This window comes from Hyalangium gracile (assembly GCF_020103725.1).
Taxonomy (GTDB): Bacteria; Myxococcota; Myxococcia; order Myxococcales; family Myxococcaceae; genus Hyalangium; species Hyalangium gracile.
Genome location: NZ_JAHXBG010000036.1, coordinates 1 through 57,026 on the forward strand (window position 1 = coordinate 1; position 57,026 = coordinate 57,026).

The window sequence follows — 57,026 nt, forward strand, 5'->3', positions numbered from 1 at the left end:
TCCCAATCATCTCGGCCGCCTGCTCCTGAGTGAGTCCCCGCGCCGTGCGCAGTTCCCGCAGGCGTAGCCCGAGGCGCTTGCGCTCCCTCTTGATGATCGGCGCAAGGTCCTCCGGAACCTGGATGCCGGACGGGCCGGGCGGACGTGACTTGCCGGGTGGCGACACGTACCCCATCTCGCCCGGGTAAACTTTGATTTACCACAAACTATAGTTTACTTTCGGGGCGGCACTGAGCCACGAAAGGACGGCCGAGATGGAAGAAGAGAACGGACCTAGCAGTCACCCACCGGGGACGGTGGTGAGCCTGGACCTCGAACTAGGCACCCTGGCCACTGCAATCCAGGGGGCGCGGATGCTTGCGGACCTCCAAGCGCGGCGCGATCTGCCGGATGCGGAGATGGAGCGGGATGCTCCTGCCTGCATCGTGTCCGTGCTGGCCCTGGCTACGGAGCGTATCGGGCAACTGCGGCGCGTGGTGCGCAACGAGGAGAACCCGGGCAACTTGTGGGCCCCTCACAACGCGGTGGAGGACCCAGCGACAAGCGGCGAGTTCCCCGGGGATATCGTCCTGTTCTCCTGGGGCTCCCACCGGCTGCCCCTGGTCATGTGGGAACCCCGGGGAATGGAGCGCCAAGGGAACGCGAAGAAGCGCGCGAGCAAGGCGCCCAAGGGCAGGAGCCGGAAGGCACGGGGAGCCGCCCCTGAGTCCTCCGAGGTCTCCGAGGATGCGAGCTCAAGGGAACCCGCGCCGTCTGCGCCCGAGTCCCACGGCTCGGAGCGCCAGAACGGCTGACGCTGACGCGGGGACCGATGGGCCCGGCTGCTCCATCGGCCTCTGCTTCGGAGGCCCGGGCTGGGCGTAACGCTGCTCAGTCCTTCCTCCTCTGGAAGAGCGGGAAGAGGCTAGTAGGTGGCCTGAAGAGTGCTGCCGCTCTTGCCCCTATCGGTGTGCGCCTCGTAGGGACCTGACCTCAGCGTTTACACCTGCTGAGCGGGCGAGCAGTGGCGCTCCATGCCGCAGTGCGGGAGAGTCAGGGGATGCGATTCTTGCTCCTTCTGTCGTTACTAGTGGCCAGCTCGGCGCATGCGTCGTGGGATTCCGATGTGTGCTCCGATCTCGGCTCAGTCGGCACTCTGGTTGGGGTGTCGCTGGCCGATCTTGACCCCGAGGTGGGCACTCGTGATGCCATGGAGGAGCGGTTCACGCGAACGCTCAAGATCAAGTTGCGGTCCTCCAACATCAGCGTCCTCGAAAGCGAAGAGGTGTCGTACACCACACCCGCCCTGCTCTTCTTTGTGAGCATTCAGGGTGTCTTTGAGACCGGGTACGCAGCGTTTCGCGTTGAACTGCTGTTCTCGGAGCCGGCGACCGTCTCCCGGACCGGACTGCGAACTCGGGCAATCATCGCACGTCAATCCGTGACGGGAGTTGCGGGGCAGCGGAAGGCAGAGGACTCGGTCAACGAGGCGATCGGGTCTCTGGCGGATGAGTTCGTGAGTTGCGTCCTTGAGGCTCGAGACAAGGCCGGGAAGATCGGGCCAAAGAAACAGGCCCCGACAAGGAAGCCAGCCAGTGCCAAGACGGACGACCTGTAGCCCCGGTTCCGCCAGTTCTGGGTTGGTTCCGGGACCCTGCGGGCGGACGCGGACGGTGCGGACGATCGGTTCCCATGGTTCCCACCGGTTCCGGGAACCTCACGGCTTCTTCGCCTCCCCACGTTGCTGACGGTTCGCTCGACACGCAGCGGTTCCGGTTCCCGCTATAGGGCCGGGAACCGGGAACCACCAGCCGCGCATCAGCGATCAGCCCACTCAGCCCCCGCTGTTCTCAGCGACCCGCAGGGGGGCATGGGGGCACGCTGCACACCCGCCCCGCGCGAGGAAGCCCCAAGCCACTCGCCCACCTCAGACCGCCTGTTCTCGGACGGGCACAGTGTCGGTGTCGGTGGCATAAGCGCCGCCCCTGGGGCGTGGCCTCGTGGCGTCAAACTCCGCTGAGAGCAGCAGGGGAACAGCGGCAGCGCGTCAGCGCAGCCCCCGGGAGAGGAAGGCTTCCACGTCCGCAGGCCGGATGCGGATCGCGTTGCTCACCCGCACGTGGGGCAACTCGCCACGCTCGCACAGTCCGTAGACGGTGGCCGTACTGACCCCCAGCCGCTCGGCCACCTCACGCACGGTGAGCAGGCGCTCGGCACCTCCCGGCAGAACGCGCAGGCGAGCAGGGGGCCCACCTTGCAGCAAGGGTGCAGCAAAAGCCCTGTGACTCCCTGCTATCGGCTGGGACGGTTGGACGGGCCCCGGCCCCGAATCCCCAAGATTTCCAAGGGCTTGTGAACGGCTGATAACCGTTGGACGGGGGGACCCTTCGCCTCCGGAGCCAAAGGCCACAGGTTCGAATCCTGTATCGCGCGCTGTTGGAAGGGGCTGGAATCCCTGGGGAAATCTCCTGGTGGTTCCAGCCCCTTCGCTTTTTCTGGAGGTGGTGGCGCGCGCCAAGGCGGCCGGAGTCGCCGTGCGCGGACTTTCTGGCTTCTATACCCGCCGCGATGCCGCAGAGAGAGCCCCGTGAGCCGATGCTGGCCTCAAGGAGCCGGGACCGACTCCTGAGGGGCGAGGATGATGCGCACCGAGCGCACCCGGCGGGGCGTGGCGTCCAGCACCTCCAGCACCGTCCCATCCTCCAACGTCAGCCGCGTCCCTGGCTCGGGGATGGCTCCTGTTCTCGCGGAGCAGAGGCCGCCGATCGTGGAGTAGCCCTGGCCCTCTTCCAGCTCGAGCCCCAGCGCGCGGTTGACCTCCCGGAGGCTGGCCGTGCCCTGCACCACCGCCGTGTTCGGGCTCTCTCTCCGGATGAGCTCCTCGGGAGTCTCCGTCTCGCTCAGGATGTCCCCCACCAACTCCTCGATGAGATCCTCCATCGTCACCAGCCCCAGCACGCCCCCGCGCTCGTCCACCACGATGGCCAGCTGCATGCGGCGCTTCTGCAGCTCCTTGAGCGCGTCGAGGGCTCGCATCGTCTCGAAGACGAAGTAGGGCGGACGTATCACGTCCTCCAGGACGATGAGCGTTCCCTCCCAGGCCACGCCCAGCAGATCCTTCGCGATGACGTAGCCCACGATGTTGTCCAGCGACTCCTCGTAGACTGGCATCCGCGAGTGCCCACGCTCCAGCAGGACCTGCCGGATCTCCTCGGAGGTCGCGCGCCGGTTCAGCGCCTCGATGCGGCTGCGAGGGACCATCACCGCCGCCAGCGTGAGCCCCGTGAGATCGAACGCCCGAGAGGCGATCTCCCCGGCCCGCGGATCCAGCGTGCCCGCCTTCGAGGCTTCCTCCACGAGTTGCTGGAGCTCCTCCGGCGAGAGGCGGGCCTCCGCGAAGTTCGTCTTGTCCCCGAAGAAGCGCAGGATCAGGTTGGAGCTGGCCGTCAGGAGCCACACCACGGGACGGGCCAGCCAGGACAGCCCATACAGCGGGCGGCCCACGAGCAGCGCGTAACGCTCCGCGTAGCGCAGGGCGATCGACTTGGGGACCAGCTCGCCCAGCACCAGGGACAGATAGGAGATGAGGCCGACCACCAGGGCAAAGGCGAGGCTCTGCGCCGCGGACTCGCCCAGCCCCAGTCGCACCAGGACCGCCGCCAGCGGCGCGGCAAGCGAGGCGCCACCGAAGGCCGCGGCCGTCGCGCTGACCACCGTGATGCCAATCTGCACCGTGGCGAGCAGCCGCTCCGGGTTGGAGCGCAGGGCCGCGATCAGCTGGGCCGAGCGATTGCCTTCGTCCAGCAGCTCGCGCAGGCGAGTCTTGCGTACCGTCAGCAGCGAGAGCTCCGCGCCCGCGAACACTCCGTTCGCCAGCACCAACAGCAGGACGATGATGAGCTCCGACGCGATAGTGTCCTCCCCTCGAAGGTTTCCAGCTTACGCGGAGCGAGCGGGCGGGCTGCCACCTTTCCGCTCGCCAGGCGCTCAGGCCTCCAGCGACTGCAAGAGGAGCGACAGCTGATCCCGGCTGGCGCCCTTGGGGAGGTAGTAGTGGGGGCCCGACATGAGCGCGCTGCCCACATCCTGGGCCGCCGCGGAGGTGAGGAAGACGATGCGGGGCTTGGTGTTGTTGCGCGGGAGCCGCTCGACGACCTCCAGGCCGCTCATTCCCGGCATGTTCAGGTCGAGGAGCATGATCCGGTACTTCTCTCGAGAGAGCGAGTCCAACGCCTCCTGGCCGTCTGCCGCCTCGATGGCCTCGTAGCCCAGGTCTTCCAGGCACAGCCTGAGGAACTCTCTCCAGTCCGCGTCGTCGTCCACGACCAGGACCTTGCGTCCATCGTCCGCTATCGGTCGGCTCAAAGATCCTCCCTGACACGGGAAGAACCCCTCTGCGCTCCTGCCTCTTTCACTCCCTGCGGCTATAGCTGCCGGCCTGGAGGGCAGGGGAACGGGCAGCGGCTCGCTGACGATGGCGGCCGTTCGTGCTCCACCTCAGGGAGTCAGAAGAGGGCGGTGCTCAGCTGGTTCGCCAGTTGCTGGAGCGCGGGCAGCAGGCTGTGGCTCGCCGTCCTGGGCGTCGGTATGGCCGAGGTTCGTTGCCACGTCGGGGGAGCGAGCAGGCGCCCTCCCGAGTGCTGGAAGAGCCGGAATCGTCCCAGCTCCGTGGAGCTGCCCGAGTTGTAGATGCCCAGCGCCCTCTCGTGCCCATTGAGGGTGAACTCTCGCGGCACGTGCCGGTGCCCGTGGAGGATGAGATCGCAGCGTCCCTGGACGCGCGACACCAGCCGGGGTCCCAGGGCCAGCTCCGCCGCGTGCGGCCAGCCCATCCTCGTGGCCAGCCGCTCGGGGAGGCTCTCCTCGGGCAGTGGCAGCACGTGGTGGTGCAGCAGGATCGCCGTCAGGGCCTCGCGTGGAGCGGCGGCGAGGGCCGTGTCCACCGCCTCCAGCGCCGCCGAGGTCAGCGTTCCATGGCTCGCGAAGATGGAGCGGCGGTTCTGGGGCCCGGTCGAGTCCACACAGACGAGGTAGAGGCCCTCTCGCTCCACCGTGCACACCTTGCGGCCCTTCATCCAGCGCCTCACCACGTCATCCCCAGGCCGGTCGTGGTTGCCGGGGATGAAGGTGAGCCGGGCGGTGTCGAGCAACGGGGAGAAGATCTCCCGGAATCGGCGGAACTCCGCGCTCGCCCCCTGGTGCGTCAGGTCTCCCGTGACCACCACATGGTCCACGCGCTCGGCGAGCAGGGTCGCCACGAGGGCTCGTGCCGCGGAGTCGCTGCTGGGACTCAGGTCCAGATGGAGGTCCGAGAGGTGCGCCAGCTTCTGAACGGGCATGACGCATTCATAGGCACCTCCGGAAACACCCTGATGGCTCGCCGGTGAAAGCTTCGAGAGCCTCGTGTGACAGCGCGGTCAACCCGCGAGCAGCTCCTCGCCTGGGCTCGCCTCGCTCGGAGAGAGCGCCAGCGGTGCCCTGGTCTCCACCGGAGCCAGCCGCGTGCCCGGCAACACTCGCAGCCGCGTCCCCCGCCAGTCCACCGTCCGGCTGAACAGGCCGTTGCACCAGGCCACGAAGAGCAGGGCGTCCTTGATGAGCACGGCGGGAACCGTGCGCCAGGACACCGGCTCCGGACGCAGCATGCGGAACACCGTCACGTCGATGGCGGCCTTCGTCATGGCCAGGGCCGCCACCGCCGCGAAGGCCGGCATCCCCGGCTCCAGCAGCGCTGCCAGCAGCGCCAGCGGCACGGGGTTGAGCAGCCCCTGCGCCAGGTACGTCATCGTCCCCACGGAGCTGTGGTGGATGACGCTCCAGCGCACGTAGCGCTTGAAGAAGGCCCCCACGCACTTCCTCAGGGACACGTTGAACACCGGCGTCGTCGCCACGTGGACCCGCTTGCCCAGCCTGCGCGTCACCCACTGCCCGATGACGAAGTCCTCCGCCAGCACGTCCTTCACCGAGAAGAAGCCGCCGAGTGCCTCCACGTCCTCGCGCCGCAGCGCCATGGACTTGCCCACCACGATGTCCTTGTCCGCCAGCCGCTTGGCGGCGATCACCCCCGCCGCCGCGCTCGAGGCCAGGTGGAGGTTGTCCAGCAGCGAGCCCAGCGTCTGCTCGCCAATCCCCCCGATCGGATGCGTCACGCAGCCCACCGTCGGATCCTCGAACCCGTCGGCAATCCCATCGAGATAACCCGGCGCCACGCGCACGTTCGAGTCGCTGATCACCCACAAGTCATATCGGGCCTCGGAGGACAGCGTGACGAGCTGGTTCACCTTCGGGTTGAGGCCCGGCTCGCCCTCCTGCAGCACCAGCCGCATCACCTGGGGCCAGCGGGCCACCGCCGCCCGCGCCACCGCGTAGGCCGGATCCCTCATGTCCTTCACGCCCAGGAGCACCTCGTAGCTCGGGTAGTCGAGCGAGGCGAACTGCTCCAGGTTGGCCTCCAGATCGTCATCCACGCCGCACAGGGGCTTGAGGATGGAGATGCCCGGCCGGGCCGCGCCTTCCGAGCGGGGCAGGGGGCACTCGCGGCGGTGGCGCAGGACGTAGACGAGCTGCACTGCCAGGGCCACAAGCCCTACCGAGGCGGCGGCGAGCAGGACGAGGGAGGCGACGGGCATTCGCGAGCTCCAGAGCGGCGCACGGTCATCGTGCGACCTGCTCGGGAGGCTAGAAGGGCCCGGCGTCAGCTCAGCGACCGCCTCGCGTCGGCGGCGGGAAAACGGAGTGACAGCGGCGTGAAGTCCCGCTCCCTTGCCTACTCCTGGGAGAGGTTGCGGCTTCGCGGGTGGCGGATGTCCTTGCCCCGCACCATGTAGACGACCATCTCCGCCACGTTCATCGCGTGGTCCCCGATGCGCTCCAGGTGCTTGGCGATGAACATCAGCGCGGTGGCCCGACGGATGTTCTTCGAGTCCTCCATCATGTACGCCAGCAGCTCGTTGAAGACCTTCAGGAAGAGTGCATCCAGGAGATCATCCCCCTTGAGCACCTCCTCGGCCTTCGCCACGTCGTTGGACACGAACGCGTCCAGCGCCTTCTTCACCTGCTGCTGGGCCAGCTCCGCCAGCTTCGGCGTGTCCACGTAGGGCGCCAGCGGCGTCACCTGGTTCAGATCGATGGCCCGCTCGGCGATGTTCACCGCCAGATCCCCGATGCGCTCCAGGTCCGTGACGATCTTCAGCGCCGTGGTGATGAGGCGCAGATCGCTCGCCGCGGGCTGCCGCAGCGCCAGGATGCGGCGGCAGAGATCGTCGATCTCCACCTCCAGCCGGTTCACGTCCTTGTCGGACTTGATGACGTTCTCGGCCAGCGCGGAGTCGCGCTCCGTGAGCGCCTTCACGCTGTGGGCGATGAGCGTCTCCACCTTGGCGCCCATGGCCAGCAGCCGCTCGCGCAAGTCGCGCAGATCCTGCTCGAAAGCCTTGTCGGTGTGCGTTGCCGGCATTGGTGCCTCGATCCTACCCGAACTTCCCGGTGACGTAGTCCTCGGTCCGCTTCTCCGCCGGGTTCGTGAAGATCTGCTCCGTGGGCCCGCATTCCACCAACTCGCCCATGTAGAAGAAAGCCGTCCGGTCGCTCACCCGCGCAGCCTGCTGCATGTTGTGCGTGACGATCGCGATCGTGTACGTGGCCTTCAGCTCGTGGATGAGCTCCTCGATCTTCGCCGTGGCGATGGGGTCCAGGGCGCTGGCCGGCTCGTCCATCAGCAGCACCTCGGGCTCCACCGCCATCGCTCGGGCGATGCACAGGCGCTGCTGCTGGCCGCCAGACAGGCCCAGGGCGCTGTCGTCCAGCCGGTCCTTCACCTCGTCCCAGAGCGCCGCGCCCCGCAGGGACTTCTCCACTCGCGCCGAGAGCTGCCCCTTGTCCTTCATCCCCGCCACGCGCAGGCCGTAGGCCACGTTCTCGAAGATGGACTTGGGGAAGGGGTTGGACTTCTGGAACACCATGCCCACCCGGCGGCGCAGATCCACCACGTCCACGCTCCGGTCGTGGATGCTCGTCCCGTCCAGCAGGATGGTGCCGGTGTGGTTCGAGCTGGGGATGAGATCGTTCATCCGGTTGAGCGAGCGCAGGAAGGTGGACTTGCCACACCCGGACGGGCCGATGAGCGCCGTCACCTGACGCTCGGGGATGGCGAGGCTCACCTTGTTGATGGCCACCTTGGTGCCGTAGCGGAGGCTCAGCTCCCTCGACTCCATCTTGATGCGCGGGCTGGGCGGCTGGAAGGTCATGGACGGCGTTCTCAGTGGGCGTTCGCGGCGCGCCGGCGGGTACGGGTCCGGATGACGACCGCGACTATGTTGAGGGCGAAGGTGAGCATCAGCAGCACCAGCACCGTGGCGTACAACAACGGGCGGGTGGCCTCCACGTCCGGCGACTGCGTGGCCAGCACGTACGTGTGGTAGCCCAGGTGCATGAACTGCGAGTTCAGCGAGGTGGGCAGGTCCGGCAGGAAGTACGCCGCGCCGGTGAAGAGGATGGGCGCCACCTCGCCCGCGCCGCGCGAGACGGCCAGCACGGCACCCGTGAGGATGCCTGGCAGCGCCCCGGGCAGCACCACCCGCACCAGCGTCTGGGACTGGGTGGCGCCCAGCGCCAGGCTCGCGGTGCGGTGATCCAGGGGCACCGCGCGCAGCGCCTCCTCCGTGGCGACGATGACCACCGGCAGCGTCAGCACCGCCAGCGTCAGCGAGGCCCAGAGGATGCCAGGCTGCGCCCAGTGCAGCTCCTGGTAGCCCAGCACGCGGTCCAGGCCGCCGCCCACGAAGTGGATGAAGAAGCCCAGGCCGAACAGCCCGAAGACGATGGAGGGCACGCCCGCCAGGTTGACGATGGCCACCCGAACCCAGCGCGCCACGATGGAGTCGGGCGGGGCGTACTCGTGCAGGTAGACGGCCGTGAGCACTCCCACCGGCATCACCGCCAGCGTCATCAGCAGCGTGAGCGCCGCGGTGCCGTAGAGCGCCGGGAAGATGCCGCCGCCCATCATGCCGTCGGACGGGGCCTCGGTGAGGAACTTCCAGGTGACGTGGCCCGCCCCTTCGGTGAACACGTCCAGCAGGATGACGGCGAGCATCCCCACGATGAGGAGCGCGGCCAGCCCCGTCAGCGAGGTGAGGGCGCCGCCCACCGCCCGGCGCGTCGAGTGCTTCACGAGCCACCTCCCGTGAGCCGCTTGAGGACCCGCTTCGTCCAGGTCGCGGCCACCATGTTGAGGATGAAGGTGAAGACGAACAGCTCCACGCCGATGAAGAACAGCAGCGAGTAGTGCGGGCTGCCCACCACCACCTCGCCCATCTCGGCGGCGATCGTCGCCGACAGCGAGCGCACCGAGTCTCCCAGGCTGGCGGAGACGATGGCCGCGTTGCCGGACGCCATCAGGACGATCATCGTCTCGCCGATGGCGCGGCCGAAGCCCAGCACGCAGCCGGCGAGGATGCCGGGCGCCGCCGCGGGCAGCACCACCTTCCAGGCGGTCTCCCAGGGCGTGGCTCCCAGCGCCAGCGAGGCCTCGCGGTAGCTGCGCGGCACCGAGGTGAGCGCGTCCTCGGCCACGGTGAAGATGACGGGCACGATGGCCAGCGCCAGCCCCAGGCCCGCCACCACCGCGTTGAGCCGGTAGGTGAAGCCGAACGTGTCCTGCAGGAACGTGGCGAGCACCATCAGCGCGAAGAAGCCCAGCACCACCGACGGGATGCCCGCCAGCAGCTCGATGACGGGCTTGAGCAGCTCCCGCAGCCGCCGCGGAGCGAACTCCGCCGCGAACAGCGCGCCGGCCACGCCCACCGGCACCGCCACCAGCATGGAGACCACCGTCGTCTTCAGCGTGCCGATGAACAGCGGGATCATGCTCACCTTGGGCACCGAGGATACCGGCTGCCACAGGTAGGCGGGCGGACGGCCCGGCCGCGTGGGCTGGGCCGTGAACATCTTGGCCAGGCTCGCCTCGTGGCGCGCCTCGGCGTCCAGGAAGAGATCCAGCGCTTCCTTCGCGACGAAGACGATGATCAGCACCAGGGCGGCGATGCCCGTGAAGGCCATCGCGGTGACGATGCCCGCGATGACCTTCTCCCGGAGCTGCCGGCGCCGTGCCTCGGGGGAGCTCCGCGGAGCGACGATGGGTTCAGCGAGACTCTGCTGCATGGGTGCCTCTCTATCCATCCTGGCCCCCCACCTGGCGTGACATTCTTGTGACGGGACTACTTCACCGGGAAGTAGCCAACCTTGTTCACGATCTGCTGTCCCTCGGTCGACAGGGCGAAGTCGATGAAGGCCTTGGTCTCGCCCGCGGGCGCGTTGCGCAGGTAGAAGTAGAGATCCCGCGCGAGCGGGTACTTGCCGCTCTTGATGTTCTCGAGGGTGGGCGCCACCTCCTCGTTGCCCACCTTCACCTTCAGCTCCTTGAGGCCCTTGGCGTAGGCGGCGCCGCCGTAGCCGATGCCGTTCTTCTCCTTGGCCACGGCGTTCACCACCGCGGCGGTGCCCGGCAGCGTCTGCGCGCTGGCGGTGTAGTCATCCCCACCGAGCACGGTGTCCTTCACGAAGGTGTAGGTGCCGGAGGAGTTCTCGCGGGAGTAGACGACGATGGGCGCGTCCGGGCCGCCCACCTCCTTCCAGTTGGTGATGTCGCCCAGGTAGATGCCCTTGAGCTGCTCCTGCGTGAGCGAGTTCAGCGGGTTCTTCTCGTTGACGTAGAAGGTGACGCCGTCCTTGGCCACGGAGATCTCCGTGCCGTGGGTCTTGAAGCGAGCGTTCAGCTTCTGCTTCTCCGCGTCCTTCATGGGACGGCTGGACATGCAGATCTCGGTGGTGCCGTTGATGAGCGCGGAGATGCCGGTGCCCGAGCCGCCGCCCGTCACCTGCAGCTTCGTGTCGGCGTTCTTCTTCATGAACTCCTCGGCCCAGCGCTGGGCGAGGATGACCATGGTGTCCGAGCCCTTGATGGTGATGGTGCCCGCCCGCGCCGCCATGGGCAGGGCGAGCAGGAAGACGGCGAGGAAGGATGCGAGGAACTTCTTCATGGTGGATGACTCCTTGGAGAGACGTTGGCTGGATGCCGGCTATGCGACGACTGTGGCTCTTTCGCGGCTCGAACGTGACAAGTGCGCAACGCGCCTCAGGCGGAGTGGGGATCGACGATGCGGTAGCCCACGCCGCGCACCGTCTCGAGGCACGCGCGCGCCGGGCCGAGCTTGTCGCGCAGGCGCATCACGTGCGTGTCGATGGTGCGCGTCTCGAGCGAGCTGGAGAGGCCCCACACCTCCTCCAGGAGCTGGTCGCGCGTCTGCACCCGGCCGACGCGCGTCATCAGGTACTCCAGCAGCCGGAACTCCAGCGCCGTGAGCGCCACCTCCTTGTCCTCCACGTAGAAGCGGTGGGCTCCCACGTCGAGCCGGAGGGCGCCCAGCGTGATGGGCGCCGAGCCGTCCCGCGGCGGGTTGCTGCGGCGCAGGATGGCCTTGAGGCGCAGCACCAGCTCGCGGACGCTGAAGGGCTTGGTCACGTAGTCGTCCGCTCCCACCTCGAAGCCGCGGACCCGGTCCGCCTCCTCGCCCTTGGCGGTGAGCATGACGATGAGGATGTCCCGGGTGAGCGCCCCCGCGCGCAGCTGCCGGCACACCTCCGTGCCAGGCATGTCCGGGAGCATCAGATCGAGCAGCACGAGATCCGGTCGCTGCTCTCGCGCCGCGGCGAGGGCCGCCTCGCCCGTGGCCGCCACCCGGGTGGAGAAGCCGGCCGTCTTGAGGTTGAAGTCGATGAGCTCGGCGAGGTCGCGCTCGTCATCGACGATGAGGACGTGGGACATGGCGATGCAATCTGTCCGTCCCCGTTTGCGCTGGCGTGACACGCTGGAAACAACTGCGTGACGATCCACCAGCACCTTGGATTTCGCGGAGTTGCGCCCCGGTGTTGCAGGCCCGTGACAGGCGAGGGCGGCTCAGCCGCGCGGCGAGTCCGGGCGCAGCACGCTCCGGCCCGGGGCGGCCATCCACGCGAAGGTGAAGCGCTTGCCCGCGGGCATCATCGCCAGCACCGTGCCCTTGCGCAGCTTGTCCGGCAGCGCCTCACCGAGTGCCAGCTTGCCGGCCCGCGCCAGGGAGGGGTTGTGGCCCACCAGCGCCCAGCCCGGTCCCACCTCCGCCGCCAGCTCCACGATGCGCTTGTGGGCATGGTCGAGCGGGAGCAGCGCCTGGTGCACCTCCACCTGCGCCAGCCCGAAGGCCTCGGCGAGGATCTCCGCCGTCTGGACCGCGCGCACCAGCGGGCTGGTGAGGATGCCCGTCATGGGCGTGAGGCGCGCGAGCTTGCGCGCGTGCTGGCGGAAGGCGGCGCGTCCCTCGACGGTGAGCGCCCGGGCTTCGTCGCCGAGCGCGTGTTCATCCTCCGCCACGGCATGGCGGACGAGCATCAGTGGAAGGGCATGGACGGGCATGGCGGCGCGTCCCTACCCCCGCGCGGCGCGTGCAGGCAAGCCAACCTTGTGTGTCAGCCATCCAGATCGTTCGCGGACTCGAGCTGCGAGGCCAGCGCGGGCTCCGCCGCGATCGCCGTGGCCTGGGCGTGCCCCAGATCCGTGGGGTCCACCGCCTCCTGGCGCAGGGCGGCGGCCTCGGCCTCGTCCCGGGGAACGGGCGGCTCCTCCGCCGCGACGGGCTCGGCAGGGGCGGGGCGGGGCGGGGCTCCCGGGGGCGGGCGCAGCACGGGGCCCGGAGGCGGCAGGCCCGAGTGGCGGCGCGCGGCCTCCAGCAGCGCGTGGTGGTGGCGGTAGCGCGCCTCCACCAGCTTGTGGATGAGGATGGGGCCGCCGGGCACCTTGCGCGCCGTGAGCGCCTGGGTGGCCTTGCGCACCGGGTAGCGCACCCGGCGGATCTGCACGCGCCAGCCCTTGGGCGTGTACGTGAAGATGCCGTAGGCCGGGCGGAGGTCTCCGTCCCGAGGAATGCCCGCGCTGGCCACGTCCGCGATGATCATCCGGCCCACGCGGCGGCGGTACGGGAAGTGGAGGTGCCCGAACGCGCAGGCCGCCGCGTCCAGGTGCATGAAGAACCGGCGGACGGACAGCTCGTCCAGCGTCGGATCCAGCGACTCCTCGAGGTTCTTCGGGTTGGCGTGGCAGACGAAGAGGTCCTGCCCCTTGCGCGGCGTGTAGCGGATGGAGAAGGGCATGGCGCCCAGCATCTTCAGGTGGGCCTCGCCCAGCTGATCCCGCGTCCAGCGCAGCAGCTCCGTCTTCCAGTGGTCCCGCTCGCGGTAGGCGCCGCCCAGGTAGTTGCCCGCGAGGTAGCAGTCCGTGTTGCCCATCAGCAGCGCGTCGCAGCGGTCCGCCAGCAGCTCCACCGTCTCGCGCGGGTGGGCACCGCGCAGCGCCAGGTCCCCCGCGGCCACGATGTAGTCGGGGGCCATCCTGTCGATGTCCTCGAGGACTGCCTCGCAGGCGGGGAGATTGCCGTGAATGTCCGCGAGGATCGCGACCCGCATCGTACCCGTATCCTACCCGGATGCCGCCTCAGGGGTAGCGACGGGAAGAAAAATGACGAACACGCTGCCTACATGGGGCTGGCTCTCCACCTTCACCTCCCCGCCCATGGCCCCCATCAGGTGTTTCACGATGGACAGGCCCAGGCCCGTGCCCCCCATGTCCCGGCTGCGACCTTTGTCCACCCGGTAGAAGCGCTCGAAGATACGGGAGAGGTGCTTCGGCTCGATGCCCAGCCCCGTGTCCTTGACCCGGACCACGCAGCGCCCGTCCTCCAATGTGCCGAAGACGTCCACCCGCCCTCCTGCCGGGGTGTACTTCACCGCGTTATCGAGCAGGTTCAGGAGCACCTGCTCGACTGCTCGCTCGTCCCCGCGCGCCACCAGGTTCTGGGGGACGTGGAGCTCCAAGTGGATGTTCTTGCCCGCGGCCTTGGGCTTGACGGTCTCCGCCGCTCGCGAGGCGGCCACCGCCAGGGGCACCTGGGCGATCTTCAGCTGCAGCTCGCGGGACTCCAGCCGGGACAGCTCGAGCAGATCCTCCACGAGCTCGGAGAGGCGCTCGGACTGGCGGTGGATGATCTCCACCATCTTGGGCGCCATCTCCTGGTCCTTCAGCGCTCCGCTCTGGAGCGTCTCCGCGTAGCCGCGGATGGCGGTGATGGGGGTGCGCAGCTCGTGGGAGACGTTGGCCACGAAGTCCTTGCGCACCTTCTCCAGCCGCCGCAGCTCCGTCACGTCGTGGAAGACGGCGGCGCTGCCCGGCAGATCCTTGCCCAGCGGCGTCACGCGGATGGACAGCGTGCGGGGGAACAGCCCCTCCAGGGTGAGCTCCAGGCGCGAGGATGTCCCCTCCCGGCAGGCGCGCATCACCGCCTCGTGCAGCTCCTCGTTGCGGATGAGGGCCAGCGGGCGCTGGCCCACGATGTCCGCGCCGCCCGGCTGGAGCATCCCGCGCAGGGCGTCGTTGTGGCGCACGACGTTGCCCGCCGCGTCGGTGATCCAGATGCCCTCGATCATGCCGTCCAGCACGGCGGTGAGGGTGCGCGCCTCCTGGGTGAGCTGGGCGTTCTGCGCGGCGAGCCGGGCGTGCAGCGACTCGATGGCGCCCTCCAGCGTCGCCACCTCCTCCAGCGTGTCGTCCTCGGAGGAGGTGACGGGCGGAATGCCCTCGAGGCGCCCGCGCGTCTTGCGCGCCAGTGTCTGGAGCTGCCGCTCGAAGCTGTCGCGGCTGGCGATGATGACGGTGACGAAGCCGGCCAGCGTGACGACCGCCGCGGCGATGGCGCTCACGGGCGTGTCCAGGGCCACCAGCACCACCAGGACCACGACCGCGGACAGCAGGAGCGGGACGATGAGGTTGCGCATGGGCGGGCCAGGCGGTGCTCAGGGCGGGTTGAGCTTGTAGCCCACGCCCCGGATGGTCTCGATGATGTCGCCCGAAGGGCCCAGCTTCTCGCGCAGCCGCTTGATGTGGGTGTCCACGGTGCGGGTGTGGATCTCCGCCTGGATGCCCCAGACGTCCGAGAGGAGCACCTCGCGCGTCTGCACCCGTCCGGCCCGCTCCAGCAGCGTGCGCAGCAGGCGGAACTCCAGCGCGGTGAGGATGACCTCCTCGCCCTTCACGCGGACCTGGTGGCGCGCCGTGTCCAGCTGGATGTCACCGGCGCCGAGCTGGGGCGCGGGCTCCTCCTCCGCGTCCGCGCGGCGCAGCACCGCCTTGACCCGGAGCATCAGCTCCCGGACGGAGAAGGGCTTCACCACGTAGTCATCCGCGCCCGCCTCGAGCCCCTGGATGCGGTCGGCCTCCTGGCCCTTGGCGCTGACGATGACCACCGGCACCTTGCGCAGCTCCGAGTCGCTCTTGAGCATCCGGAGCACCTCGCTGCCGGCCACGTCCGGGAGCATCAAGTCGAGCAGCACCAGGTCCGGCATCCGCGCGCGGGCCTTGGCCAGCCCTCCCGCGCCGGTGTTCGCCGTCTCCGTCTCGAACCCCGCGGCGCGGAGGTTGTACTCGACGAGTCCAGCGAGGTCCTGCTCGTCCTCGATGATCAGGATGCGCGCCATGGCCTTCTCCGCCTCCAGTGGGAGCCGTGTCACGGCCCCGTGGCGTCGCAGCGATAGCAGATCCAATTGTGACAGCGAGGTGAAAGACACCGCTTCTTGCGCCCGCCTCGCTGGAAGCCCGGGGGCCGGGCCGGCACGGGTGTCAGAAGGTGGGATCGCAGTCCACGGTGGTGAGCGTCATCGGCGCGGCGATGACCGGGTCGTTCCGGCTCGCGTTGACCTCCGGGAGGTAGTTGCAGGAGCTGCCCAGGAAGCGCGGCGGGCTCTCATTGGAGATCGCCTCGATGACGAGCACGTAGTCCCGCCCCACCGGTGCCTCGAAGCTGACGTCCTGCGAGGTGACGCCGGTGCCGCTCAGGTTCTCCAGGAAGCGCAGCGCGCGGCTCTCCCGGCCCCGGGCATCGTGGAGCGGCAGCAGCTCGTCAAGCCTCACCTTCTGGTTGAGGCAGGTCTTCTGGAGCTCCGTGCAGTCGCGCTGCTTGCCGTCCGGGAGCACCACGATCTGGAAGGCGGACAGCTGGTCCGTCACGGCCTTCTCCACGAGCAGGTCCAGCCCGAGCGGGGAGGTGTCGGAGGAGGGCGCCGCGCCACAGCCGGCGACGAGCGTGAGGGCCAGGGACGTCAGGGCGAACGGACGAAGGTTCATGGATTGACGCGGATGGTGACGGGGACGCGACCGCGCTCCTCGGAGGTGGCGATGGCGACACCCGCGGCGGTGCCTCCGACGACGACGGCGCCCACGCCCACCCAGAGCCAGGGGCTCTTGTACCAGGGCCGCGCCGTGCTGGCCGTCGCGGACGTGCCCGAGGCCGGCTGGGGCATCACCGAGAAGATGAGCGGGTTGAAGGAGTCGCCCCGGCCCGCCAGCCGCCGCTGCGCCGCGTCCGCCACCTCGAAGTAGTACTCCACCTCATAGGGGTTGGCCTCGGAGGGTAGCTCGTAGGCGGGCAGGGTGGCCTGGTACTGCTCCTTGTTGCCTCGCAGGCGCGTGAAGTCCACCGAGCTGTAGGCCTCGTCCCCCGCGCGGCGGAAGAAGAGCTTCGCCTTGGCCCCCAGGGCCATGTTCTCGATGCGCGCGTCCACCACCACCGGCTCGCCGCCCGTGGGGTCCGGGATGGGGTCCACCTGCAGCGTCACCGGCCGGACACGCCGGCTCTTGATGTCCTCCTTGATGCGCGCGTACAGCTGCCGCAGCTTGGGCGGCGCGTTGCGGGGCAGCTCGAAGTCCGGCCGGGCCTGGAGCAGCCGCTCGTAGGCCTCCCGGGCGCGCGCCTCGTCCCCCAGGTACAGCGAGGCCAGCCCGAGCAGGCGGTAGAGCTCCACCAGCTGATCATCCGTGACGTCGGGCGCATCCAGGCCCGCCTGGAGCGTCTTCACCGCCTCCTCGAAGTCCCCCTGCTCGATCTGCTCCTGGGCGCGGACGATCTCCCGGTTGGTGGGGCCCAGCTGGAAGAGGAGGGGCTCTGGGAAGACGGGTCGAGCGAACGCCAGGGCAGGGCTCAGGAGCCCGCCTACCAGGATGCTGACCACCACACGCAGCCGCCAGCCTTGCATTACACGGACCGTACCAGAGCGTTATTAAAAGGATCCACGGAAGGAGATCCCCCGGCCGGTCACGGCCAGGTGAATTCCAACGTGGTTTTGAGAACAGCGGCGCGTTGACTTTTGGGGATCCCCCCTCTATGTTGCGCGCCCTTTTGCCTGGAAGCCTTGTAGATGGTCGTAAAGATTGAACAAATTCAAGAAGCGGGGCTGAAGCTCGACGAGCCCATCGCTCTGGAGCTGCTCCAGGAGGTGCTGGGAGGAAGCGGTCAGGATACCGGCTTCCGGGCGACCCGGCCCTCGACGCTCCACGCTTCCCTGCGGAAGGTGAGCGGCGGCGTGCTCGTGCAGGGCAGCTTCACCGCCCACGTGGCCGCTCCCTGCAAGCGGTGCCTGGTGGACGTGAAGCTGGAGCTGCCGGTGTCCTTCACCCTCAACCTGGTGCCCGAGTCGCTCGTCCGGGGCGATGACATCCTGGACGAGGACGAGAAGGACGAGCGCGCCCAGGGCGAGACGGGCGGGTCCTTCGAGTTGGAGGACGCGGACGAAGAAGTCTTCGACGGGAAGACGATCGATCTGGATCCGATCGTGCGTGAGCAGGTATTGCTCGCCCTGCCGATGAACGCGGTCTGTCGTGAGGACTGCAAGGGGCTCTGCGCGCAGTGCGGCCAGAACCTCAACGAGAAGCAGTGTGGCTGCGAGCAGAAGGTCATCGACCCTCGGCTCGCTCCCCTGATGAACATCAAGCTGAACTAGAGGTGAGTCGTGGGAGTTCCCAAGAAGCGGACTTCGAAGATGCGCCGGGATCGCCGTCGCGCGGCCAACAACAACCTGCGCTCTGCCGTGCAGGTCATCAAGTGCTCCAAGTGCAAGGAGCCGGTGCTGCCGCACCGCGCCTGCGCCGCTTGTGGCAACTACAGTGGGCGTGAGGTCATCGCCACCGAGTAGTTGAGGCGTCCGGTGCGGCTCGTGCTCGACGCGAGGGGTGGCGATCCCGCCCCCTTCGCCGTCGTCGTGCGCCGTATTTCGTTCGTGCGCGCTCTCCCGGAGCACCGGATGGTGCTCGTGGGGGAGTCGTCGTGCATGCGGGCGTCTCCTCGGCGGAAGAAGCACTCCCTGTTCCAGGCGGGCGTCGCGCTCGTCCAGGATCGGGAGGCGTCTGCCCGGGCCCGGGTGGCCAATCCCGCGCGTGTCAGGCTGGCGCCATAGGGTGGTTTCGCGGTGGCTTCGGCCTGCTCCGCGAGGCCATCGGCTTGACGCGATGCATTGACTGCTCGGAACCTGGCTGCTTGCCCGCCAGAGAGGAAAAAGGGCGACAGGCGACGCTTTTTCCGATTAGAGAGCCCGCCCGTAGCGTTGTGTTCCGACGACACTCCGGGAGTACCACGTGCCCCTCGCGCAGATCATCGGAACGGGTTCCTACGCGCCCGCCCAAGTCATCACCAACCAGGACCTCGAAAAGATCGTCGACACCTCCGACGCCTGGATCACCGAGCGAACCGGTATCCGCGAGCGCCGCAAGGCCGCGCCCGGCGAGGCGACGAGCGACATGGCGGTCGCCGCCGCCCGGCAGGCGCTGGAGATGGCGGGTGTCCGCCCCGAGGAGCTGGATCTGATCGTCGTGGGCACCATCACGGCGGACATGCCCATGCCCTCCTGCGCCGTGCTCGTGCAGGCCAAGCTGGGGGCGAAGAAGGCCTTTGCCTTCGACGTGGCCGCCGCGTGCGCGGGCGCGGTGTACGCCCTCTCGGTGGCGGACCAGTTCATGCGCACCGGTCAGGCGAAGCGGGCGCTCGTGATCGGCGCGGACCTCTTCACCGGCGTGCTGAACTGGAAGGACCGCAACACCTGTGTCCTCTTCGGCGACGGAGCCGGGGCCATGGTGCTGGCGCCCGCCGAGGAGGAGGGCAGGGGCATCCTCTCCACGCGGCTGCGGACCGACGGCACGCTGTCGGACATCCTCACCATCCCCGCGGGCGGCTCCAAGGAGCCGCTCACCGAGGAGAACATTCGCGACCAGCGCCACAAGGTGAGCATGAACGGGCGCGAGGTCTTCAAGACCGCGGTGCGCGAGCTGACGGGCATCACCAATGAGGCGCTGCAGGCCCATGGCATCTCCCCGGGCCAGGTGGACCACGTCATCGCGCACCAGGCCAACCTGCGAATCCTCGAGGCGGTGATGCAGCGCATCGAGATTCCCGTCGAGAAGTGCTGGATCAACCTCGACAAATACGGCAACACGTCGGCCGCCTCGGTGCCCATGGCGCTGGATGAGGCCAACCGCGCCGGCCGTCTCAAGCGCGGGGACCTCATCGCCGTGATGGCGGTGGGGGCGGGTATGGCGTGGGGCAGTGCCGTGGTGCGGTGGTAGCCAAGGGGCAGTCAGGGAGGGAGTGAGTACACATGTCGAAGATTGCATTCGTCTTCCCCGGGCAGGGCAGCCAGAAGGTGGGCATGGGGAAGGACCTGCTGGAGAAGTTCCCCGAGGCTCGCGCCGTCTTCGACGCGGCGGATGATGCGCTCGGCGAGAAGCTGTCCTCCCTCTGCTTCGAGGGGCCCGAGGACGCGCTCAAGCTCACCGCCAACACGCAGCCGGCGATCCTCACGGTGTCCTTGGCCGTCCACGCCATCGTCTCCAAGCGCGGGGTGACGGCCTCCTTCGTCGCGGGGCACTCGCTGGGTGAGTACTCGGCCCTGGTGGCCGCTGGCGCCCTGTCGCTGCCGGACGCCGTCCGCGCGGTGCGCTCGCGCGGCTCCTTCATGCAGGAGGCGGTGCCCGCGGGCGTGGGTGCCATGGCCGCCGTGCTCGGCCTGGAGCCCGAGAAGGTGAAGGCCGCCTGTGACGCGGCGGCCCAGGGCGAGGTGCTGGCCCCCGCCAACTACAACTCGCCCGAGCAGACGGTCATCGCCGGGCATGCCTCCGCGGTGGCTCGCGCCGAGGCGAAGCTCAAGGAGGCCGGCGCCAGGCGCGTCATGCCCCTGCCGGTGTCCGCGCCCTTCCACTGCGCGCTGATGGATCCGGTGAAGCCGCGGCTGGCCGAGGTGCTCGGCAAGGTGAAGGTGTCCGCGCCCCGCATCCCGGTGGTCACCAACGTGGAGGCCAGGCCCAACGCGGACGCCTCGCGCGTGGTCCCGCTCCTGCTGGAGCAGGTGAGCGCCCCGGTGCGCTGGATCGAGTGCGTGGAGGCCCTCAAGGCCGAGGGCGTGACGCGCATCGTCGAGCTGGGACCGGGTAAGGTGCTGGCCGGGCTCGTCAAGCGCATCAGCAAGGACATCGAGACGTTCAACGTCGAGGATTCCGCGAGCCTTGAGAAGACGCTCGCGGCGCTGGGGGCAGCATGAACGGCTTCAAGGACAAGGTGGTGCTGGTGACGGGCGGCTCGCGCGGCATCGGCCGGGCGTGCGCGGTGGCCTTCGCCAAGGCGGGCGCCGCCGTGGTGATCGTCAACTACGCGGGCAACGAGGCGGCCGCCCAGGAGTCGGTCAAGCTCGTCCAGGAGGCCGGCGCCAAGGCCGAGGCCGTGAAGTTCGACGTGGCGGACACCGCCGCCTGCGCCTCCGCCGTGGAGAACATCGTCAAGACGCACGGCCGGCTGGACGTGCTCGTCAACAACGCGGGCGTGGCGGTGGACGGCCTGGTCATGCGCTTGAAGGACGAGGACTGGGACAAGCAGTTGGACACCAACCTCAAGGGCGCCTTTGCCCTCATCCGCGCCGCCAGCCGCCCGATGATGAAGCAGCGGGGTGGGGCCATCATCAACCTCACCTCCATCGTCGGCGAGTCGGGCAACGGCGGACAGGCCGCCTACTCCGCCTCCAAGGCGGGCCTCATCGGCCTGACGAAGTCGGTGGCCAAGGAGCTGGCCAGTCGCAACATCCGCGTCAACGCCGTCTCCCCGGGCTTCATCGGCACGGACATGACGGCCAGCATCAACGACGAGATGCGCAAGAAGATGCTGGAGAACATCCCCCTGGCACGTCTGGGCACCCCGGAAGAGGTGGCCAACGCCGTGGTATTCCTGGCCAGCGATGCGGCTGCCTACATCACCGGAGAAGTTCTGAAGGTGAATGGCGGCATGTACATGTAGCCCAAGGTTGGATTGCTGGCGGGCGTGGGATATACCGCGCCCGCCTTTGACTGGGCCCGGGAAGTAAGGCGGGCCCCCACATGGTTCCTGGAGGGTTCATCACTTATGTCGACGTCAGCCATCGAAACCAAGGTCAAGTCCATCATCGCCGACCAGCTCGGGGTGGGAGAGGACGAGATCAAGCCCGAGTCCTCGTTCATCGAGGACCTTGGCGCCGACAGCCTCGACATCGTGGAACTCGTGATGGCGATGGAGGAGGAGTTCGAGGTCGAGATTCCCGATGAAGAGGCCGAGAACATCAAGACTGTCGGCGACGCCATCAACTACATCAATACCCACAAGAAGTAAGGCAGCACGCGCGGCCGGGCCGGAGGAACGCCAGGCACCGGCGTTCCGTGGCCGCGCACAGGCGTAGCCGCGCACCCGTTGGAGAGGATCGTGTCAAACCGTCGAGTCGTCGTCACTGGTACCGGATTGATCACGGCACTGGGTACCGGTACCGAGAAGAACTGGCAGGCGATGCTCGCCGGCAAGTCTGGGATCGGCACCATCACGCGCTTCGAGCTGGCGAAGCTCGACACGCGTGTCGCGGGCGAGGTGAAGGACTTCGCGCCCGAGGAGTTCATCGACAAGCGCGAAGTGCGCCGGATGGACCTGTTCTCCCAGTACGCCGTGGCCGCCTCCGAGATGGCCATGCGCGAGAGCGGCCTGCCCATCGGCACGGACAAGCCGCACGGCTACCAGCAGGAGCGGGTGGGCGTCATCATCGGCTCCGGCATCGGGGGCATCGCGTCGCTGGAGGAGCAGCACAAGAAGGGGCTGGAGAAGGGGTTCGACCGGCTGTCGCCCTTCTTCATCATCCAGATGATCATCAACATGGCGCCCGGCCTGGTCTCCATCCGCTACGGCGCCAAGGGCCCCAACTGGTCCCCGGTGTCCGCCTGCGCCACCAGCGCCCACGCCATTGGCGAGGCCTGGAAGTCCATCCGCCTGGGTGAGACGGACGCCGTCATCGCCGGAGGCGCCGAGGCCGCCATCACCCCGCTGGGCATGGGTGGCTTCTCGGTGATGAAGGCGCTGTCCACGCGCAACGACACCACCGCCAGCCGCCCGTTCGACAAGGACCGGGATGGCTTCGTGATGGGCGAGGGCGCCGGCATCGTCATCCTCGAGGAGCTGGAGCACGCGAAGAAGCGCGGCGCCAACATCCTGGCGGAGCTGGTGGGCTACGCGGCCAACTCGGACGCCAACCACGTCACCGCCCCGGCCCCCGAGGGCGAGGGCGCGGCCCGCTGCATGCGCCTGGCCCTGGCCTCCGCGCAGATGAACCCCGAGGAGGTGGGCTACATCAACGCCCACGGCACCTCCACCCCGTACAACGACGCCAACGAGACCAAGGCCATCAAGTCCGTCTTCGGCGCGCACGCGCGGAAGCTGGCCGTGTCGTCCACCAAGTCGATGACCGGGCACATGCTCGGCGCGGCCGGTGGCGCGGAGGCGGTGGTGAGCGTGCTGTCGCTGCTGCGCGGCGTGCTGCCTCCGACGATCAACTACACGACGCCGGATCCGGACTGCGATCTGGACTACGTGCCGAACCAGCCTCGAGAGGTTCGCGTCGAGGCGGCGATGAGCAACTCGTTCGGCTTCGGTGGCACCAACGCGGTGCTGCTGTTCCGCCGCTTCAAGTAGTCCGGCCCTGCCGGGAGGAGGCCCGCGTGAAGATCATCCTTGCTTCCGACCACGCGGGCCTCGAGCTGCGCAAGGCCCTGGTGGACCTGCTCCAGGAGAAGGGCCACGCGTTCCAGGACGTGGGTCCCACCACCAGCGACTCGGTGGACTACCCGGACTTCGCCAGGACGGTGGCCCGCGCCGTGGCCGCCGGCGAGTTCACCCACGGGGTGCTCGTGTGCGGCACGGGCATCGGCATGAGCATCGCGGCCAACAAGTACCGGGGCGTGCGCGCGGCCCTGTGCAGCACCGAGTTCGAGGCCCGCATGGCCCGCGAGCACAACGACGCCAACGTGCTGTGCCTGGGGCAGCGGGTGATCGGCCCCGGCGTGGCCAAGGGCATCCTCGAGGCCTTCCTCGCCACCGCGTTCGCGGGCGGCAAACACGCCCGGCGCGTCCAGATGATCCGCGACGCCGAGTCCGAATCGCAGCGGTGAGGCCCTGGCGGGGCTTGCTCCGCTCGTGGCCGGCGTTCCAGTCTTCCAGCAGCAGCCTCCGCAGCGGAGGCCTTCGCAGCACCTACCTTCCGAGGGAACCATGGAGAACATCCGCACGCTCGCCGAGGTCGATCCCGAGATCGCCCAGGTGGTCCGCCACGAGACGGAGCGCCAGGAGGAGGGGCTCGAGCTGATCGCCTCGGAGAACTTCGTCAGCCCGGCGGTCATGGAGGCCATGGGCTCGGTGCTGACGAACAAGTACGCCGAGGGCTACCCCGGCAAGCGCTACTACGGCGGCTGCGAGGTGGTGGACGTGGCGGAGACGCTCGCCATCAACCGCGTGAAGGAGCTGTTCGGCGCCGAGGCCGCCAACGTCCAGGCCCACTCGGGCAGCCAGGCCAACATGGCCGCCTACATGGCGCTGATGAAGCCGGGCGACACCATGCTGTCGCTGGACCTGAACTCCGGTGGCCACCTCACCCACGGCGCGGCCTTCAACTTCTCCGGCAAGCTCTACAAGGTCGTCCACTACGGGCTGACGCGCGAGACGGAGACGATCGACTTCGGGCAGGTGTCCTCCCTGGCCCGCGAGCACAAGCCCAAGGTCATCATCGTGGGCGCCAGCGCCTATCCGCGCACGCTCGACTTCGCGAAGTTCCGCGAGATCGCCGACAGCGTGGGCGCGGCGATGATGGTGGACATGGCGCACATCGCCGGCCTGGTGGCCGCGGGCGTGCACCCCTCGCCGGTGCCGCTGGCGGAGTTCGTCACCTCCACCACGCACAAGACGCTCCGCGGCCCGCGCGGCGGCCTGGTGCTGTGCAAGGAGCCGTACGCCAAGGCCGTCAACAGCCAGATCTTCCCCGGCATCCAGGGCGGGCCGCTGATGCACGTGATTGCCGCCAAGGCCGTGGCCTTCAAGGAGGCGCTCAGCCCCGAGTTCAAGGCCTACCAGCGACAGATCGTCTCCAACGCCAAGGCGCTGGCCGAGGCGCTCCAGAAGGCCGGCCTGCGCCTGTGCTCGGGCGGCACGGACAACCACCTCATGCTGGTGGACCTGCGCCCCAAGAAGATCACCGGCAAGGCCGCCGAGGACGTGCTGGGCAAGGCCGGCATCACCGTGAACAAGAACATGATCCCGTTCGATCCGGAGAAGCCGACCACCACCTCCGGCGTCCGCGTGGGCACCCCCTCCCTCACCACGCGCGGGATGAAGGAAGCGGAGATGGCCATCGTCGGCCAGCTCATCGGCGAGGCGCTGGACAATGCCTCGGACGAGGCGCAGCTGACGCGCATCCGTGGCAAGGTGAAGGAGCTGACGAAGTCCTTTCCGCTCTACGCCTCGCGCCTGAAGTAGGTAATGTCTCCCGCTCCCGATGCGCTGCCCCTTCTGCCAGGACACCGAGAACAAGGTCATCGACTCGCGCGAGTCGCATGAGGGCTCGGTCATCCGCCGGCGCCGCGAGTGCCTGCAGTGCAAGCGCCGCTTCACCACGTACGAGCGGGTGGAGGAGCTCTACCCGCTCATCGTGAAGAAGGACGGCCGGCGCGAGGCCTTCGATCGGGACAAGATCGTCAACGGGCTGAAGAAGGCCTGCGAGAAGCGCCCCGTGTCGGCCGACCAGGTCGAGCAGACGGTGGAGGCCATCGAGCGGATGCTGCAGGGCATGGGCGAGAAGGAGGTGCCCTCCAGCGTCATCGGCGAAGAGGTGATGAAGCACCTGCGCGCGCTGGACGAGGTGGCCTATGTGCGCTTCGCCTCGGTGTACCGGAGCTTCCGCGACATCGCCGAGTTCATGAACGAGCTGCGCGAGCTGGCCGATCAGTCGAAGGAAGCCCGGCCCAAGCCCCAGCCCGGCAAGGGTGGCCAGCCGTCATGAGGCTGCTGACTCGGGCACGCCTGAAGGCCAGCAGGGCCCCGAGAGCAAAGCGCGCCGCGGACTTCGACCGGGCCGTGGCCGAGTTCTTCATGCGCATCGCGCTGGAGGAGGCCACCAAGGGCCTGGGCCGCACCAGCCCCAACCCGGCCGTGGGCGCGGTGCTGGTGAAGGGCGGGCGCATCATCGCTCGTGGCTTCACCCAGCCGGCGGGACAGGCCCACGCGGAGGTGATGGCGCTGGCGGCGGCCGGCCCTCGGGCGCGCGGCGCGGACCTCTACACGACGCTCGAGCCGTGCAGCCACTATGGGCGCACGCCCCCGTGCACCCTGGCCATCCTCGAGGCCGGCGTGCGCCGCGTCATCAGCGCCGCCGGGGACCCGAACCCGCGGGTGAATGGCAAGGGCATCGCCAGGCTCCGGCGCGCCGGGGTGGAGGTGCTCACCGGCGTGCTCGAGGAAGAGGCCACCACGCTCAACCGGGCCTTCTTCAAGACCATCCGCACGGGCATGCCCTACGTCACGCTCAAGGCGGCGGTGACGCTGGATGGCAAGCTGGCCACGGCCACCGGTGACTCGCGCTGGGTGACGGGCGAGACGGCGCGCGCCTGGGTCCACCAGCTGCGCAACCAGGTGGATGTCATCCTCGTGGGCTCCAACACGGTGCGCCGGGATGATCCCAAGCTCACCACCCGGCTGCCCGGCGGCGGAGGGAGGGACCCGGTGCGCGTGGTGGTGGACTCGCGCCTGAGCCTGAAGCCGTCCGCCACCATCTTCACCCAGCGCTCCCCGGCGAAGACGGTGCTCGCCACCCTGGAGGACCCCGAGGGCCGCAAGGCGCGCCGCTTCTCCGCTCAGGGCGTCGAGGTGTGGCAGGTGCGCGCCAGGCGCGACCGCGTGGACCTCAAGGCCCTGCTGACGCGCATCGGCCACGCCGGCTTCAACCACGTGCTCGTGGAGGGTGGGGCGGAGATGTACGGCTCCTTCCTCCGGGAGCGGCTGGCCGACGAGCTGGCCCTGTTCCTGGCTCCCAAGCTCATCGGCAGCCAGGGCCTCTCCTGGTCGGGAGACCTGGGCGTGAAGATGATGTCCGAGGCCCTCTCTCTCAAGCACGTCACCTACGAGCAGCTGGGAGAGGATCTGCTCCTTCAGGCACGGCTCTGAAGAATTCGTTATAAGCCCCGCCGATGTTCACCGGTCTCGTTCAGGATGTGGGTGTTGTCGACCGTGTCGTCCCAGGTGGGATGACCGACCTGTGGATCCGCACCGCGCTGGGAGCCGGCGGCTTTGCCCTCGGCGAGTCCATCGCCGTGGATGGTGCCTGCCTCACGGTGGTGGAGCGCAGCGGAGACATCTTCAAGGTCCAGGCCGCCCCGGAGACGCTGCGCCGCACGACGATGGGCGAGCTGCGCCCCGGCTCCCGGGTGAACCTGGAGCGAGCCCTGGCGCTGGGCGATCGGCTGGGCGGGCACCTCGTGGCGGGCCACGTGGACGCGGTGAGCGAGGTGCTGGAGACGCGGCCCGAGGGCGGCTCGTGGGTGATGGCGTTCCGCCTGCCCGCTGAGCTGGCGCCCTACTTCATCGAGAAGGGCTCGGTGGCGGTGGATGGCATCAGCCTCACCGTGAACGCCGTGCTCCCGGACCGCTTCACCGTGCAGCTCATCCCCGAGACGCAGGCGCGCACCACGCTGCAGGGCAAGGGGGTGGGCTCGCGCGTGAACCTGGAAGCGGACATGATCGGCAAGTATGTGGCGCGGCTGTTCTCGCTGCGCCAGGCCCCGGGCAGCGGGCTGACCGAGGACGTGCTGAAGGCGGCCGGCTTCGGGACGAAAGGCTAGGAGAGCGAAGTCATGGCGAAGGGCACGGACGTCATCGCGCTGGTGGAGCGGGCGCTCGCGGAGATCCGCAAGGGCCGCATGGTCATCCTCACCGATGACGAGGATCGCGAGAACGAGGGAGACCTCGTGATGGCGGCCGAGAAGGTGACGCCGGAGGCCATCAACTTCATGGCCACCCACGGGCGCGGCCTCATCTGCCTGGCCCTCACCGACGAGCGCATCCGCCGGCTCAACCTGCCGCTGATGGTGCAGGACAACACCTCGCCCTTCCAGACGGCCTTCACCGTCTCCATCGAGGCCGCGCGCGGCGTCACCACCGGCATCTCCGCCGCGGACCGGGCCCGCACCGTCCAGGCGGCGGTGGCTCCCAACGCCAGGCCGGGCGATCTGGTGCGCCCCGGCCACATCTTCCCCCTGCGCGCCCGCGATGGCGGCGTGCTGGTGCGCACCGGGCAGACCGAGGGCAGCGTGGATCTGGCCCGCCTGGCCGGGCTGTCCCCGTCCGGCGTCATCTGCGAGATCATGAACCCCGACGGCACCATGGCCCGCAGGCCGGACCTGGTGAAGTTCGCTCGGAAGCACAAGATGGTGCTGCTCTCGGTGGCGGACATCATCCGCTACCGGCTGGAGCGCGAGCGCCTGGTCAAGCGCATCGCCACGGCCACCGTCGAGCGCCGCGGCGCCGGCTCCTTCCAGGCCTACACCTATGGCAGCGACGTGGACTCCGCCGTCCATGTGGCCCTGGTGAAGGGGGACGTTCGCGGCAAGGAGCCCGTGCTCACCCGCGTCCACCGCGCCTGCCTCATGGGCGATCTGTTGGGCAGCAGCCGGTGCGAGTGCGGCAGCCAGCTCGAGCAGGCCTTCCAGCAGATCCAGGCGGCCGGGCGGGGCGTCATCATCTATCTCCAGAAGGACGTTCAGGCGAAGGCCCGGCTGCAGTGCACCCACGTCTCCAACGAGGAGGTCATCCAGGGCAAGCCGGACCAGACGCGCCTGCGCGAGTTCGGCGTCGGGGCGCAGATCCTCAAGGACCTGGGGCTGAGCCGGCTGCGTCTGCTGACCAACAACCCCAAGAAGATCGTGGGCCTGGAGAGCTACTCCCTGGAGGTGGTGGAGCAGATCCCCCTCACCCGGGAGGACGCCCCCCGGCGGGTGGCGGCGCGCACTCCCCGACGGCGGCGTGACAAGTCGTGAAGACGCGGGCCGGGCCCCTGGTGTAGGAAGCTCTCATGCCTCGCTACATCGAAGGTGACTTCCTGCCCCCCAAGGGCCGCTTCGCCATCTGCGTTGCCCGCTTCAACGCGTTCATCACCGAGGAGCTCGTCAAGGGCGCGGTGGACTCGCTCGTGCGCCACGGCGTGGCCGACGGGGACATCGACGTGTACCGCTGCCCCGGCACCTATGAGCTGCCGGGTTTGACGCGCCGCGTCGTGGAGTCCCAGGGCTACGTCGGCGTCGTCACCCTGGGCGCCGTCATCCGCGGCGGCACGCCCCACTTCGACTACGTGGCCGGCGAGTGCTCCAAGGGCATCGGCTCGGTGGCCTTCAGCGCGGCGGCCCTGGCGAAGCCCGTCTCCGTCACCTTCGGCGTGCTGACGTGTGACACGGTGGAGCAGGCCATCGACCGGGCTGGCGTGAAGGCGGGCAACAAGGGCGCCGAGGCGGCCATGGCCTGTCTGGAGATGGTCAACCTCTACGCGAAGATGGCGGAAGGAAAGAGGGGGTAGCTCATGGGCGCGCGCAGAACCGGGCGCGAGCGCGCATTGCAGGCGCTCTACCAACTGGAGATGGCCGAAGGCTCCTCGTCCTCGGAGGCGCTGGCGTCCGCGTGGTCCGCCTCCGCCGAGGAGGGCAAGCCGGATCCCGACGCCGTCAAGTTCGCCCAGGAGCTCGTGGAGGGCGTCCGGGCGCACCAGGCCGAGATCGACCAGCTCATCGAGAAGCACAGCCACAACTGGCGCCTGGACCGGATGTCCCGTATCGACCGGAATGTGCTGCGCCTGGGCGTCTTCGAGCTGAAGTACCGCCCGGACATCCCCAAGAAGGTCTCCATCAACGAGGCCGTGGAGCTGGGCAAGAACTTCGGCACGGAGGAGTCCAGCGCCTTCGTCAACGGCCTGCTCGACCGCGTCGCGGTGGCCCTCGGTAAGCCGTGAGCGTCACTGTCTACGAGATCGGCCTCGAGGGCCTGGATGCCCTCGCCGGGGTGGACGCCCTCTGCCTCTTCGTGGCCGAGGACGACCGGCCCCTGCCCGGCACCGCCGGGTATGTGGACTGGCGGCTGTGCGGCGCCCTCTCGCGCGTGCTCAAGCAGGGGTTCTTCACCGGGGTGAAGGACGACTGGCTCCTGGTGCCCTCGGACGGGCGCATCCCCATCCCCCGCATCTTCGCGGTGGGGCTGGGGGCCCGGAAGAACCTGGACGCGGCCTCGCTCGGAGTGGCCCTGGCCAACGCCGCCCGTGTCCTCGACAAGGCCAAGGTGGACTCCATCGCCATGGAGCTGCCCGGCGGCGAGAAGGTGGACGAGGCCGCCCAGGCCCAGGCCCTCCAGCAGCACTTCCTGCCGGCCTTCAAGGGCAAGCGGGTCACCATCCTGGCCGACAAAGGGCTGGCCAAGCTGCTCCCAGTGCGCAAATCCTGACGTCTGGCGGTCAAGGATTCTTCCCCCCGGCGGGCTTCTGCTACCATTTCGCCGCCCATGGGATTCAAGGTCCTGATCGTGGAGGACTCCAGATCGTCGCGCGAGTACATCGCCGCGACGGTGGAGGCTGTTCCAGATGTGCAGGCCTTCACGACGGCCAGCGGGTTCGAGGCGCTCAAGCTCCTGCCGCGCCACCGCTTCGATCTCATCATCACCGACATCAACATGCCGGACATCAACGGCCTGGAGCTCATCAACTTCGTCAAGAAGAACCCCAACTACCGCGAGACGCCGCTCTTCATCATCACCACCGAGGGGCGCGATCAGGATCGGGAGCGGGGCATGGCGCTCGGGGCCGCGGAGTACCTGGTCAAGCCCTTCCAGCCCGAGGCCCTCGCCGGGCTGCTGCGGCGGTACCTGAAGCTGGCGTGAGCCGGAGAGCGCTGAGGACGTGAACCCCGGAGGCAAAGCCCTGTCGGAGTTCGTCGCCGAGGCGACGGAGATCCTCGACACGCTCAACAAGGACCTGCTCACGCTCGACGAGCGCCGGGGGCAGGAGCCGGACCCCGAGCTCATCAACGGCATCTTCCGCGCCGCGCACTCCCTCAAGGGGCTGTCGGGGCTCTTCGGCCAGGACCGCATCGCCCGGATGGCGCACGGCATGGAGGACCTGCTGGACCGGCTGCGGCTGGGCAAGCTGGTCCTGGACGACTCCGTGCTGGACAGCCTGGTCGAGGCGCTCGACGTGCTGCAGGCGCTGCTCGTGGACGCCTCGCGAGGCGAGTCCTCCACCACGCAGTCCGAGCGCGTCGAGGGGCTCATCGCGCGCTTCGAGCAGCTGGGGGCTCCCGCCGCTCCGGGCGAGGAGGATCCGCTCGACCGGCTGGAGCTGGAGGCCCAGGTCCGCGCCGTCTTCACCGAGTACGAGGAGCACCGGCTCCGCGAGAACGTCCGCAAGGGCGTGGCCCTGTGGCGCGTGCGCGCCGACTTCGATCTGTCCGACTTCGACAAGGGGCTGGCCGAGCTCAACTCCCGCCTCAAGCCCATCGGCGAGATCATCAGCACGCTGCCCTCGGCCCAGCCCAGCAGCGCCAGCGGCATCGCGTTCGATCTCATCTTCGGCGCCAAGGTGCCGGCCGAGGAGCTGACGAAGGCCCTCGAGGGTACCCCCGCGCAGCTCTCCCAGCTCCCGGTGCGGCCTCCGGCCAGGGCCGCGGCGCCGCCGGTCGTCCGCACGCAGGTTCCCGCCGCGCCTCCCCGGGCCGCAGCCTCGGCTCCCGCCGCCCCCGAGGAGCCACGCGCGGCCTCCGCTCGCCGCTCGGGCGCCAAGAAGGGCAAGGCGGCCCGGCAGGCTCCTCCCCCGGAGCCCATCGAGGAGGAGCCTCCCACTCCGGCGCCTCCGTCCGCGCGCCCCCAGGCCGCGCCCGAGCCGCTGCTCACGCCGTCATCGAGCGACACCAGCGTCAGCCCCGGCTCGAAGGGGCCGAAGGTGGACTTCGACACCTCGCTGCGCTCGCTGACGCAGACGGTGCGCGTGGACATCCGCCGGCTGGACGGGCTGATGAACACGGTGGGCGAGCTGCTGCTCATCAAGGCCAACCTCCAGCGCATGAGCGAGAGCGCCCGGCAGGAGGGCACGCTGGTGCTCTCCAAGTCCTTCGTCGCGGAGCTGGCGCGCGAGACGCGGCAGCTGGAGCGCAAGCTGGACGCGCTCCAGAGCGGGCTGCTCGAGGCGCGCATGGTGCCCGTGGGCCAGGTGTTCGACAAGCTGGCGCGGCTCATCCGCCGCATCGCCCGCGAGGCCGGCAAGGAGATCGACTTCGTCAGCAGCGGCGGCGAGGTGGAGCTGGACAAGCTCATCGTCGAGGAGCTGAGCGATCCGCTCATGCACATCATCCGCAACGCCCTGGATCACGGCGTGGAGTCGCCCGAGGCCCGGGTGGCGGCGGGCAAGCCGCGGCGGGCCATCGTGTCGCTGAGGGCCGAGCAGAAGGGCAACCACGTCGTCATCGAGGTGAGCGACGACGGGGCGGGCATCGACGAGCACCGCGTCCGGGAGGTGGCCGTCCAGAAGCACCTCATCACCGACGCGCAGGCCGCGGAGATGAACCGGCGCGAGCTGCTCAACCTCATCTTCCTGCCGGGCTTCTCCACCGCCCGGAACGTCTCCGAGCTGTCCGGCCGGGGCGTGGGGCTGGACGTGGTGAAGAACAACATCAGCAACCTGTCCGGCCTCATCGACGTGTGGAGCGAGCGGGGCAGGGGAACGGCCTTCCAGCTCACGCTGCCCCTGACGCTGGCCATCATCCGGGCGCTGGTGGTGGGCGTGAGCGGGCGGACGTACGCGGTGCCCCTCAACAGCGTGCTGGAGATACTCTCCGTGCAGCCCAAGGACATCCGCACCGTGGAGCGGCGCGAGGTGCTGGATCTGCGCGGCCAGACGCTGCCCTTCACCCGGCTGGCAAGGATGTTCGGCCTGCCCGAGCGCAACACCGGCCGCCACTTCGTGGTGGTGGTGGGCCTGGCCCAGGAGCGGATGGGCATCGCCGTGGACGAGCTGTTCGGCCAGCAGGACATCGTCACCAAGCCTCTGGGAGGGCGGCTCCAGTCCGTCCGGGGCATCTCCGGGGCCACGGACCTGGGAAACCGGAGAACCGTGCTCGTTCTGGATGTCGCAGAATTGCTCGAGGAAGGTATCGGTCCCGAGCGACGCTGGGCATGACGACAGGGGGGGCCGGGCTGCTATCCTGGCCAGGCCTTGTCTCGCTTCTCCGAACTGCTCGACGACTTCTTCTACCGGCCAGACGAGGACGTCGGAGGCCTGCTCGAGTTCGCTGCGGGCAGCGACGAGATGCTGCCGCCCACTCCGGAGGAGACTCCCGAGGAGTACCTGGCCTTCGTCCTGGAGGGCGAGTGGTACGCCGTCCCCATCCGCTCCGTCCGGGAGATCGGCCGGGTGCCCCCGCTGACGGAGATCCCTCGAGCGGAGTCCAACCTGCTGGGCGTGATGAACCTGCGCGGGGATGTCATCCCCGTGTATGACCTCAAGATGCGGTTGAGGTTGACCGACAAGCCCGCCCTGGTGGCGGGCCCGGATGCCCCGCCGCCGTCCCGCACGGCGCGCATCCTCGTCGCTCATACGGAGGAGGGCCCCGCCGGTGTGTGGGTGGACGCGGTGAAGGACGTGGTGCGCCTGAAGCCCTCCATGCTCGAGTCGGCCCCGCCGGGGCTCGGCGGCGAGCGCGACTGCGTGGTGGGCATCGGCCGGCGCAGCTCGCAGCTCTACATCCTCATCGATCTCCAGCAGGCCCTCGCATGAGAGAGCCCGTGTCCCTGCTCCCGCGCCGGCCCCGTCCCGAGGACTCGGCGCCTCGAGATCCCATCGTCCAGCTGTGCAGCTTCGTCGTGGGCAAGGAGGAGTACGTCGTCGACATCATGAGAGTGGAGGAGATCCTGCCGCCCCAGCGCGTCATCCCCGTGCCGCGCGCCCCCTCCTTCGTGGAGGGCATGCTGCACCTGCGCGGGGCCCTGCTGCCAGTGGTGGACCTGCGCCAGCGGCTGATGACCACGGAGGCCCCCCTGTCTCCGAAGACGCGGCTGCTGGTGTGCCTGCTGGGCCGGCGGCGGCTGGCGCTGCGCGTGGACCGGGTGACGGAGGTGATGCGGGTGCGCCGCAGCGACCTCAAGCCCGCCCCCGCGCTGCTGTCTCCGGGCCGGGCCCCCTTCGTCGTGGGCCTGTGCGGCACGCTGGAGCGCCCACGGCTGATGCTGGACATCAAGGCGCTGCTGCGAGCCGAAGTGGAGCGCGAGTCGAAGCGGACGGGAGGGGCGGCGTGACCCACGTCCTCGCTCCCCATGAGGAGGAGCGCTATCGGGCCATCCTGGCGCTGGACCCGGCCGCTCCGGGGACGCTCGACGCGCTCATCGTCGGGCTCCACGACGAGAGCTGGCGTGTGCGCCGCGCCTCCGCCGAGAGCCTGCGGCGGCTGACGACCCTGACCGAGGTGGCCCACCGGCTCGTCGCCGTGCTGGGCGAGCGCGGAGAGACGGGCGCTCGCAACGCGGCGGCCGAGGCGCTGGTGGGGCTGGGGGACGTCTCCGTGGCGCCCCTCATCAAGCTGCTGCGCCACTCCGATCCGGATCAGCGGAAGTTCGCCGCGGACATCCTCGGGCAGCTCGGCCGGCGCAGCGCCGAGAGCGCCCTGGTCGAGCTGCTGGATGATCCGGACATCAACGTCCGCGTCTCCATCATCGAGGCGCTGGGGCGCGTGGGCTCCGACACGGCGGCCCGGGCCCTGGAGGGCATCCTCAAGGAGCAGGATCTGCTGATCCGGCTGGCCGTGCTGGAGGCGCTCACGCAGCTTCAGTGGCCGCCCCCGCTGCCGGTGGTGGTGCCGCTGCTCGCCGATGCCCAATTGCGGCGCAGCGCCTACCGCGTCATGGGGCTCATTCCCCAGGTGGCCGCCACCGAGCTCATCAGCCGCGGGCTCAGCTCGGAGCTGCGCTCCGTCCGCGAGGCCGCGCTCGGGGCGCTCGGGACGCAGGCCAGCGTGGCGGATGCGACGCTCCGCACGGAGATCGACTCGCAGACCCGCGCCGCGCTCAAGCGCGTGCCGGATGCCGTGGAGTTCGTCGCCCAGGCCTTCGAGGCCGATGACATGCCCGTGCGCGCCGGGGCGCTCGTGGCGGCTGGCGCGCTGCGGGAGCCCTCGCTCGCCATCTCCGTGGCCGAGGCGGCGCGGGAGGACCGGCTGCTGCGCGAGGTGATCCGCACGCTGTCCCGGCTGGGCTCCGAGGCGGGACGGGAGCTGCTGGGGCGCATGGCGGAGCTGTCCCTGCCGGCTCGGGCCGCCGCCGCCCAGGCGATGCTGGAGATGGTGGATCCGTCCTACGTGCCGGCGCTGAGCGCGCTGCTCGAGTGGGCCGAGGACGATCTGCGCGCGGTGGCGGTGAAGGCGCTGGGGCGCACGCAGTCCCCGGAGGCGGTGGCGCCCCTGGTGGCGCTGCTCGAGGAGCCCTCCGTGGCGGGGGCGGCGGTGCGGGCGCTCGGCGTGCTCTCCGGCGGCTGCCGGGAGGCCGTGCTCAAGGCGCTGGAGGAGGTGGTGGAGCGGCGGCCCTCTCCGGCGGCGGTGGCCGCGCTGGCTCACGCGGGCGGGACGGCCGCCCTGCCCACGTTCCGGAAGCTGGCGCGTGCCCCGGATCCGCTGCTGCGCGCGGCGGCGCTGGATGCCGCGATGGACGTGGATCCGGCGGTGGGCCTGGAGCTGGCGCGAGGCGCCCTGGCCGACGAGGCCGCTCCGGTGCGCACGGCGGGGGCGCGGGCGATCGGCCGGGTGGGGGATGCCTCCGCGGGCACGCTGCTCAAGCGCGCGCTCCAGGACGAGGACATCGCCGTGCGGCTCGCCGCGGTGGAGGCCCTGGGAGAGTGTGGCGCGGTGGATCGTGCCCCGGAGCTCGAGGCGCTGGTGAGCCACCCGGACGGGGCGCTGGCCGGGCGGGCCGTGCGTGCGCTCGCGCGGCTGGGCACGGTGAAGCCGGCGGTGCTCCGGGAGGCCGCGCGCCACGCGGACGCGGAGGTGGTGAAGGCGGCGCTCCAGGCCGGCGCGGTGTCGGCCGAGGGGGTGGCCCTGGCGGTGGAGCTGCTGCGCCACCCGGGCTGGGACGTGCGCGCCACGGCGGCGCGCGTGCTGGGGGACTCCGGTGGACGCGAGAGCCTGGAGGCGGTGAGGGCCGCGCTCGCGGCGGAACAGGATGCGCTGGCCCGGCGCGCGCTCTCGGACGCGGTGGAGCGCCTCTCGAGGCGCTGAGGATTGGGGGGGGCAGGTGGCACCACTCTTCGATGACGAGGGCCGTCCGGAGATGACCGCGGAGGAGTTCCGTCTCCTGCGCGATCACGTCTACTCCCACTGCGGCATCCTCGTGCGCGAGGACATGAAGTTCGTCATGGAGCGCAGGCTGTGGCCCCGGCTCGAGGCGCTGGGCCTGCGCGACTTCAGCGGCTACCACCGCTACCTGCGCTACGACGCCCAGCGCCGCGTGGAGCTGGAGGCCGCCGTCGAGGCGCTCACCACGCACGAGACGTACTTCTTCCGCGAGCCGAACCAGCTCAAGGCCTTCACCGACGAGATCCTCCCCGTGCTCCAGCAGCGCAACGCCTCGTCCCGGAGGCTGCGCATCTGGTCCGCCGGGTGCTCCACTGGCGAGGAGGCCTACACCATCGCCATGCTCCTGCAGCAGAGCCGCCGCTTCGAGAACTGGGACGTGGAGGTCTACGGCACGGACATCTCCCGCCGGGTGCTGGCCACGGCGCGCCGGGCCGAGTACGGCCCCTCCGCCCTGCGAGCGACGCCTCCGGAGCACGTGTCCCGCTTCTTCGTCCCGCTGGGCGGCAACAAGGTCAAGGTGCGCGACGACGTGCGCGCCTGGGTGTCCTTCGGGCAGCTCAACCTGCTGGACGCGGAGGCCTGCCAGCTCGTCGCGCAGATGGACGTCGTCTTCTGCCGCAACGTGATGATCTATTTCGACCTGCCCGCGCGCCGACGCGTGCTCCAGGTCTTCCACGAGCGGCTCGTCCCCGGCGGGTACCTGATGCTGGGGCACTCGGAGAACCTGCTCAACCTGGGCGCGGACTTCGAGCTGGTGCACCTGCGCGGAGATCTGGCGTACCGCAAGCCGGAGCCGCCGCCGAGGGGGCTGCGATGAGCGGGCGTCCTCCCACCACGGTGCTCGTCATCGACGACTCGGCCCACAACCGGCGCACGCTGAAGCACCTGCTGGAGTCCGAGCCGGACGTGCGGGTGCTCGACTGGGCGGCGGACGGCGAGGAGGGGCTGCGCAAGGTGGTGGACCTGCGCCCGGACGTGGTGACGGTGGACCTGGAGATGCCCCGCATGGGCGGGTACACCTTCCTGCGGCTGCTGCGCACCACCGCGCCCACGCCGGCCATCGTCATCTCCAGCCACTCGCACACCGCGGACGTCTTCAAGGCGCTGGAGCTGGGGGCGTTCGACTTCATCGCCCGGCCGGCGAAGGCCTCGGCGGCGGCGCTGGAGATCCTCCGCGTGGAGCTGCTGGAGAAGGTCCGCGCGGCGCGGCTCGTGCGGCGGGGCGGGGCGGCGCGGCGGGCGCCCGGGCGGGTGGTGCGCGAGGTGGTGGATCCTCAAGAGGAGCACCCCTTCATCATCGCGGTGGCCGCGTCCACGGGCGGGCCACCGGCGGTGCAGCGGCTGCTGGAGGCGCTGGCGGCGGAGCCCACTCCCTGCGTGCTCATCTGCCAGCACATGCCGTCCCAGTTCACCAAGGCGTTCGCGGAGCGGCTGGATCGCATCGGGCCCTTCCACGTGGCCGAGGCCAAGGAGGGGGACCGCATCACCCCGGGCCAGGTCTACATCGCGCCGGGCGGCCGCCACATGCAGCTCGTCGAGCGGGAGGGACGGCTGGTGCTGAAGACGCCGGAGATGACGCCGAAGGACCGCTACGTCCCGTCGGCGGACCAGCTCTTCGAGAGCGTGGCGAAGACGCTGGGAGACCGGGCCCTGGCGGTGGTGCTCACGGGCATGGGCTCGGACGGAGCGGCCGGCGCGCGCGAGGTGCACAAGGCCGGCGGCGAGGTGTGGGCCGAGTCCGAGGAGACGGCCGTCGTCTTCGGCATGCCGCAGGAGGCGATTTCTACCGGCGTGGTGAAGCGGGTGCTGCCGCTGGGGGAGATCGGTCCGGCCCTGGTCTCCCTGGCTCGGCGTCGGCGGTGAGGGCGGGGGGAAAGCAGAGGTTTTTTGGAAGGGGATGGTATCTTCCCGCCCATGACGCAGATCCGGGCGCTGGTGGTAGACGACTCCCAGGCCATGCGGCGCAGCATCATGTATGCATTGCAGCGGCTCGGTGGAGTCGTGTGTGTCGAGGCCGGTGACGGGGCCGACGGGCTCAAGAAGTTCACCCAGGGACAGTTCGACCTGGTGCTCACCGACATCAACATGCCGCTGATGGATGGCCTGAAGCTCATCAGCCACATCCGGCAGGCGCCGGAGCACCGGGACATCCCCATCGTCGTCATCACCACCGAGGGCGCGGCGGCGGATCGCGATCGCGCCATGGCGCTCGGGGCGAGCGCGTACCTGGTCAAGCCGGTACAGGCCAGGGTGGTGCTCGAGACGGTGAAGGGGCTGCTCAACCTGCACTGATCTGGAGCCAGGGTGTCGCCCTCCGACATGACAACCGACGCGGGCCCGGCCATGGCTCCGCCCGAGGCGCCCGTGCTGGAGGTGGCGGGGCTGGAGAAGGCCTACGGCGCGCTGAAGGCCGTGCAGGGGCTCACCTTCCAGGTGGCGCCCGGAGAGGTGCTGGGGCTGGTGGGGCCCAACGGGGCGGGGAAGACGTCCACGCTGCGGTGCCTCGCGGGCATCCTGCCCGTGTCCTCCGGGCGGGTGGCGGTGGCCGGGCACGACGTGGCGGTGGAGCCGGTGAAGGCCAAGCAGGCGCTGGCGTTCCTGCCGGACGAGCCGCGCCTCTTCGAGTACCTCACCGTCTGGGAGCACCTGAACTTCGTCGCCCGGCTCTACGGCGTGGAGGGCTGGGAGGAGAAGGGGCGGGCGCTGCTGGCGGAGATGGAGCTGGAGAGCAAGGAGAAGGCGCTGCCGGGAGAGCTCTCGCGGGGCATGAAGCAGAAGCTGTCCATCGCCTGCGGCTTCCTGCATGAGCCCAAGCTCATCCTGCTCGACGAGCCGCTCACGGGGTTGGATCCCATCGGCATCCGCCGGATGAAGGCGTCGCTGCGCAGGCGGTCGGAGCAGGGGGCGGCGCTGGTGCTCTCCTCGCACCTGCTGCCGCTGGTGGAGGAGCTGTGCCACCGCATCCTCGTCATCGCCGGAGGGCGCGCGGTGGCGCTGGGGACGCTGGAGGAGATCCGCTCGCGGATGAGCGGCATGGATGCGGGCAGCGCCTCCCTGGAGGAGCTCTTCGTGCGCATCACCAGCGCGGAGGGAGGGGAGCGCCCGGAGCCTCCGGCCTCATGAGCTTCCCGAGCGCGGTGACGTTCCTGTGGTGGGCCTCGCTGCGCAACCGGGTGCGCAAGCAGTTGCAGCGCCTGCGCCAGCCGAAGTACCTGGTGGGCCTGGTGGTGGGCGGGGCCTACCTGTACGCCGTCTTCTTCCGGAGGCTGAGCCTGCGCAGCTCCGGCGACTCGCTCCCGGAGGGGGCGCGGGCGATGGCCGAGCTGGGGCTGGCCGGCATGCTGCTCATGTCGCTGGCCGCGGCGTGGGCGCTGGGGCAGGACCGACCGGCGCTCACCTTCACGGAGACGGAGGTGCAGCAGCTGTTCTCCGCGCCCGTCAGCCGGCGCTCGCTCCTGCACTACAAGCTGGCGCGCGGGCTGTTCGGGGCGGCGGTGTCCGCCCTGTTCAGCACGCTCTTCGTCTTCCGGACCATCAGCCCCGAGCCCGTGCTCTTCTTCCTGGGCGCCACGCTGGTGTTCGGCACGGTGAACCTGCACTTCACCGCGGCCTCGTTCGTGCGCACGCGGCTGGCCCGGCTGGGGTGGCTCGGGACGGCGCTGCGGTGGACGGTGCTGGTGGGGCTGGCGGCGGCCCTGGGCCTGTCGGTGTATGCGGCGCTCCAGGCGCACCCCTTTCCCGCGGGGGCGGTGAAGCCGGGGCGCGTGGAGGCGTGGGTCCTCTCGCTGCTGGAGCAGCCCACGCTGCGCCTGGCGCTGTGGCCCGCGCGCACCCTGGTGGCGCTGCCCATGGCGGACAGCCCGGCGGCCTTCCTCCGGGCGCTGCCCCTGGCGCTGGGGCTGTTCGCGCTCCACTACCTCTGGGTGTCCGTCCTGATCGTCCCCTTCGAGGAGGCGGTGGTGGCCCGGGCGGAGACGCTGGCCCGTCAGCGCGGGCAGCGGCTGGCGCGGGTAGGGCACATCGTCATGCGCAGGCCGTTCTTCCGGCTCACGTCGCTCGGCCGACCCGAGGTGGCGCTGCTGTGGAAGAACCTCACCGCGGCCCGGCGGATGGGGGGGATGGAGGTGGTGCTCGTCCTGGCCCTGCTCGGGCTGGCCTATCCGGCGGGCGCGGCCCTGTTCGCCCCCGAGTCCGTCACCATGGCGCGGCAGGTGATGGCGATCCTCTACGCGTCCTTCGCGGGGATGATGTCGGTGTTCGGTCCGTCCTCGGTGCGCGCGGATCTGCGCATGGACCTGCCCAAGCTGGACATGCTGCGGGCGATGCCCTTGACGGGGCGGCAGGTGGTGGCGGCCGAGGTGCTCGCGCCGGGGCTGCTGCTGGGGGCCATCCAGGTGGGGCTCATCATCCTGTCCGTGGCAATGGCGGTGGGGGCGCCGGGGCCGTTCGAGCCCGAGCTCTGGGTGGCCTGCGGGCTGGGGCTCGTGCCGCTGCTGCCGATGCTGGGAATGGGAGGCCTGTTCGTCCAGAACGCCGCGGTGGTGCTCTTCCCCGCGTGGCTGCCGGCGGATGGCGAGCGGGCCAGAGGCATCGAGGCGCTGGGCCAGCGGCTGCTGACGCTGGCCGGGGCGCTGGTGGTGGTGATCGGCGGGCTGATTCCCGCGGGCTTCGTGGCGCTGCTGGTGGGCTTCGCGCTCTACGGCCTGCTGGGCGTGTGGGCGATCCCGATCGCCGGGCTCACGGCGGCGGCGGGGCTGGCCTTGGAGGTGGCGCTGGGGGTGGTGACCCTGGGCCGTGCCTTCGACCGGATGGACGTGTCCAGCGAGGGCCCGGGGGCTCCATAGCGCGGCGCTCCGTCTCGAGTGGTTGACACGGAGCCCGGTCGCGCTGATATTCAACCTTGGGGTTGAACGATGCCGACCGCGACGACACAGACCCAGCTCGACCACACCCTCCTGGCGCTGGCCGACCCGACGAGGCGCGCCATCCTCCACCGGCTCACCCAGGGGGAGGCGCGCGTGACGGAGCTCGCGGAGCCGTTCGAGATCTCCCTCAACGCCGTCTCGAAGCACATCCGGCTGCTCGAGCGGGCCCACCTGGTGCGCCGCCGCAAGGCGGGCCGTGAGCACTTCCTGTCGTTCAACCCGGAGCCCCTCGACGCGGCCACCGCGTGGATCGAGGAGCAGCGCACGCTGTGGAACTACCGGCTGGAGGCCCTCGACGCCCTGCTGCGCGCCGAGGACGAGGCCGCCTCCGCCGATGCCGTGAAGAAAGGACGAAAGCGATGAGCACCGAGAAGAAGGTCACCGTACGCGTCACCCGCCGCTTCGAGGCCTCCGCCGAGCGGGTCTTCAATGCCTGGCTCGAGCCGGAGCGGGCCCGGAAGTTCCTCTTCGCCACCCCCACCGGGCAGATGGTGCGCGCGGACATCGATGCGCGCGTGGGAGGCTCCTTCTGTTTCGTCGATCGGCGGAGCGGCGAGGACGTCGAGCACGTCGGGACGTACCTCGAGATCGATCGGCCCCGGCGCCTCGTCTTCACCTTTGGCGTGCCGAAGTACTCGTCCGACAACACCCGCGTCACCGTGGAGATCGTCCCGCGAGGAACCGGCTGCGAGCTCACCCTGGTCCACGAGGGCGTGCTGACCGACTACGTGAGCCAGACCGAGGCCGGCTGGGGCAAGATCCTCGGCGGTCTCGAGGCGACGCTCTCTGGCATGGACGTGGCCGCCGAGGCCCGTGCCTGACTAGCGGCACCAGCGGCGCAGCAGCTCGAGGAGCTGGTCGGTGTCCGTCGGCTTGGCCAGGTAGTCGCTGGCCCCGGCGGCCAGGCACTTGTCTCGGTCTTCCGGCAGCGCCTGGGCGGTGACGGCGATGATGGGCAGGGTGGCGAAGCGCGAGTCCTGACGGATGGCCCGCAGCGTCGCGTAGCCATCCAGCTCCGGCATCACCATGTCCATGAGGACGGCATCCACCTCGGGGCGGGAGCGGAGGAGCTCGAGGCCCACCTTGCCGTTCTCCGCGTGCAGCACCTCGATCCCTTTTCCCTCCAGGGCGCTGGTGAGCGCGAAGACGTTGCGGATGTCGTCATCCACGATGAGCACCTTGAGCCCGACGAGGCTGGAGCCCGGCCGGAGGGGCGCGGGCGGCTGGAGGCTCGGTGCCGGGGGCCCGGCCAGGATGTCCTGTCCCGGCACGTGGGCAGTCGTCAGCATGGGCGCGTCCGCGGAGGCGCCGTCCTCCGTGCGGCTGTAGTGCTCGGGGAGATAGAGGGTGAAGGTGCTGCCCTGGCCTGGCTGGCTCTCCACGTGCAGCTCTCCGCCCAGCAGGCGCGTCATCGCCAGGCTGATGGAGAGCCCCAGGCCGGTGCCGCCGTACTCGCGGCTGGTGGTGCTGTCGGCCTGCTGGAAGGCCTCGAAGATGAGCTTCTGCTTGTCCTCGGGGATGCCGATGCCGGTGTCTCTCACGCTGAAGGCGAGCACGCGCTCGGCGCGCTGGAGCGCCTCGCTGGTGAAGCGCGTGCGCCGGCCGTCCGCCAGGGTGACGCGCAGGTCCACGCGGCCGCTGCCGGTGAACTTGAAGGCGTTGGAGAGCAGGTTCTTGAGCACCTGCAGCAGCCGCTGCGGATCGGTGTGGAGGCTGTCGGGCGTGCTCGCGTCGAGGCTCACCGAGAAGCCCAGGCCCTTCTTCTCCGCCATGGGCCCGAAGCTGCGCTCGATGAACTGCTTCACCTCGGCCAGGGAGACGTTGCCCGGCAGCACGCGCATCTTGCCGGCCTCCACCTTGGACAGGTCGAGGATCTCGTTGACCAGGTGGAGCAGGTCCGTGCCCGAGGCGTGGATCGTCCTCGCGTACTCCACCTCGCGCTGGCTGAGGCGGCGCTCCTTGTTCTCCGAGAGCACCTTCGCGAGGATGAGCAGGCTGTTGAGCGGCGTGCGCAGCTCGTGGCTCATGTTGGCCAGGAACTCGCTCTTGTGGCGGCTGGCGAGCGCCAGCTGCTCCGCGACGGTCACGTTGTCGGAGAGATCCTTCCAGACGCCCGTCATGCCCTTCTCTTCGGCCAGGCTGCCGCGCACGCCCTCCGCGCCCACCTCCTTGGCGACGCGGCTCACCTCCTCGGCGAACTCGGTGAGCTTGTCCACCATCGTGTTGACGGTGGTCTTCAGCACCAGCGCCTCGCCGCGCACGTCCAGGTTGAGCTTGTGGTTCAGGTCTCCGTTCGCGACGGCGGTGGCCACCCGCGTCATGTCGCGCACCTGCACGGTGAGGCTGTCGGCCAGCAGGTTCACGCTGTCGGTGAGCTCCTTCCACGCGCCGGAAGCTCCGGGCAGCCGGGCCTGGAGCCCCAGCCGGCCCTCCCGACCGAGCTCCCGGGCCACGCGGCTCACCTCCGCGGCCAGCGTGGCTTGGAGGGCGACGCCAGCGTTGAACGCCTGCGCCAGCTGATCCACCAGCGGGTGGGTGCCATACACGGGGAGGCGGTGGGTGAAGTCACCCTGGTTGGCTGCCTCCATCGCGGCGAGGAGCGCTCGCAGCTGCGCCTCCTCGCTGGGGGGCCGCGACAGCTCGTTCATGGGTCGGTCCACGGGAAGCCCTGAGACACTCTCAGGCCAGCAGAATCTTGCGCACGCTGCCCGTGGGGAGGAGTGGGCCCCAGCCATCCTCCCGGTGCCGAGTCGGCTGGTGGACACACGCGGTGGAGAGCGCCCACCGCGTGCCTGCACCCTCGCTCACGGAGCCGCGGAGGGCTCCTCCTGCGGGGTCTCCTCGGGCTCGGAGTCGCGCTCGGGAGCCGCGGGCTTGTCGGCGGGAGCCGCGGGCTTCTTGGCGCTCAGCGCGGCCTGCCGCGCCTGCTCGCGTGCCCGCTGGGCGACCTTGGCCGTGGGCGCGACGATCATGAACATCATGCGCCCTTCCATCCGGGGCGGCTGTTCCACCACGCCGACTTCCTTCAGGTCCTTCGCCACGTCATCCAGGATGGCGGTGCCCTGCTCGCGGTGGGTGATCTCACGCCCGCGGAACTGGATGACGACCTTGGCCTTGTTCCCTTCCTCCAGGAACCGGCGCATGTTGCGGACCTTGAACTCGTAGTCGTGCTCGTCCGTCTTCGGGCGGAGCTTCACCTCCTTGAGCTGGACGGTGAGCTGGGCCCGCTTCGATTCCGAGGCCTTCTTCTTCTCCTCGTACTTGAACTTGCCGTAGTCCATGATCTTGCAGACCGGTGGACTGGCCATGGGGCTGATCTCGACCAGATCGAGTCCCTCGTTGCGGGCTCGGTCGAGCGCTGCCTCCAGGGGCATGACTCCGAGCTGCGCGCCATCGGGTCCCACGACGCGGACCTCGCGGGCGCGGATACGGCGGTTGGTCCTTTGGTCGCGGCTGCCGCCGCGGTTGCTTCTCTGTTCGCGAATGATGTGACTCTCCTCCGAAAAAGGGTCTCAGACCTGTCCCTTCCAAGATGCGGCAGGTCTCTCTGCTACGACAGGGGGCCAGACTTGGATGTGAGGCAGCCCGCCCTCCTCGCGTCCCGAGCCTGCAGCGGAGCCTCCAGGTGCAGGAGTGACTCCAAGTGCCCGCTCGCTCGGTCGGAGGGGAGCCCAGCCCGACTCTTGCTGACGGCGGACCGTAACACCAGGGATAACGCCCGGTCCGGGCCCCTGCCATGGGGCCATGCGTTCACAGGGGTACTTCGCCTACACTCCCAGTACTATACGCCGGGCTGCCAGCCTCAGAAGGGCGGTGGGCTCTCCAGGTGGATGCGCTCGCCCGAGCGGGGGTGTGTGAAAGTCACGGCCTCGGCGTGGAGCAGCAGGCGAGCGTCGTCCCGGCCGTACAGTCGGTCGCCGACGAGCGGGGCGCCCAGGCCGAGTGGGTGCGCGGTGTGGACGCGGAGCTGGTGCGTCCGATCGGTGCGGGGAATGAGCGACACCCGGGTCCTCGCGTCGGTTCGCCGCAGGACATGCCACTCGGTGAGGGCGCGCTTGCCGTGCAGGGGATCGACGAGGTGGCGGGGACGCTGCTCGGGGTCGGCTCGGAGCGGCAGCTCGATGAGCCCCTGGTCTCCCGTGACGTGGCCGTCGAGCCAGGCGACGTAGCGCTTGTCGGCCTCGCTCCGGCCGAACTGCTGGTGGAGCGCGGCGTGCGTCTCCAGGTCCTTGGCGACGAGGAGGAGCCCGGAGGTCTCCGCCTCGAGCGGATGGAGGATGAGCGGCCCGGAGTGCGCGGCGGAGCGGCTCTGGAGCCGGACGAGCACCGAGTCTCGCCGCGGCTCGTGACGGCCGGGGACTGACAGCAGGCCACAGGGCTTGTCGACGACGAGCAGCCACGCGTCCTCGTACACGACACGCAGCTCATCCTCCGGGCCCGGTGTGGCGGCGGAGGCTGGGGCCGGGTCCACGGACAGGCCTTCGAGCATGTACGGGAGGACCGCGCCGCACTTGCTCTGGCACGCCGGGTAGTACTCGCCCGCGTGCCGATCGCCCGTCAGGGGTGGCGCTCCCCACCAGAACTCGGCGAGCGCGAGGGGCTTCAGGCGATGGTGGTAGGCCTGGGCGAGGAGCTTCGGCGCGGCGCAGTCCCCCGCGCCGCCTGGGGGAGGCTCGGGGGCGAACATCACTTCCAGGGTCCGCGTTTCACCGCGCGCATTCGGAATCACGTAGCTGGCGGCGATCTGTCGCCAGAGCTGCCGCGAGAGCCCAGCGCGCAGGCGCTCCAGCTCGGTGCGGCGTGCGGTGAGCTCCCTCTGGGCCTCCGCCAGGCTCTCTCGCTCCTGGTGGTGCGCCGCGTCCTGTCGTCGGCGCGCCTCGCTGTCGGCGCGGCTCTCCTGGCCGAGCGCGTGGAGCGCCGCGCGTCGCTCCTCCTCTCCGAGCGTGCCCTCGGTCAGCCGCCGGCGTGCGGCCTGCCGGAGGCGGCGGTTCTCCTCATGGCGCGCGCGCAGCTCGGCCGTGGCCGCGGCCTGACGCTCGGTCAGCTCCGCCAGGCGCGTGCGCAGCGCGACGGCCTCGGCTCCATCCACCAGCTCGGCATGGCGGGCGGCGAGCGCATACAGCTCGGCCTGGCCCGCGGGCCAGAACGCATCCCGCGCCACCGGATCGAAGAGGGGCGGCGCGAACCCGTCCACGTGCCAGCGCTCGTCGAGCATGCCCGAGAACCCGCAGAGGTAGCCCACGCGGCCATCGGGCGCCGCGACGACCAGCACCCCGAACATCTTGCCGCGGCCCGGCGTGTCGAGGCCGCTCAGGTCGACCCGTCCGGCGAGGTCTCCGTGGCGCAGGCGGCGCAGCAGCTCCTCGGCGGCCCGGCGCGCCAGGGGGTGGGGTGGGCCTCCCGCGAACGGGCTTGCGAGCCGCGCCGGCAGCTCCGTCGGAGCCGGCTGTGGATCGAAGTACGTCACGACATCGTGCAAGGGTGCCTCTCCCACGCGGCCGGTCCATCCGGGGCGGTGCTCTCCGGGATGCTGACATATCCAAAAAGGGAAGGCCCCCGCCCCGGCCTGAGTGGACTCAGGGAGGGCGAGGGCCTTCTCGGACCTGCGCTCGGGAGGGGAGAGGGGGCTCAGGCAGCAGCCCCCTCCGTGTCCGTCACGGGCAGATGGTGCGCTCGTTCAGCGGGTTGATGTGACCCTCGGCGTTGCCGTTGAACGACTTCGCGTAGATGCCACCATCCCAGCTGCCGTTGTTGAAGGTGATGTTGGCGTAGGGCGCCAGCACCGTGCCCCAGAAGCCGTAGCCCTGGGCGTTGATGCTGGTGGTGTCCACGAAGTTGTACAGGACGGTCTGCGCGCTCACACCGCTGAACGAGTGGCCGAAGCCCTGGAACGTGGCCGAGGCGCCGCGGATGTTCACCACCACGAAGGAGCCAGACGGCGCGCTGATGGACAGCAGCTTGGCGCCCGTGAAGGCGCTGGCCTGCACGTCGAACACGTTCACGCTCGGGTTCGTGCCGGACAGCATCACGCCACCCCAGCTCTCGCGCTTCGTCGTGCCGTTGGCCGGCAGGGCCGCCAGGCGGGCCGACACGCTGCGCAGCTCGGCGAACCGGGCCGCGAAGTCGATGGGCATGCCCTGGGACACGGTGCCCCGCGGGAACGTCACGCTCTGGTTGGTGCTGAGGCTGCCACCGTAATAGGTGTCACCCCAGACGGCGCCGCGGTTGAGCGTCAGGTTGCCACCCGCCACCAGGGTCTTCGAGATGTCGCTGGCCGGCAGCCCGGAGCCCACCGCGAAGTCCTCCATGGAGATGTTGCCGCCCGCCGCCACCTTGCCCACCACGTCGTGGCCGCCGGTGTACGAGTCCTCGAGGAAGAGGTTGTAGTCGTTCAGCTTCACGTCGATGCAGCTGACGGCGCAGGGGCCCGCCACCGTGAGCAGACGCGTGGCGGTGCTCGTGTTGCCCGCGTCGTCCGTCACGCTGTAGGTGACCGTGTACTGGCCGGCCCGCGTCTGGTCCAGGTTGCTGGTGCTGGTGATGCGCGAGGTGAGGTTGCCCGCGCAGGAGTCGGAGGCGGTGGCGCCCGGATCCACGTAGGGCGCGCCGTTGCACTGGAGCACCGAGGGACCGGAGAGCACCTGGAGCTGCGGCCCCACGGTGTCACGCACCGTCACCGAGCGGCTGGCGGTCGCCGTGTTGCCGGAGGCGTCGGCCACCAGGTAGCTCAGCGAGTAGTTGCCCAGCGCGGCCGTGTTGACCGAGCCCGACTTGACGATGGAGGCGGTCAGGTCGCCCGTGCAGGCGTCGGCCGCCGTGGCGCCCGGATCCGTGTAGCTCGAGCCGCACTCGACGGCCTGGCTGGCGGAGCCCAGCAGCGAGAGGGTAGGCGCCAGGGTGTCCACCACCGCCACCGTGCGGCTGGGGGACGCCGCCGTGTTGCCGGAGGCATCCGCCGCCGTGTAGCCCAGCGTGTAGCTGCCCGGCGCGTTCGTGTTCACGCTGCCAGACACCGTCACCGGCAGGGCGCCAGCGCACACGTCGGTGGCCACGGCGCCCGGGTCGGTGTACGCCGTGCCGCACTCGACCTGCTGGCTGAGCGAGCCGTTGACCGTGATGGACGGGGCCAGCGTGTCGACCACGGACACCGCGCGGGAGACGGAGGGCGCGGCCTGGCCGGATGGATCCGTCACGTTGTAGACGAGGGCGTAGTTGCCCGGAGCGCCGCTGTTCACGGCGCCGGAGCGGATGATGCGGCTGGTGACGTCGCCGAAGCACACGTCGGTGGCCGTGGCGCCCGGGTCGCTGTACGGCGTGCCGCACTCGAGCGACTGGGTGGCCGGGCCGAGCAGCGCCAGCGTGGGCGGCTCGTTGTCGTTCACGTGCACCGTGCGCGTCACCGGCGCGACGGTCGTGTTGCCCGCGGGGTCCGTCACGCTGTAGCGGATGGTGAAGGTGCTGGGCCGGGCCGTGTCGCCCACCTGCGTCGCCTGGATCTGCGCCGTCAGGTCACCGAAGCAGGCGTCGCTGGCCGTGGCGCCCGGATCCACGTAGGTGGATCCGCACTCGTACGTCGTCTCGAGCGGGCCGAGGACCGTGATGGCCGGAGCCAGGGTGTCGCTCACGGTCACCTCGCGGCTGGCGGAGGCGGCGTGGCCGGAGGGGTCGGCCACCGAGTAGCCCAGCGCGTAGCTGCCCAGGGCGCTCGTGTTCACGTTGCCCGTCCGCTGGATGGCGGCGGTCAGGTCACCGGCGCACACGTCGCTGGCCGTGGCGCCCGGGTCGGTGTACGGCGTGCCGCACTCCTGCGACTGCCGGGGCGAGCCGATGAGCGACAGCGTCGGAGCCAGGGTGTCGCTGACGGCCACCGTGCGGCTGGCGGAGGCGCTGTGGCCGGCGCCATCGTTCGCGCTGTAGCTCAGCGTGTAGCTGGCCGGGACGTAGGGGTTCACGCTGCCAGCCACCGCCACCGGCAGGGCGCCGGCGCACTGGTCGCTGGCCGTGGCGCCCGGGTCGGCATACGTCGAGCCGCACTCCAGGGCCTGGGCGGCCGGGCCGTTGAGCGTCAGCGTGGGAGCCAGCGTGTCGCGCACCGTCACCGTGCGGCTGGTGGTCGAGGTGGCCGTGTTGCCCGCCGGGTCCGTCGCCCGGTAGCTGATGGTGTAGCTGCCCGGCACATTCGGGTTGGCCGAGGCGGTGGCCACCGCCGGCCGCGGCCCGGCGCACAGGTCGCTCGCCGTGGCGCCCGGATCCGTGTAGCTCGCGCCGCACTCCACCGCCTGGGTCAGCGGGCCGGTGACCGTGATGACCGGCGCCTTCGTGTCGTTGACCGTGACGGTGCGGGTGGCCTCCGGGGCCGCGTTGTTCTTCGCGTCCTTCACGTTGTAGCGGAGCGTGTAGGCGGCCGGGACCATGTTGTTCACCGTGCCGGTCTTCACGATCGCGCTCGTCAGGTTGCCGTAGCACTGGTCGCTGGCCGTGGCGCCCGGATCGCTGAACGGGCTGGCGCACTCGAGCGTGGTGCTGGCCGCGCCGAGCAGCGTCAGCGTCGGGGCCTTCGTGTCGGCCACCGTCACCGCGCGGTTGGGCGAGACGACCACGTTGCCCGAGGGGTCCGTCGCCCGGTAGCTGATGCTGTAGTTGCCCGGCGTGCCCATGAGGATGTTGTTGGTGTGGACCACCGGCGTCAGGGCGCCAGCGCACGTGTCGCTGGCCGTGGCGCCCGGGTCCGGGTACGTGCCGCCGCACTCCACCGTCTGGGGAGAGGCGCCCAGGAGCGAGATGGTCGGCGCCTGCCTGTCACGCACGAAGACGGTGCGGGTGGCCTCCAGGGCGGCGCGGTTGCCCGAGTCCTTCACGTTGTAGCGGATGAGGTAGTTACCCACCGCGGAGGTGTTCACCGTGCCGCTCTGGACGATGCGCGGCGTCAGGTTGCCCTCGCACTGGTCGGCGGCCGTGGCGCCCTGGTCCACATAAGGGGTGGCGCACTCGTGCGTCACACCCTCCTGGCCGGTGCGGGTGATGACCGGCGCCAGCGTGTCGGCCACGGGCACCGTGCGCGTCACGACCGGGGACTTGTTCCCCGACGAGTCCGTCGCCTGGTAGGTCAGCGAATAGGTGCTGGGGACGCTCAGCCTCACCGAGCCCGTCCTCGCGATGCTGCTCTGGGGCAGCGTGCCCTCGCACAGGTCGCTCGCGGTGGCGCCCGGGTCGACGTAGGTGGCGGTCGGGTGGCACTCCTGCGGGTCGTTCGCCTGGCCGTTCAGCGCGATGGTCGGCGCCACGCTGTCAGCCACCGTCACCACGCCGGTGCACGTGGAGGACAGGCCCGCCTCGTCCGTGCAGGTCAGCGTCACGGTGGTGTTGCCGATGTTGTACGGGCCCGGCGGGCTCTGCGTGCAGCCCACCAGATCGTTGTCCGGATCGTACGAGCCGCTGTCGATGCCAGCCTCGGCGCCGCAGGTGTACTCGGCCACCGCCGTCACGTTCTGGCACAGCGCGACCGGCGGGCGGTTGACGGCCATCAGGTTGGGGACCTTGCAGAACGCGGTGCACTCACCCAGGTGGCCGTTGGCGTCGCCCGTGCGGCCGTTGGCCTCGCCCTTGTCGCACTCCTCGCCGAACTCGGCATCCACCACGCCATCGCCGCACCAGTTGCTGCGGCAGGACCAGGAGCACGTCTCCCAAGGCTGCTGGCTGGAGGTGGCCGGCTGGCCGTTGAGGCCATCGCCCAGGTCGCACTCCTCGCCGGACGGAGCCGGGTTGATGCCGCAGCCGGCGCCCAGCGTCATCGCGCCACGCACCAGGATGTATGGCGAGCCCACGTACTGCGTCTCGAAGCCCGGATCGACGGTGTAGTCCACATAGAGCTTCTGAGCGGGGACCGCCGCGGTGGCGCGCATCGCGATGCCCGCGTGCGAGAAGTCGCGCTCCGGGTAGGAGGTGAACACCGAGCGCGCCGCGCAGCCGCCCGCGCCAGGCAGCGAGTAGTCAGAGACGTCGCGGGAGATGATGTCGTTGTACATCTCGAAGACGTGCGCGGAGTCGGCGCAGCCCGGCACGCCCTGGATGTGGAAGGAGCCGAACGGCTCGAGCAGCGCCACCTCGGTGCCGGCCGGAGCGTTCTGATAGGCGCAGCCCAGCGCGATGTACATGCCCGTGCGCTTCTGCACCGAGTTGAGGGCGTAGCGGATGCCGTTCTCCACCAGCAGCTCCGTGCCGTTGGTGGTGGGGTCCGTGGCGAGGATGGCCACGTCACCGTCGACGATGGCGCCCCAGTTGCGCCGCGAGTCGATGGCCGCCTGGAAGGCCTCGGTGCCGCTCTGGCACGCCGCATCGCCGATGATGAGCGCGCGGTAGCTCATGAACTGCTGGGCCGACATCACCTTCCACTGCGAAGGCGTGACGATGTCGATCTGGGCCTCGGGAGCGAAGTCGGCCACCGCCCGGGCCTCGCGGCTGTCGAGGCCATCCTTCACGGTGCTGCCCAGGATGAGCACCTTGTTGCTGGCGCTCAGCGCCTGCTGGGCCGAGCCCAGCGTCGCTTCGGAGGAGCCAGGCGACGGCCCGGCGGGATCTTGCTGGCAGGCATTGGATGCCAGCGCGGTGATCAGCAGTGCGGCTCTTCCTACGCTTCTCGGTGTCATCGGGCATCCCCCACGATGAATGGACGACGGCAGGCTCATCTCCGACCCTTGCGCTGGATTTCCCCAAGCCACTGAAAGGAGGAATCCGGGTTCAGCGAGAGTTCTGAGAAAGCATTATTGTTCTGCTGAAAAGTTTCAAGAGGGATTAAATGAAGTTCGAGGTTTTCCGTCTCTCGAGCCCTCTTGTTTGTGTATGTCTTTGTCCGGGCGGGGATGTTTTTGTCTGTTTTGATGGGAGGACGGGGCAGAGATACCCCCGTCCTCGAACCCTGGAATCAAGGACAGACGCTGCGATCGTTCAGCGGCTTGAGGTGACCCTCGGCGGTGCCGTTGAGCGAGACGGCGTAGAGGCCGCCATCCCAGCTGCCGTTGTTGAAGGTCATCCGCGCGTAGGGCGCGAGGATGGTGCCCTGGAAGCCGAAGCTGGTGGCGTTGAGCGTCGTGGCATCCACGAAGTTGTAGAGGATGGTGTTCGCGTTGGCGCCCGTGAGCGAGTAGCCGAAGTTCTGGAAGGTGGCCGAGGCGCCGCGGATGTTGATCACCACCAGCGAGCCGCTGGGCACGTTGATGGAGAGCAGCGCGGCGCCGGTGAAGGCGCTGGCGTTCACGTTGAAGACGTTGGTGGTGGGGTTGGTGCCGCGCAGGAAGATGCCGCCCCAGGACTCACGCGTCGTGGTGCCGTTGGCCGCCAGGGCCCCGAGCTGAGCGGACATGGCGCGCAGCTCGGCGAAGCGGGCGTTGAAGTCGATGGGCGTGCCCCGGGCCACGGTGCCCCGGCGGGAGGTGACGCCCTGGTTGGCGCTGTACGTGCCGCCGTAGAAGGCGTTGCCCCAGATGCTGCCGTTGGCGAGCGTCAGGTTGCGGCCGGCCACCAGCACGTTGGAGATGTCGCTGGCCGGCAGGTTTCCGCCCACCGAGAAGTTCTGCATGAAGATGTTGCCGCCGGCGGCCACCTTGCCCTGCACGTCGGGGCCGTTGGTGTAGTCCTCGAGCACGAACAGGTTGTAGTCGCTCAGCTTCACGTCGATGCAGGAGGTGCAGGGCCCGGCCACGGTGAGCTGGCGCGCGGCGGTGGCGGTGTTGCCCGCGTTGTCCGTCACCCGGTAGCTGACCGTGTACTGGCCGGCCCGCGTCTGATCGAGGTTGCTGGTGGTGACGATGCGCCCGCTCAGATCGCCCGCGCAGGAGTCGGAGGCGGTGGCGCCCGGATCCACGTAGGGCGCGCCGTTGCACTGCACGGTGGAGGTTCCGGGGCGCACCTGGAGCTGGGGCACCAGGGTGTCACGCACCGTCACGCTCCGGCTGGCGGTGGTGGCGTGGCCAGAGGCGTCGGCCACCGAGTAGCTCAGCGAGTAGCTGCCCGGCGCGGCCACGTTGACCGAGCCCGCCTTGACGATGGCGCCCGTCAGGTCGCCGGCGCACGCGTCGCTCGCCGTGGCGCCCGGGTCGCCGTACGTGCCGCCCTGGATGCACTCCAGCGCCTCGCTGGCCGAGCCGTTGAGCGAGAGGGTCGGCGCCAGCGTGTCGGCCACGGCGACGGTGCGCGTCACCGGCGCGGACGCGTTGCCAGAGGCATCCGTGGCGACGTAGCTCACCACGTAGGAGCCGGGCACCGCCAGGTCCACCGCGCCGGACTTCGAGATGCTGCTGCCGCCGCACAGGTCGCTCGCGGAGGCGCCCGGGTCGTCGTACGTGCCGCCCAGGCTGCACTCCAGCGCCTCGCTGGCCGCGCCGTTGAGGGCCACCGTCGGCGGCAGGGTGTCGAGCACGGTGACGATGGCGGTGCACGAGGAGGCCTGGCCCGCCTGGTCCGCGCAGGTCAGCGTCACCGACGTCTCGCCGAGCGGGAAGGGGCCCGCGGAGCTCTGCGTGCAGTGCGCCAGCTGGCTCTCCGGATCGTACGAGCCGTCGTCGATGTTGGCCGAGCCGCCGCAGGTGTACTCGGCCACCACCGTCCTGTCCTGGCAGCGCGCCACGGGCGGCAGGTTGGTGGGGGGCGGCTTCGTGGACCACTTGCAGAACGCGGTGCACTCGCCCATCTGCGCGGAGGAGTCCGTCGCGCGTCCGTTGGACTGGCCGTTGTCGCACTCCTCGCCGAAGTCGGCGTCCACCACGCCGTCGCCGCACCAGTTGCTGCGGCAGGACCAGGAGCACGTCTCATGCGGCTGCTGCCCGGCGAGGGCCGGCTGGCCGTTGAGGCCATCACCCAGGTCGCACTCCTCGCCCGAGAACGTCGCGGGGATGCCGCAGCCGGCCCCCAGCGTCATCGCGCCGCGCACCACGATGTACGGCGTGCCCACGTACGGCGTCTCGAAGCCCGGGTCGACCGTGAAGTCCATGTACGGCTGCTGGCCGGGGATGGGCATCTCTCCGGTGGAGCTCGTCGCCACCGCCGCATAGGAGAAGGTGTGGTTGGGGAAGGTGGTGAAGACCGAGCGCGCCGCGCAGCCGCCCATGCCCGGCAGCACCCAGTCCGACATGTCGCGGGACATGAAGTCGTTGTACATCTCGAACATGTGCCCGGAGTCGGCGCAGCCCGGCACGCCCTGGATGCGGAAGGTGCCGAACGGCTCGAGCAGCGTCACCTCCGTGCCCGCCGGAGCGTCCTGGTAGGCGCAGCCCAGCGCGATGTACATGCCGGTGCGCTTCTGCTCCGAGTTGAGCACGTAGCGGATGGCGTTCTCCACCAGCAGCTCCGTGCCGTTGGAGGTGGGGTCCGTGGCGAGGATGGCCACGTCGCCGTCGATGACGGAGCCCCAGTTCTTCCGGTTGTCGATGGCGGCCTGGAAGGCCGCGGTGCCGCTCTCACACGCCGCGTCACCGATGATGATGGCGCGATAGGTCATGAACTCCTGGACCGTCATCGCCTTCCACTGCTGCGGCGTCACCACGTCGATCTGCGCGCCGTAGGCGTAGGTGGCCACCGCCTGGGCCTCGCGGCTGGCGAGCCCGCCGCTCACGCTGCTGCCCAGGATGAGCACCTTGTTGGTGCTGCGGATCTCCTGGTGGGTCGTGCCCGGGCTGGCCGCGGACAGCTCCGACTCCGGGCTGCAGGCAAAGGCCGCCACGGCTGCCAGCAGCAGGCACGCCTTCGCCAGGGTGTTCGATGTCGTCTGGGAACCCACAAGCTGATGCATCACGGGATGGCTCATCGGGGGGACCTCGTCGCTCGAATTGCGCAGTTTTTATTGAGAAATAAGAAAACTGGTTGGACCGAGAGTTCGGGAAAATCATCGTATTACCGGTGGAAAATTGCAAGCACGCACGAAAAGTTCCGTCAGGGTGGACGGAATAGGTGCGTCCAGGTGTGTATTCGTGAGGCTTGACGGGGGATCCGCGAGGGGGCCTCGCTTGTTGCTTAGGAAGCGGGCCTCCCATAAGAGGCGCACCGATATATGGCGATGAACGAGCGTTACGAGCCGCAGTCGATCGAAGGAAAGTGGCAGGCCCGGTGGGCGCAGGAGGGCGTGTTCCGCGCGGGCACCCGGCCCGGGGCTCCCAAGAAGTACATCCTCGAGATGCTGCCGTACCCCAGCGGGAAGATGCACATGGGGCACGTGCGCAACTACCTCATCGGGGACGTGTACGCGCGCTACTTCCGGATGCGGGGCTTCGACGTCATCCACCCGATGGGCTGGGACGCCTTCGGCCTGCCGGCGGAGAACGCGGCCATCAAGGACGGCGTGCACCCGGCGGTGCGCACCCAGGAGAACATCGACTCGTTCAAGGCGGAGATCCGCTCGCTCGGCTACAGCTACGACTGGACGCGCGAGGTGAACACCAGCCAGCCCGAGTACTACCGCTGGAACCAGTGGTTCTTCATCCAGATGCTGGAGCGCGGGCTGGTGTACCGCCGCTTCAGCAAGGTGAACTGGTGCACCGGCTGCCTCACCGTCATCGCCAACGAGCAGGTGAAGGAAGGCACGTGCGAGCGCTGCGACTCGCAGGTGGTGGACAAGGAGATGCCCGAGTGGGCGTTCCGCATCACGAAGTACTCGCAGGCGCTGCTGGACGGGCTGGACGAGCTGAAGGAGTGGCCCGAGCGCATCACCAGCATGCAGCGCAACTGGATCGGCCGCTCGGAGGGCGCCGAGGCCGACTTCGCGGTGCAGGGCAGCGGCGAGAAGATCCGCGTCTTCACCACGCGCATCGACACGGTGTACGGCTGCACCTACGTGGTGCTGGCGCCGGACCACAAGCTGGTGGCGAAGGTGACGACGCCCGAGCGCCGCGCGGAGGTGGAGGCCTTCGCCGCGAGGATGGCGGCCATCAGCAAGACGGACCGCACGGCCGAGGGCGCCACCAAGGAAGGCGTCTTCACGGGCGCCTACGCGCTCAACCCGTTCAACGGCCAGCCGGTGCCCATCTGGATCGCCAACTTCGTGCTGTCCGACTACGGCACGGGCGCGGTGATGAGCGTGCCGGCGCATGACGAGCGCGACTTCGAGTTCGCTCGCAAGTACGGCCTGCCCATCCACGTCGTCATCCAGCCAGCCACCGGGGACAAGCTGCCCTCGGGAGACAAGCTGGAGGCCGCGTACACGGAGTACGGCGTGCTGGCGGACTCGGGCGAGTTCACCGGGCTGAAGTCCGAGGAGGCGCGCCGCAAGATGGCCGCGAAGCTGGAGGCCGAGGGCCGCGGCAAGGCCACGGTGACGTACCGCCAGAAGGACTGGGGCTTCAGTCGCCAGCGCTACTGGGGCACGCCCATCCCCATCATCTACTGCGAGAAGTGCGATCCGGAGCGCAAGGGCATCCCCGTGCCGCTGGAGCAGCTGCCCGTGCGCCTGCCGGAGATCGACACCCAGGCGGTGCTCACCGGCAAGGGCGAGCCGCCGCTGGCCAAGGTGGCCTCGTGGGTGAACACGAAGTGTCCGAAGTGCGCCGGGCCCGCGCGCCGCGAGGCGGAGACGATGGACACCTTCGTCGACTCCTGCTGGTACTACGCGCGCTACCTGTCGCCGCAGTACGACGCGGCGCCGGTCGATGCCGCGGAGGCGAAGCGCTGGCTGCCGGTGGACGTGTACGTGGGCGGCCCCGAGCACGCCGTGATGCACCTGCTGTACTTCCGCTTCTGGACGCGCATCATGAAGGAGCTGGGCCTGTCCCCGGTGGACGAGCCCGTCACGCGCCTGGTCACCCAGGGCATCGTCAACGGCCCGGACGGGCGGAAGATGTCCAAGCGCTGGGGCAACGTGGTGGCGCCCGCCTCCATCGTGAGGAAGTACGGCGCGGACACGGCGCGCACCTACGTGCTGTTCGCGGGCCCGCCGGAGCGTGACTTCGACTGGTCCGATGCCCAGGTGGAGGGCGCCTTCCGCTTCCTCAAGCGCGTGTGGACGCTGGCCGCCACGCACGAGGGGGTCGCCGGGGCCACGCACTCGGGGGCCTTCGAGGGCAAGGCGCTGGAGATCCGCCGCGCCGCGCACAAGTGCCTGAAGCGGGTAGGGGAGTCCATCGAGCGGCTGTCCTTCAACACCGCCATCGCCGGCATCATGGAGTACCTGAACGTGCTCTCCGCGGTGGGCACTCTCGAGACGCCCGCGGAGAAGGCCGCCATGGCCGAGGCCCTGCGGCTGATGGCCATCATGCTGACGCCGTTCGCGCCGCACATCGCGGACGAGCTGGCCGAGACGTTCGGCTCGAAGACGCTCACCGTGAACCAGGAGTGGCCGGCCTTCGATCCGGCGCTGGTGGTGGATGACGAGATCCCCTACGCGGTGCAGGTCAACGGCAAGCTGCGCGCGGAGATCAAGGTGCCGGCGGACGCGGGCGAGGCGGACGTGCGCGCCGCGGCCGAGGCGGACGAGCGGGTGAAGGCGGCCACGGCCGGCAAGACGGTCCGCAAGTTCGTCTTCGTCCCGAAGCGGCTGGTGAACTTCG

General features: G+C 69.7%; 53 protein-coding genes (1 of these 53 running past the window's edge). 31 read left to right on the plus strand and 22 right to left on the minus strand.

The annotated features are described in order from the left end of the window. Nucleotides 1-254: 254 nt before the first annotated feature. Nucleotides 255-794: a hypothetical protein gene (locus tag KY572_RS42310; RefSeq protein ID WP_224249456.1), complete on the plus strand. Its 540-nt coding sequence runs from the start codon at nt 255-257 to the stop codon at nt 792-794. A gap of 245 nt (nt 795-1,039) precedes the next feature. Next, nucleotides 1,040-1,597, plus strand: a complete 558-nt coding sequence (locus KY572_RS42315) for a hypothetical protein (protein ID WP_224249457.1) — start codon at nt 1,040-1,042, stop codon at nt 1,595-1,597. Nucleotides 1,598-2,026: 429 nt separating this feature from the next. On the opposite strand, the gene KY572_RS42320 is transcribed toward KY572_RS42315, so the two are convergent. The 17 genes from KY572_RS42320 to KY572_RS42400 all read right to left on the minus strand — a co-directional run bounded on the left by KY572_RS42320 (nt 2,027) and on the right by KY572_RS42400 (nt 17,070). Then, on the minus strand, nt 2,027-2,242 hold the full coding sequence (locus tag KY572_RS42320; protein ID WP_224249458.1) for a helix-turn-helix domain-containing protein: 216 nt from the start codon (nt 2,240-2,242) through the stop codon (nt 2,027-2,029). A 341-nt stretch (nt 2,243-2,583) separates the two neighbouring features. After that, complete coding sequence (locus KY572_RS42325; RefSeq protein WP_224249539.1) at nt 2,584-3,864, minus strand: hemolysin family protein; 1,281 nt, start codon at nt 3,862-3,864, stop codon at nt 2,584-2,586. A 102-nt stretch (nt 3,865-3,966) separates the two neighbouring features. After that, nucleotides 3,967-4,344 carry a response regulator gene (locus tag KY572_RS42330; protein ID WP_224249459.1) on the minus strand — a complete coding sequence of 126 codons (378 nt, stop codon included), beginning with the start codon at nt 4,342-4,344 and terminating at the stop codon, nt 3,967-3,969. A gap of 140 nt (nt 4,345-4,484) precedes the next feature. Next, entirely contained in the window at nt 4,485-5,318 is an 834-nt protein-coding gene (locus KY572_RS42335; protein ID WP_224249460.1) for a metallophosphoesterase family protein, read from the minus strand. A 78-nt stretch (nt 5,319-5,396) separates the two neighbouring features. Further along, complete coding sequence (locus KY572_RS42340; protein ID WP_224249461.1) at nt 5,397-6,608, minus strand: ceramide glucosyltransferase; 1,212 nt, start codon at nt 6,606-6,608, stop codon at nt 5,397-5,399. 137 nt (nt 6,609-6,745) lie between these two features. After that, nucleotides 6,746-7,435 (minus strand): phosphate signaling complex protein PhoU, encoded by a 690-nt coding sequence (phoU, locus tag KY572_RS42345; protein ID WP_224249462.1) that lies wholly within the window; start codon nt 7,433-7,435, stop codon nt 6,746-6,748. A gap of 13 nt (nt 7,436-7,448) precedes the next feature. Further along, nucleotides 7,449-8,192 (minus strand): phosphate ABC transporter ATP-binding protein PstB, encoded by a 744-nt coding sequence (gene pstB, locus KY572_RS42350; protein WP_224249540.1) that lies wholly within the window; start codon nt 8,190-8,192, stop codon nt 7,449-7,451. A 44-nt stretch (nt 8,193-8,236) separates the two neighbouring features. Beyond that, nucleotides 8,237-9,148: a phosphate ABC transporter permease PstA gene (pstA, locus tag KY572_RS42355; protein ID WP_224249463.1), complete on the minus strand. Its 912-nt coding sequence runs from the start codon at nt 9,146-9,148 to the stop codon at nt 8,237-8,239. Continuing rightward, nucleotides 9,145-10,155 carry a phosphate ABC transporter permease subunit PstC gene (gene pstC, locus KY572_RS42360; RefSeq protein ID WP_407660110.1) on the minus strand — a complete coding sequence of 337 codons (1,011 nt, stop codon included), beginning with the start codon at nt 10,153-10,155 and terminating at the stop codon, nt 9,145-9,147. The genes pstA and pstC overlap by 4 nt, the downstream gene beginning before the upstream one ends. Before the next feature lie 38 nt (nt 10,156-10,193). After that, nucleotides 10,194-11,015: a phosphate ABC transporter substrate-binding protein gene (locus KY572_RS42365; RefSeq protein ID WP_224249465.1), complete on the minus strand. Its 822-nt coding sequence runs from the start codon at nt 11,013-11,015 to the stop codon at nt 10,194-10,196. A gap of 95 nt (nt 11,016-11,110) precedes the next feature. Further along, nucleotides 11,111-11,800 (minus strand): response regulator, encoded by a 690-nt coding sequence (locus tag KY572_RS42370; RefSeq protein WP_224249466.1) that lies wholly within the window; start codon nt 11,798-11,800, stop codon nt 11,111-11,113. 132 nt (nt 11,801-11,932) lie between these two features. Beyond that, a complete protein-coding gene (locus KY572_RS47575) occupies nt 11,933-12,427 on the minus strand; it encodes a SixA phosphatase family protein (protein WP_263452446.1) in 495 nt (164 codons plus the stop codon). A 53-nt stretch (nt 12,428-12,480) separates the two neighbouring features. Beyond that, entirely contained in the window at nt 12,481-13,473 is a 993-nt protein-coding gene (locus tag KY572_RS42380) for a metallophosphoesterase family protein (protein WP_224249467.1), read from the minus strand. 12 nt (nt 13,474-13,485) lie between these two features. Further along, entirely contained in the window at nt 13,486-14,838 is a 1,353-nt protein-coding gene (locus KY572_RS42385; protein WP_224249468.1) for a sensor histidine kinase, read from the minus strand. 18 nt (nt 14,839-14,856) lie between these two features. Continuing rightward, a complete protein-coding gene (locus KY572_RS42390) occupies nt 14,857-15,537 on the minus strand; it encodes a response regulator (protein ID WP_224249469.1) in 681 nt (226 codons plus the stop codon). 142 nt (nt 15,538-15,679) lie between these two features. Further along, nucleotides 15,680-16,183, minus strand: a complete 504-nt coding sequence (locus tag KY572_RS42395) for a hypothetical protein (protein WP_224249470.1) — start codon at nt 16,181-16,183, stop codon at nt 15,680-15,682. After that, on the minus strand, nt 16,180-17,070 hold the full coding sequence (locus KY572_RS42400) for a tetratricopeptide repeat protein (RefSeq protein WP_224249471.1): 891 nt from the start codon (nt 17,068-17,070) through the stop codon (nt 16,180-16,182). The genes KY572_RS42395 and KY572_RS42400 overlap by 4 nt, the downstream gene beginning before the upstream one ends. Nucleotides 17,071-17,253: 183 nt before the next feature. Between KY572_RS42400 and KY572_RS42405 the strand changes: the two genes are divergently transcribed. The 28 genes from KY572_RS42405 to KY572_RS42540 all read left to right on the plus strand — a co-directional run bounded on the left by KY572_RS42405 (nt 17,254) and on the right by KY572_RS42540 (nt 41,318). Continuing rightward, nucleotides 17,254-17,835 (plus strand): YceD family protein, encoded by a 582-nt coding sequence (locus KY572_RS42405; protein ID WP_224249472.1) that lies wholly within the window; start codon nt 17,254-17,256, stop codon nt 17,833-17,835. A 9-nt stretch (nt 17,836-17,844) separates the two neighbouring features. Further along, nucleotides 17,845-18,027, plus strand: a complete 183-nt coding sequence (gene rpmF, locus KY572_RS42410) for a 50S ribosomal protein L32 (protein WP_224249473.1) — start codon at nt 17,845-17,847, stop codon at nt 18,025-18,027. Between the two features lie 439 nt (nt 18,028-18,466). Then, nucleotides 18,467-19,450, plus strand: coding sequence for a beta-ketoacyl-ACP synthase III (locus KY572_RS42415; RefSeq protein WP_224249474.1), 984 nt, complete (start codon nt 18,467-18,469; stop codon nt 19,448-19,450). A 32-nt stretch (nt 19,451-19,482) separates the two neighbouring features. Then, nucleotides 19,483-20,421 carry an ACP S-malonyltransferase gene (gene fabD / locus KY572_RS42420; RefSeq protein ID WP_224249475.1) on the plus strand — a complete coding sequence of 313 codons (939 nt, stop codon included), beginning with the start codon at nt 19,483-19,485 and terminating at the stop codon, nt 20,419-20,421. Next, nucleotides 20,418-21,167 (plus strand): 3-oxoacyl-[acyl-carrier-protein] reductase, encoded by a 750-nt coding sequence (gene fabG, locus KY572_RS42425; RefSeq protein WP_224249476.1) that lies wholly within the window; start codon nt 20,418-20,420, stop codon nt 21,165-21,167. Before fabD ends, fabG begins: the two co-directional genes overlap by 4 nt. 105 nt (nt 21,168-21,272) lie before the next feature. Beyond that, nucleotides 21,273-21,515 (plus strand): acyl carrier protein, encoded by a 243-nt coding sequence (gene acpP / locus KY572_RS42430; protein WP_169342610.1) that lies wholly within the window; start codon nt 21,273-21,275, stop codon nt 21,513-21,515. A 90-nt stretch (nt 21,516-21,605) separates the two neighbouring features. Then, on the plus strand, nt 21,606-22,856 hold the full coding sequence (fabF, locus tag KY572_RS42435) for a beta-ketoacyl-ACP synthase II (protein WP_224249477.1): 1,251 nt from the start codon (nt 21,606-21,608) through the stop codon (nt 22,854-22,856). A 26-nt stretch (nt 22,857-22,882) separates the two neighbouring features. After that, nucleotides 22,883-23,332, plus strand: coding sequence for a ribose 5-phosphate isomerase B (rpiB, locus tag KY572_RS42440; RefSeq protein WP_224249478.1), 450 nt, complete (start codon nt 22,883-22,885; stop codon nt 23,330-23,332). 100 nt (nt 23,333-23,432) lie between these two features. Continuing rightward, nucleotides 23,433-24,689, plus strand: coding sequence for a serine hydroxymethyltransferase (gene glyA, locus KY572_RS42445; RefSeq protein ID WP_224249479.1), 1,257 nt, complete (start codon nt 23,433-23,435; stop codon nt 24,687-24,689). Nucleotides 24,690-24,708: 19 nt separating this feature from the next. Further along, nucleotides 24,709-25,212, plus strand: a complete 504-nt coding sequence (gene nrdR / locus KY572_RS42450) for a transcriptional regulator NrdR (protein ID WP_224249480.1) — start codon at nt 24,709-24,711, stop codon at nt 25,210-25,212. Further along, on the plus strand, nt 25,209-26,372 hold the full coding sequence (ribD, locus tag KY572_RS42455; RefSeq protein ID WP_224249481.1) for a bifunctional diaminohydroxyphosphoribosylaminopyrimidine deaminase/5-amino-6-(5-phosphoribosylamino)uracil reductase RibD: 1,164 nt from the start codon (nt 25,209-25,211) through the stop codon (nt 26,370-26,372). The genes nrdR and ribD overlap by 4 nt, the downstream gene beginning before the upstream one ends. Before the next feature lie 23 nt (nt 26,373-26,395). Next, nucleotides 26,396-27,046, plus strand: coding sequence for a riboflavin synthase (locus KY572_RS42460; protein ID WP_224249482.1), 651 nt, complete (start codon nt 26,396-26,398; stop codon nt 27,044-27,046). Nucleotides 27,047-27,058: 12 nt separating this feature from the next. Continuing rightward, complete coding sequence (gene ribB / locus KY572_RS42465; protein WP_224249483.1) at nt 27,059-28,240, plus strand: 3,4-dihydroxy-2-butanone-4-phosphate synthase; 1,182 nt, start codon at nt 27,059-27,061, stop codon at nt 28,238-28,240. Between the two features lie 35 nt (nt 28,241-28,275). After that, complete coding sequence (ribH, locus tag KY572_RS42470) at nt 28,276-28,773, plus strand: 6,7-dimethyl-8-ribityllumazine synthase (RefSeq protein WP_224249484.1); 498 nt, start codon at nt 28,276-28,278, stop codon at nt 28,771-28,773. A 3-nt stretch (nt 28,774-28,776) separates the two neighbouring features. After that, nucleotides 28,777-29,202, plus strand: coding sequence for a transcription antitermination factor NusB (gene nusB / locus KY572_RS42475; RefSeq protein WP_224249485.1), 426 nt, complete (start codon nt 28,777-28,779; stop codon nt 29,200-29,202). After that, complete coding sequence (locus KY572_RS42480) at nt 29,199-29,687, plus strand: M17 family peptidase N-terminal domain-containing protein (RefSeq protein ID WP_224249486.1); 489 nt, start codon at nt 29,199-29,201, stop codon at nt 29,685-29,687. The genes nusB and KY572_RS42480 overlap by 4 nt, the downstream gene beginning before the upstream one ends. A 57-nt stretch (nt 29,688-29,744) precedes the next feature. Beyond that, nucleotides 29,745-30,119 (plus strand): response regulator, encoded by a 375-nt coding sequence (locus tag KY572_RS42485; protein WP_224249487.1) that lies wholly within the window; start codon nt 29,745-29,747, stop codon nt 30,117-30,119. A gap of 19 nt (nt 30,120-30,138) precedes the next feature. Then, nucleotides 30,139-32,409, plus strand: a complete 2,271-nt coding sequence (locus KY572_RS42490; RefSeq protein ID WP_224249488.1) for a chemotaxis protein CheA — start codon at nt 30,139-30,141, stop codon at nt 32,407-32,409. Nucleotides 32,410-32,445: 36 nt separating this feature from the next. Next, nucleotides 32,446-33,006, plus strand: a complete 561-nt coding sequence (locus KY572_RS42495) for a chemotaxis protein CheW (protein WP_224249489.1) — start codon at nt 32,446-32,448, stop codon at nt 33,004-33,006. Further along, nucleotides 33,003-33,524: a chemotaxis protein CheW gene (locus KY572_RS42500; RefSeq protein WP_224249490.1), complete on the plus strand. Its 522-nt coding sequence runs from the start codon at nt 33,003-33,005 to the stop codon at nt 33,522-33,524. The genes KY572_RS42495 and KY572_RS42500 overlap by 4 nt, the downstream gene beginning before the upstream one ends. Next, nucleotides 33,521-35,494 (plus strand): HEAT repeat domain-containing protein, encoded by a 1,974-nt coding sequence (locus KY572_RS42505; protein ID WP_224249491.1) that lies wholly within the window; start codon nt 33,521-33,523, stop codon nt 35,492-35,494. Before KY572_RS42500 ends, KY572_RS42505 begins: the two co-directional genes overlap by 4 nt. 52 nt (nt 35,495-35,546) lie before the next feature. After that, a complete protein-coding gene (locus KY572_RS42510; RefSeq protein WP_224249541.1) occupies nt 35,547-36,389 on the plus strand; it encodes a CheR family methyltransferase in 843 nt (280 codons plus the stop codon). Continuing rightward, nucleotides 36,386-37,435: a chemotaxis-specific protein-glutamate methyltransferase CheB gene (gene cheB / locus KY572_RS42515; protein ID WP_224249492.1), complete on the plus strand. Its 1,050-nt coding sequence runs from the start codon at nt 36,386-36,388 to the stop codon at nt 37,433-37,435. The genes KY572_RS42510 and cheB overlap by 4 nt, the downstream gene beginning before the upstream one ends. A 51-nt stretch (nt 37,436-37,486) precedes the next feature. After that, nucleotides 37,487-37,864 carry a response regulator gene (locus tag KY572_RS42520; protein ID WP_224249493.1) on the plus strand — a complete coding sequence of 126 codons (378 nt, stop codon included), beginning with the start codon at nt 37,487-37,489 and terminating at the stop codon, nt 37,862-37,864. A gap of 27 nt (nt 37,865-37,891) precedes the next feature. After that, nucleotides 37,892-38,695 (plus strand): ABC transporter ATP-binding protein, encoded by an 804-nt coding sequence (locus tag KY572_RS42525; RefSeq protein WP_224249494.1) that lies wholly within the window; start codon nt 37,892-37,894, stop codon nt 38,693-38,695. Beyond that, nucleotides 38,692-40,416: a putative ABC exporter domain-containing protein gene (locus KY572_RS42530; RefSeq protein WP_224249495.1), complete on the plus strand. Its 1,725-nt coding sequence runs from the start codon at nt 38,692-38,694 to the stop codon at nt 40,414-40,416. Before KY572_RS42525 ends, KY572_RS42530 begins: the two co-directional genes overlap by 4 nt. Nucleotides 40,417-40,485: 69 nt before the next feature. Further along, nucleotides 40,486-40,860: an ArsR/SmtB family transcription factor gene (locus tag KY572_RS42535; protein WP_224249496.1), complete on the plus strand. Its 375-nt coding sequence runs from the start codon at nt 40,486-40,488 to the stop codon at nt 40,858-40,860. Continuing rightward, on the plus strand, nt 40,857-41,318 hold the full coding sequence (locus KY572_RS42540) for an SRPBCC family protein (protein WP_224249497.1): 462 nt from the start codon (nt 40,857-40,859) through the stop codon (nt 41,316-41,318). The genes KY572_RS42535 and KY572_RS42540 overlap by 4 nt, the downstream gene beginning before the upstream one ends. Here KY572_RS42540 and KY572_RS42545 read toward each other — a convergent pair whose 3' ends face one another. From KY572_RS42545 to KY572_RS42565, 5 genes are all read right to left on the minus strand, one after another. Next, nucleotides 41,319-43,145, minus strand: a complete 1,827-nt coding sequence (locus KY572_RS42545) for an ATP-binding protein (RefSeq protein WP_224249498.1) — start codon at nt 43,143-43,145, stop codon at nt 41,319-41,321. It lies immediately after the preceding gene. Between the two features lie 156 nt (nt 43,146-43,301). Further along, nucleotides 43,302-43,985 carry a translation initiation factor IF-3 gene (gene infC / locus KY572_RS42550; RefSeq protein ID WP_224249542.1) on the minus strand — a complete coding sequence of 228 codons (684 nt, stop codon included), beginning with the start codon at nt 43,983-43,985 and terminating at the stop codon, nt 43,302-43,304. Nucleotides 43,986-44,299: 314 nt separating this feature from the next. Then, the gene (locus KY572_RS42555; RefSeq protein WP_224249543.1) at nt 44,300-45,778 is read right to left on the minus strand and encodes an RluA family pseudouridine synthase; all 1,479 of its coding nucleotides are present in this window, start codon (nt 45,776-45,778) and stop codon (nt 44,300-44,302) included. Between the two features lie 373 nt (nt 45,779-46,151). Next, nucleotides 46,152-51,143 (minus strand): immunoglobulin-like domain-containing protein, encoded by a 4,992-nt coding sequence (locus KY572_RS42560; RefSeq protein ID WP_224249499.1) that lies wholly within the window; start codon nt 51,141-51,143, stop codon nt 46,152-46,154. 275 nt (nt 51,144-51,418) lie between these two features. Continuing rightward, a complete protein-coding gene (locus tag KY572_RS42565; RefSeq protein WP_224249544.1) occupies nt 51,419-54,280 on the minus strand; it encodes a choice-of-anchor A family protein in 2,862 nt (953 codons plus the stop codon). A gap of 258 nt (nt 54,281-54,538) precedes the next feature. Between KY572_RS42565 and leuS the strand changes: the two genes are divergently transcribed. Continuing rightward, nucleotides 54,539-57,026: the 5' portion of a leucine--tRNA ligase gene (leuS, locus tag KY572_RS42570; RefSeq protein WP_224249500.1), read on the plus strand. The gene runs 11 nt beyond the window's last position; the window shows 2,488 of its 2,499 coding nt (coding positions 1-2,488); it begins with the start codon at nt 54,539-54,541; its stop codon lies beyond the right edge, outside the window.

Coding starts and splice junctions, on each gene's coding strand:
- KY572_RS42310 (WP_224249456.1), top strand. CDS start 255: ATGGAAGAAGAGAACGGACCTAGCAGTCACCCACCGGGGACGGTGGTG.
- KY572_RS42315 (WP_224249457.1), top strand. CDS start 1,040: ATGCGATTCTTGCTCCTTCTGTCGTTACTAGTGGCCAGCTCGGCGCAT.
- KY572_RS42335 (WP_224249460.1), bottom strand. CDS start 5,318: ATGCCCGTTCAGAAGCTGGCGCACCTCTCGGACCTCCATCTGGACCTG.
- KY572_RS42340 (WP_224249461.1), bottom strand. CDS start 6,608: ATGCCCGTCGCCTCCCTCGTCCTGCTCGCCGCCGCCTCGGTAGGGCTT.
- phoU (WP_224249462.1), bottom strand. CDS start 7,435: ATGCCGGCAACGCACACCGACAAGGCTTTCGAGCAGGATCTGCGCGAC.
- pstB (WP_224249540.1), bottom strand. CDS start 8,192: ATGGAGTCGAGGGAGCTGAGCCTCCGCTACGGCACCAAGGTGGCCATC.
- pstC (WP_407660110.1), bottom strand. CDS start 10,155: ATGGATAGAGAGGCACCCATGCAGCAGAGTCTCGCTGAACCCATCGTC.
- KY572_RS42365 (WP_224249465.1), bottom strand. CDS start 11,015: ATGAAGAAGTTCCTCGCATCCTTCCTCGCCGTCTTCCTGCTCGCCCTG.
- KY572_RS42370 (WP_224249466.1), bottom strand. CDS start 11,800: ATGTCCCACGTCCTCATCGTCGATGACGAGCGCGACCTCGCCGAGCTC.
- KY572_RS47575 (WP_263452446.1), bottom strand. CDS start 12,427: ATGCCCGTCCATGCCCTTCCACTGATGCTCGTCCGCCATGCCGTGGCG.
- KY572_RS42380 (WP_224249467.1), bottom strand. CDS start 13,473: ATGCGGGTCGCGATCCTCGCGGACATTCACGGCAATCTCCCCGCCTGC.
- KY572_RS42385 (WP_224249468.1), bottom strand. CDS start 14,838: ATGCGCAACCTCATCGTCCCGCTCCTGCTGTCCGCGGTCGTGGTCCTG.
- KY572_RS42390 (WP_224249469.1), bottom strand. CDS start 15,537: ATGGCGCGCATCCTGATCATCGAGGACGAGCAGGACCTCGCTGGACTC.
- KY572_RS42395 (WP_224249470.1), bottom strand. CDS start 16,183: ATGAACCTTCGTCCGTTCGCCCTGACGTCCCTGGCCCTCACGCTCGTC.
- KY572_RS42405 (WP_224249472.1), top strand. CDS start 17,254: ATGGTCGTAAAGATTGAACAAATTCAAGAAGCGGGGCTGAAGCTCGAC.
- fabD (WP_224249475.1), top strand. CDS start 19,483: ATGTCGAAGATTGCATTCGTCTTCCCCGGGCAGGGCAGCCAGAAGGTG.
- fabG (WP_224249476.1), top strand. CDS start 20,418: ATGAACGGCTTCAAGGACAAGGTGGTGCTGGTGACGGGCGGCTCGCGC.
- acpP (WP_169342610.1), top strand. CDS start 21,273: ATGTCGACGTCAGCCATCGAAACCAAGGTCAAGTCCATCATCGCCGAC.
- glyA (WP_224249479.1), top strand. CDS start 23,433: ATGGAGAACATCCGCACGCTCGCCGAGGTCGATCCCGAGATCGCCCAG.
- nrdR (WP_224249480.1), top strand. CDS start 24,709: ATGCGCTGCCCCTTCTGCCAGGACACCGAGAACAAGGTCATCGACTCG.
- ribD (WP_224249481.1), top strand. CDS start 25,209: ATGAGGCTGCTGACTCGGGCACGCCTGAAGGCCAGCAGGGCCCCGAGA.
- KY572_RS42460 (WP_224249482.1), top strand. CDS start 26,396: ATGTTCACCGGTCTCGTTCAGGATGTGGGTGTTGTCGACCGTGTCGTC.
- ribB (WP_224249483.1), top strand. CDS start 27,059: ATGGCGAAGGGCACGGACGTCATCGCGCTGGTGGAGCGGGCGCTCGCG.
- ribH (WP_224249484.1), top strand. CDS start 28,276: ATGCCTCGCTACATCGAAGGTGACTTCCTGCCCCCCAAGGGCCGCTTC.
- nusB (WP_224249485.1), top strand. CDS start 28,777: ATGGGCGCGCGCAGAACCGGGCGCGAGCGCGCATTGCAGGCGCTCTAC.
- KY572_RS42485 (WP_224249487.1), top strand. CDS start 29,745: ATGGGATTCAAGGTCCTGATCGTGGAGGACTCCAGATCGTCGCGCGAG.
- KY572_RS42500 (WP_224249490.1), top strand. CDS start 33,003: ATGAGAGAGCCCGTGTCCCTGCTCCCGCGCCGGCCCCGTCCCGAGGAC.
- KY572_RS42510 (WP_224249541.1), top strand. CDS start 35,547: ATGACCGCGGAGGAGTTCCGTCTCCTGCGCGATCACGTCTACTCCCAC.
- cheB (WP_224249492.1), top strand. CDS start 36,386: ATGAGCGGGCGTCCTCCCACCACGGTGCTCGTCATCGACGACTCGGCC.
- KY572_RS42520 (WP_224249493.1), top strand. CDS start 37,487: ATGACGCAGATCCGGGCGCTGGTGGTAGACGACTCCCAGGCCATGCGG.
- KY572_RS42525 (WP_224249494.1), top strand. CDS start 37,892: ATGACAACCGACGCGGGCCCGGCCATGGCTCCGCCCGAGGCGCCCGTG.
- KY572_RS42530 (WP_224249495.1), top strand. CDS start 38,692: ATGAGCTTCCCGAGCGCGGTGACGTTCCTGTGGTGGGCCTCGCTGCGC.
- KY572_RS42535 (WP_224249496.1), top strand. CDS start 40,486: ATGCCGACCGCGACGACACAGACCCAGCTCGACCACACCCTCCTGGCG.
- KY572_RS42540 (WP_224249497.1), top strand. CDS start 40,857: ATGAGCACCGAGAAGAAGGTCACCGTACGCGTCACCCGCCGCTTCGAG.
- KY572_RS42545 (WP_224249498.1), bottom strand. CDS start 43,145: ATGAACGAGCTGTCGCGGCCCCCCAGCGAGGAGGCGCAGCTGCGAGCG.
- KY572_RS42555 (WP_224249543.1), bottom strand. CDS start 45,778: ATGTTCGGGGTGCTGGTCGTCGCGGCGCCCGATGGCCGCGTGGGCTAC.
- KY572_RS42560 (WP_224249499.1), bottom strand. CDS start 51,143: ATGACACCGAGAAGCGTAGGAAGAGCCGCACTGCTGATCACCGCGCTG.
- KY572_RS42565 (WP_224249544.1), bottom strand. CDS start 54,280: ATGCATCAGCTTGTGGGTTCCCAGACGACATCGAACACCCTGGCGAAG.